This window comes from Campylobacter sp. BCW_6877 (assembly GCF_001762445.1).
Classification (GTDB): Bacteria; Campylobacterota; Campylobacteria; order Campylobacterales; family Campylobacteraceae; genus Campylobacter_D; species Campylobacter_D jejuni.
Genome location: NZ_MJWW01000035.1, coordinates 1 through 57671 on the forward strand (window position 1 = coordinate 1; position 57671 = coordinate 57671).

A 57671-nucleotide genomic window follows, 5' to 3' on the forward strand; every position below is an offset into this window, starting at 1 on the left:
AAGATTGGCTTGTTACTACAGATAAAGATACGGGTAAATTAGACACTATAGTTGTAGGTGGAAGTGGAAATGGAAATGTAAGTGCTGATAAAATTACTATAGATGAGGGCAATCTCGATCTAGGACAACTTGATAATATAAATGATATCATCTCAGGTGTTAATCAAAACAATATTGGCAATATAGGAACCAATGGTAGTGGAGAAATATCTTTAAGCTTTGATCCAATAACAGGAAAGCTTACTACAGATTTTAATCTTAATGCCTCCATATCAGGTGCAACCTTTAGATCTTTAATCTCTACTACTACAAGAAGATCAACCTTTATAGATAATGTTATGGGTAATTCTATGCAAACTTTTGCTTTAGCTTCTTCAAGTAAGTCTCAAAGCATTGCTATGTCTGAAAAGGGTAATTTATATGCAGATGCAAGTGATTATATAAAGAGTGATTTAAATAATGGAAGCTATGGTTCTAATAAAGAACATTCTTTATTCATCCTTCCTTATGCTTCTTCACAGAATGTTGAACTTTCTTTAAATGAAGAAAGTAAAGGACACACTAAAGGAACCATTATAGGTTATTCTACTTTAAAAGACAGTGGAATATATGGTGTGTATGCAGGTTATGAAGATACAAAAATGGGTTCAACTTATTTTGATATTAATAATAGAACCTATTATGCAGGTTTAAAATATTTTAATACCTTATTTACTACAGAAAAAGGTCAAGAAGTTTATATCAAAGCTCAAGGTAAAGCTGCTTTGATTAAAAATGATTTAACTAAAAAAATAGGAAATAATGAAGCTAAAGCTGAACCTAATTCTTATGCTTATGGAGTCAATACAGCCTTAGGTATGAATTTTATTTCTAATAAAGATATATTCTCCCCTGAAATAGGTCTTGCTTATGAAGGAGGTTATACTGAAGCTTTTTCTATGAAAGATACTATAGGACAAGCAACAGTTAAAGGTGGAGAAAGAACCTATGCAAACTATTTAAATCTTTTCTCTACTAAAACAAGCTTTACTTGGTTTAGAGATTGGTTGCCTAATTTAAAAACTTCAGTAGAACTTGGAGCTAAGTTTAATATCAATCCTAAAGTAGAAGCTGAGGCTAGATTTGGAAATATAAAAGTAAGTGATGAGTTTGATTTACCAAGAATACAAAAATTTGTAAGCACTTCTTTTATCGTTCCTGTTAATGAAGCTTTCTATTTTAGTTTAAACTATAATGGAATGTTTGATAAAGATGGCAATACCCATACAGGATTTGCTCAGTTTAATTATCTTTGGTAATCTTATAAAAGATCATACTTAGTTTAATTAGTTTACTCTCCTACTTGTTAAAAATTTCATCCTGATAATTTTAAAATTATTAGGATGGATGTTTTTAAGGTTGTTAAACTCTTTTTAGATTGCAATCATTCTTTTAAAGTATTTTAAAAACTCAGCTAAGATTAACAATAAATCATTTTAAATCATTTTAAGACGATTAAAAAGAAGTGAAGAGGATTGAAGATTAATACATTTGGTTGCGAAGGGGAGATTTGAACTCCCGACCTTCGGGTTATGAGCCCGACGAGCTAACCACTGCTCTACTTCGCGGCATATAAGATATTTGAAATATAAAATAAGAAGTGGATGGGGTAAAGGGATTCGAACCCCTGAATGACAGGACCAAAACCTGTTGCCTTACCGCTTGGCGATACCCCAATAAATATTTTTTAAAAGTGTAATTATAGTGAATTTTAATTTATTTGTCAAGCAATTTAAGTTATAATTTTAAAAATTTTAAGGAAATAAAGATGAAATTTGTTAACGTAGAACAAGCGATTAGGGATTTACAAGCAGGGAAAATGCTTGTAATGGTAGATGCAGAAGATAGAGAAAATGAAGGCGATTTAATCTTTCCTGCGCAATTTAGCACTCAAGAAAAAGTAAATTTCATGATAAAAGAAGCTCGCGGTGTGGTTTGCGTAGCTTTAGATGAAACTTTGGCAAAAAAATTTGAACTTCCTTTAATGGTGCCTAAAAATACTTCAAACCACGAAACCGCTTTTACCATAACCGTAGATGCAAAAGATGCTACAACGGGAGTTAGTGCTTATGAAAGAAATATGACTATACAAATTTTTGCTGATGATAATGCTAAAGCGAGTGATTTTGTAAGACCAGGACATATCAATCCTTTAATCGCAAAAAAAGGCGGAGTTTTAGAACGCACAGGTCATACAGAAGGCACGGTTGATCTTTGTAAATTAGCAGGATTAAAAGGTGCTTGTGTGATTTGTGAAATCGTAAAAGATAATGGAGATATGGCAAGAAGAGAAGATCTAGAATTTTTTTGCCAAAAGCATGATTTAAACATGATAGCCGTAAGTGATCTTATAGAATATCGCCTAAAACATGAAAGCCTTATTAAGCTTGAAGAAAAAAGTCAAAGTGTTTTAGCAGGCTTTAAAGCAGAAAAATTTATCTTTAGCGATCATAATCAAACCCAACATATAGCTTTTTGCTTTAAAGATATAAAAAAATGTGAAAATGTTAAATTTCATATCAGTGGTAGTGATTTTGATCTTTTAACTTCAGATAAATTTTCAAAACTTTTAGAGCAAATCAAATTTCTTAGTGAAAATGGCGGCGTCATAGTTTTCATGCAAGGAGAAAAATCCAGTACTATTCAATACAAAAACTATGGCATAGGAGCACAGATTTTAAGATATTTTGGTATAGAAGAAATTAAACTTTTATCTCAAAGTTGTGATAAAGACTATATAGGCTTAGAAGGTTTTGGTTTAAATCTTAAAGCTTGTAATTTTAACTAAAAAGGAAAAAAATGACTTTAAAAGAACAAATTTTAAACGATATCAAAGAGGCAATGAAACAAAAAGATGATTTTAAAAGAGATAGTTTAAGAACTTTAAATGCAGCTTTTAAGCAAATAGAAGTGGATGAAAGAATAGAATTAGATAATGAAAGAATTTATAAAATTATTGCAAGTGAAATCAAAAAACGTAAAGACGCAATCGAACTTTATCTTAAGGCAAATCGTGAAGATTTAGCACAAAAAGAACAAAATGAAATAAGTATTTTTGAAATTTATCTGCCTAAACAACTAAGTGATGAGGAGTTAACTTTAGCCTTAAAACAACTTATAGAAGAATTGGGCGTAAGTTCACTAAAAGAACAAGGTTTGGTGATGAAAGAAGCTAAAATAAAATTAGGTGCGAGTGTTGATGGTAAAAGACTTAATTTAGCACTTAAAGAGCTTTTACAATAATTTTTTGGAGTGTTATTATGAAAGAGTTAAGCGGTTCAGCAATGATTTGCGAGGCTTTAAAAGAAGAAAATGTTAAAATTGTTTTTGGCTATCCTGGAGGCGCTGCGCTTAATATTTATGATGAAATTTACAATCAAAAGTATTTTAAACATATTTTAGTGCGTCATGAACAAGCGGCTTTGCATGCTGCTGATGCTTACGCAAGAATGAGCGGAGAAGTGGGCGTAGCTATAGTTACAAGCGGACCAGGTTTTACAAATACTATTACAGGCCTAGCTACGGCTTATAGTGATTCTATCCCTTTAATATTGATTTCAGGGCAGGTGGCAAATTCTCTTATTGGTACAGATGCTTTTCAAGAAATTGATGCAGTAGGTATTTCAAGACCTTGTGTAAAGCATAATTATTTAGTTACTTGCATAGAAGAGTTTCCACGCATTTTAAAAGAGGCTTTTTATATAGCAAGAAGTGGTAGACCCGGGCCTGTGCATATAGATGTGCCAAAAGATGTAAGTGCAACTTTGGGACTTTGGGGATATCCTAAAGAAATTTCTATGAAAACTTATAAGCCTGTTTATAAGGGTAACTCAAAGCAAATTAAAAAATTTGCAGAGCTTTTAAAAGAAGCAAAAAGACCTTTATTTTACTTGGGTGGAGGTTGTATCAGTTCTAATGCAAGTGAGCAAATCAGAGAGCTTGTAAAATTTACAAAAATTCCAGCAGTTGAAACCTTGATGGCGCTTGGAACTTTAAGAAGTGATGATGTTTTTAATCTCAAAATGGCAGGCATGCATGGAAGCTATGCTGCTAATATGGCTTTAAGTGAGTGTGATTTGCTTGTGAGTGTAGGAGCGAGATTTGATGATAGGATTACAGGAAAAACAAGTGAATTTGCCAAACATGCGACTATAGTTCATGTTGATATTGATCCTAGTTCTATTTCAAAGATTATCAATGCGCATTATCCTATAGTAGGAGATATTAAAGAAGTTCTTAAAGAGCTTTTAGAAGAGCTTAAAAAGGAAAATTTCAACACAACTTTTAAAGAATGGCACGAAACTTTAAAGCGTTATAATGAACTTTATCCACTTTCTTATGAAGATAGCAATGAAGTTTTAAAACCGCAATGGGTGATTGAAGAATGTGCGAAGATGGCTCCTGATGCAAGGATTATTACCGATGTGGGTCAGCATCAAATGTGGGTAGCACAGTTTTATCCTTTTAATTATCCAAGACAGCTTGCAACAAGTGGAGGGCAAGGAACTATGGGATATTCTTTACCTGCTGCTTTGGGTGCAAAGCTTGCTGTGGATGAAGAAGTGGTGATTAATTTCGTAGGTGATGGATCGGTTTTAATGAATATCCAAGAGCTTATGACTGCTCGTGAGTATGGTATAAAAACTATAAATATTATTTTAAATAATGCCTTTTTAGGTATGGTAAGACAATGGCAAAGTATGTTTTATAAAGAGCATTTTTCACAAACAGATTTAAGCACTCAGCCTGATTTTATCAAAATTGCTCAAGGCTTTGGTTGCGAAGGTTATGAAATTTCAAGCAAAGAAGAATTCATTCAAGCTTTTAACCAAGCTTTAAAAAGTGATAAAACCTCTCTTTTAAATGTAAAAATTGATCGCTTTGAAGATGTTTTACCTATGGTGCCTGCAGGAAGTGCGATTTATAATATGATTTTACCAAAGGCAAAGGATAGACAATGAGAAGGGTTTTATCGGTAATTGTTTTAAATGAGCATGGGGTTTTATCTCGTATAGTAGGACTTTTTTCAGGAAGAGGTTATAATATTGACTCGCTCACAGTAGCACCTTTGGAAAATAAAGAATTTTCGCGTATTAATATAGTCACTTCAGGAAATGAAAGAACTTTTGAGCAGATAGTCAAACAACTTCATAAGCTTATTCCTACTTATAAAGTGATAGAAAGTGAAGAATTTATTGACAAAGAAATGGCTTTGGTGAAAATTCCTTTAAATGAAAATTTAGGTGGACTTGATGCCGTTTTGAAAGCTTATAATGGTACTATTGCAAATAGTAATGAGAATTTTTTGTTTTTAATGGTTGCTGATGATGCAAATCGCATTGATAATTTTTTAAAAACAATTAAAAAATACAATCCTAGTGATATAGTTCGCAGTGGATCTGTTTTGATGGAGATTAAATGAAATTAAGTGAAATAGCAGAATTTTTAAGCTTAGAGTATAAAGGTGAGGATATAGAAATCAGTGCTTTAAATTCTTTATTGAAAGCAAATTTTACAGAGCTTACTTATTGTGATGGTGAGAAAAATACCAAAGATATACCTCACACAGGAGCTGCTGCTATTTTAGTATCTAAAGAATATGAAAATTTAGTACCTAAGGACACTAAAGCTTTGATTACTCAAAATCCACATTTGAATTTTGCTTTTTTAAGCAAGCTTTTTGCTAAGCCTTTGATAAGCACAGCTAAAGAAAAAGTGCAAAATATCGCAAAAAGCGCAAGAATTATGCCTAATGTCTATATAGGTGATAATGTAAATATAGGTGATAATGTAATCATTATGGCAGGAGCTTATATAGGCGATAATGTCAGCATTGGTGATGAGAGTATTATCCATCCTAATGTAGTGATTTATAATGACACTAAAATAGGTAAAAAATGTCATTTGCTTGCCAATTGTGTAATAGGAAGCGATGGTTTTGGTTATGCGCACAATAAAAACGGCGAACATTATAAAATTTATCATAATGGCAATGTGATTTTAGAAGATTTTGTAGAAGTGGGGGCTTGTACAACTATAGATAGAGCAGTTTTTGATAGTACTATTATCAAAGCAGGCACTAAGGTAGACAATCTAGTTCAAATCGGACATAATTGCAATATAGGTCAAAATTGTATCATTGTAGCACAAACTGGAATTTCAGGTTCAAGTGAGTTAGGACGCAATGTTATTATGGGTGGTCAAAGTGCAACGAGTGGACATTTAAAAATAGGCGATTTTAGTACTATAGCTGCAAGAGGCGGTGTGAGTAAAAATTTAGAAGGCGGGCGCGTTTATGGTGGTTTTCCTATCATGCTTCAAAAAGATTGGCTAAAACTTCAAGCTAAAATAGCAATAAATTTTAAAGAAAAATCACAAGATTAGCATCGCATCGCCATAAGAGTAAAAGCGATATTTTTCTTTTATGGCAAGTTCATAAAGTTTTAAACACTGTTCTCTACCGATAAAAGCTGAAACTAGCATGATAAGAGTAGATTTTGGTAAATGAAAATTGGTCAAAAGATGATTTTGTCTTATAGGTGGATTTTGCGGGTGTAAAAAAAGATCACAAGAACCATTTTTTGTTTTAGTTCTTGCGTAATATTCTATAGTTCTTGTTACCGTTGTTCCTACGCCTAAAATAGCTTGTTTTGAATCTATAATTTCACATGCTTGCTGCGGAATATTAAAAAATTCGCTATGCATTTTATGCTCTTGTATATTTTCACATTCTACGCTTTTAAAGGTTCCAGCTCCTACATGTAAGGTTAAATGATAAATTTCGTGTTTTTTTCTTAAATTTTCAAGCATAGTCTCACTAAAATGTAAACTTGCAGTTGGAGCAGCTACCGCGCCTAAATTTTTTGCAAAGATACTTTGATAATCTTTCAAATCACTTTTTTCATCCTCCCTTTTAATATAAGGAGGCAAGGGTATATGTCCTATCTTGTCAAGCAGGTTGTAAAGATTTGAGGTGTCTAAGGTTTTATCATTTTGAAAAAATTGAACTTTTCGAAGACCATCATCTAAAAGTTCTACAACGCGCGCTTTTAAATCCTCTTTAAAATATAAGATTTCATCTTTTTTAACACGCCCTTTAATTTGAGCTAGAAAAAGTGGATTGTGAGAATTTAAAAAAGGTTGATGCAAGAAAAGCTCTATTTTCCCCCCGCTTGCTTTATTGCCATAAATTCTTGCTTTAATAACTTTAGTATCATTGAAAAAAATCGCGCAGTTGGGTAAAAAGTCTTGTAAATTTTTAAAAGTAGTGTGAAAAATTTCTTTGTTTTTGCGATCAAAAACCAAAAGCCTAGCATCTTCTTTCGGATTTGTAGGATAGTTGGCTATGAGTTCGTTAGCTAGAGTGTAATCATAGCTTGAAAGAAGTAAGTCTTTATTCATCGCTTTCTTTATCTTTTGGGGCAGGATTTACCTTTTGAACAATTAAAATAGAAAGTCCATAAAGTCCACAAAGTGGTCCTGCCATTAAAAATTGAGATAAAACATCAGGTGGAGTCATAAAGGCTGAAAAAACAAAAATAACTAAAACAGCTATGCGAAAATGGCGTTTTAAAAAACTATCATCTATAAGCCCGATTTTAGCAAAGAAAAAGGCAATTACAGGCATTTCAAAAGCTAAACCAAAAGCCACAACAACTTTTGTAAAGAAATCTACATAAGTTCCTATGGTAATCACAGGATTAAAATCTTCATTTAAACCAAAATTAATCAAAAATTTAAAAGCCAAAGGCACTACAACAAAATAGCAAAAACAAGCCCCTAAGGCGAACATAATGCTTGCAAAGCTAACAAAAGGCACCACAAGGCGTTTTTCATTATCGTAAAGTCCCGGAGCTACAAATTTCCAAAATTGCCAAAAAATTACAGGTAAAGAAAAGATAAAGGCCGCAAAAAAACTAACTTTCATTGCAGTAAATAAGGCTTCTTGTACTTCAATTACATTCACATGTTTGGCTACTTCGGGCAAAACAGCTATAAGTGGAGCTTTTAGAATATCTAAGATATAGCTTCGTAGAGCAAAACATACAATAAACATAACTACAATGCAAGCAACGCTTATAAAAAGGCGTTTTCTAAGTTCTATTAAATGAGGTCTTAATTCTTCAAACATTTATTTTTCCGTTTTATCTTGTGTTTCTAATTTGCTAAGATTTGGTTTTTCTTCTGTATTTAAATTTTGTCCGCTAAGGTTATTTTTTGTGTTATCATCTCTGCTATCAAAGGTTAAATCCACCTTTGTTTTATCTAAAATATCTCTTTTAAGGTCATCAAATTCTTCAAAACTGAGTTTTTTGCGTATGTTTTCATTAGTGCTTGAAAATTCATCTTTGTATTTCTTAGCTTCTTCTTTTAAGTCATTGATGCGTATTTCTTTTTCTATGCTTGATTTTGCATCATCTATGTTGCGTTTTACAGCTTTTAGAATTTTTGCTATTTGTACTATAGCTTCTGGAAGTTTATCAGGCCCTAAGACTAAAATCGCTACAACTAAAATAACTATAATTTCACCAAAACTCATTAATCGTTACTCTTTGATTTGATATTTTAAATAAATATTTTACTTAAAAAACTTAAATTTAAGATGAGAGATATAAAGCAAGCTCATCGCTAATGAGAAAATTAGGATTAAAATATCTTTTATTTTTGTAAAAAAGTTTTTTTTCTTTTAATAATATATTTATTTTGTCTTTTTGCCATTGATTGAGTTTTGTTTCATCAATCCCTACTATACTTCTAAGTCCTAAAAATAGGTGTTCTAAATTCAAGTCTTTAGAACTTAGCTGCTCTATAGATCTAAAAGTGGGATTTTCTATGTAATTTTTTAAATTTTTTGCTGTATAAAAACGCTTGTTTTCATAAAATCCTACCGCACTTAATCCACAAGCTAGGTAGTTTTTTCCTTGCCAATAAGCAAGATTATGTTTGCAAATTTGGGCTTTGGTTTTTGAAAAATTACTGATTTCATATTGAAAAAAGTCAAGTTCTAGGAGTTGTTTGATGAAAAATTTCATTAAATTAGGAGCATTTTTTTTGAAATGTTCTTTTTTGGCAAAGGCTGTGTTTGATTCTATGGTTAAATTATAAGCACTAAGGTGTGTGATTAAAGCCTTGATTTGTTTTAAGTGTAAGAGTTCAAATTCAAGCATTTTTTTATTGTCTAATTTTGTATCATAAATAAGATCTAAATTGATATTTTTAAAACCTATTTTATTTGCGTTTTCTAATGCTTTGATAATCATTTCTTGATTGTGAATTCTTCCAAGAAAGTGAAGTTTTTTAGGATGAAAACTTTGAGCTCCAAAAGAAATGCGATTAACTCCTATATTTTTCATATTTTTAAGCCAATTTAATGTTGCTGAGTTGGGATTAGCTTCGCATGAAATTTCTACATTTTTATCTAGTAAGGGATATAAAATTTTAAAAATATCTTCATAATTATACGCATTAACACAACTTGGTGTTCCTCCGCCTATGAATAAGGTTTTAATTTGATTTGATTGAATGTTAAATTGTTTTAATTGAAAAATAATATCTTCTTTTAAAGCCTTAAAATAGGCTTTTTCATAATCATTTTTTTTCAAACTTGTAAAAGCACAATAATTACATTTGCTTTCACAAAATGGAATATGGATATAAAAATGCATAAAAACCCTAAAATATTTTATTAAATTTTTTTAATGTATTTTAATAAAAATTTGATTTGATTTAGGTTAAAATTATTTCCTTTAAATTAAGGAAAAATATTGTGGAAAACGAGAAAAATTATAGACCAAATGTTGCAGCTGTTATTTTGTCAAGTTCTTATCCTTTTGAGTGTAAGATTTTTATAGCTAGAAGAAGTGATATGGATAATATTTGGCAATTTCCACAAGGAGGTATTGATAAAGGTGAAAGTGTCAAAAACGCTTTATTTAGAGAACTAAAAGAAGAAATAGGCACCGATGAGGTTGAAATCATTGCTGAGTATCCAGAATGGTTGAGTTATGATTTTCCAAGTAAAATTGTTAAAAAAATGTATCCTTATGATGGACAGATTCAAAAATATTTTTTAGTGCGTTTAAAGCACAGTGCTACAATCAATATCAATACCAAGCATCCTGAATTTGATGATTATCAATTTGTGAGTGTTAAACAAATTTTTGAAATGATTAATCATTTTAAAAAAAATATTTATGTTAAAGTGATCAAATATTTTGAAGAGAAAGGTTATATCTAAAATGCTTATAGTTCAAAAATATGGTGGAACAAGCGTTGGAACACTTGAGCGTATCGAAGCAGTAGCCAATAGGGTTATCCAAAGTGCGCAACAGGGTAATCAACTTGTTGTTGTAGTATCTGCAATGAGTGGGGTGACAAATACTCTTATCGAGCAAGCTGAATATTTTAGTAAAACCCCTAATGGTAAAGATATGGATATGCTTTTAAGCAGTGGAGAGCGTGTAACAAGCGCTTTACTTTCTATTGCTTTAAATGAAAAGGGTTATCCTGCTATATCATTTTCTGGGAGAAAAGCGGGAATTATTACAGATAGTGTTTTTACAAAGGCAAGAATTCATCATATTGATACAAAAGCGATAAAATCAGAACTTCAAAATGGTAAAATAGTCGTTATAGCAGGTTTTCAAGGTGTAGATGATGAAGGTAATGTAACTACTTTAGGGCGTGGTGGAAGCGATTTAAGTGCTGTGGCAGTAGCTGGTGCCTTAAATGCGGATTTGTGTGAAATTTATACCGATGTTGATGGGGTTTATACAACAGATCCAAGAATTGAACCAAAGGCAAAGAAATTGGATAAAATTTCTTATGAAGAAATGCTTGAACTTGCAAGTTTGGGTGCAAAAGTTTTGCAAAATCGCTCTGTAGAGCTTGCAAAAAAATTAAATGTTAACTTAGTAACTAGAAGTAGTTTTAACAATAACGAAGGAACAATGATAACAAAGGAAGATGGAATGGAACAAGCTTTAGTAAGTGGTATTGCTTTGGATAAAAATCAAGCAAGAGTGACTTTAAGAAATGTAGAAGATAAGCCTGGAATCGCAGCTGAAATTTTTTCTGTTTTAGCAAATGAAAATATTAATGTAGATATGATTATACAAAATGTTGGAGTTGATGGCGCTACAAATTTGGGTTTTACGGTTCCTCAAAATGAACTTGAATTAGTCAAAAATGCTATGCAAAAAATTTTAAGCTCAAAAACAACTATAGAAAGTGATAGTGCTGTAGTAAAAGTTTCTATAGTCGGCGTAGGCATGAAATCACATTCAGGAGTGGCAAGTAAAGCTTTTAAAGCTTTAGCTGATGAGGGGATTAATATCGGTATGATTTCTACTAGCGAAATTAAAATTTCGATGATAGTTCATGAAAAATACGGAGAACTTGCAGTTAGAGCACTACATGAGTGCTATGGACTTGATAAATAAATGAGTGATTTTTTAAGTTTTACTCTTGAAAATATCCGCAATGGCGGAGCTTTTATGGCATGGTTGGAGTCGCGTCGTTTAGAATGGGCTCCTTTGATGGCTGCAAGACTTAAATATCTTTTAGAAGGACGCACTTTTGTCTTAATGTGCGATGAGCAAAGATCTTGGTATGAAGAGTATTTTTTAAAAAATATAAATTCAAAAGCCGCTCGTCCTATGCTTCCTTTTGTGTCGTTAAATTCTTTATGCAAGAAGAAAGTACAAAGTTCAGAAGATATAGCTTTACTTAATGACTTGCTTGACATTTCTTTTCCTAATGGTTATGTGTATTTTTATATAGGAAGTGCTTCTGATAATAAATCTTTAATCGCTAAATCAAGAGATGATAGTTTATTGTGGCTTTTTGATGAGCAGTTACAAGATAGTTTTTATTTAAATTCTAAAGATAAAGACTTGGATATCAAGCTTATTAGTTTATATCAACTTTTTGATGTAAGTTTGGATGCAATATTATTTTCCAAGGTGCAATTAGGATAAATATTTTGTTTATTAGTAAGATTATTATCAGTGAAGATTTTTTAGGTATTAAAGAAGAAATGATTAATAATTTTGGTATTAAAAAATTAAGATTTTTTATGCCACAAAATGAATTTTTACTTGATGATGCAAGAGCAGTTGAAAAAGAAAGCTATATTGCAGAAACCGAAGAAAAAATTATTGTTTTAATGGCGGATTCTTATAGGATAGAAGCACAAAATTTTTTACTTAAACTTCTTGAAGAACCTCCAAAAAATATTAAATTTCTTATTGTGGTACCTTCTAAAAATTTACTTTTACCTACTATAAAATCACGTCTTATTTGTGAAAAAAGAAAAGTTGAAAAGGAAGTTAAAAAACTTGATTTAGATCTTAAAAGAATGGATTTAAGAATGCTTTTTGATTTTTTGCAAAAAAATGAAAATTTGGATAAAAATGAACTTATGGATCAAATTGCATTACTTGCTAAAGAATGTGTGAAATATAAAGATTTTAACGCTGAAGAATTAGAGTTTTTTTATGAAAGCTATGAGCTTGCAAGATTAAATTCTAAAAGCGGGGTACTTTTGGCTACTCTTTTATTAAATTACTATACAAAGAAATAAAATGAAATTTTTTAAAATCAATCCAAATACCGATTTTAATTTACTTTGCTCTTTTATAAATCCTCATAAAATGGGACAAAAGATTATGAGTGAAAAAACAAAAATTCATTTTATTTTTATCAAAGATATTTCTACTCCTGCAGCAAATATTTTAAAACAAGATGCCTTAAGAGTAGGAGCTGAGCTCATTACCCATAAAGAAATAATTACCGCAAAAATCACTCATTCAAATGCACTTTTAATGGCAAGTAAAGAACAAATTCAAAAACTTATTGCTAAAGAAAAACTTCAAGATTTTGGACTTAAAAATTTGGCTCTTTTTTTGCAAAAAGATTTTTTAAAAACAAAAAAAGCTGAACTTATGGCAGTGATTAATGTTAATGAAGACAGTTTTAATGCAAAAAGTCGTGTGAGTGAAGAAGACTTTGAAAAAAGGCTTAATGACTTTCTTGCTTTAAGGCCTGAGTATATCGATATAGGTGCGGTTAGTTCAAGACCTGGGAGTGAGTATTGTGGCAAGGAAGAGGAATTTAAAAGACTAAAAAAAGTACTTGACTTAATTTATGAGAAAAATTATCATGAAAAAGCGATTTTTAGTTTAGATAGTTTTGATGAATATTGTCTAGAATATGCTTTAAATAAGGGTTTTAAACTTATAAATGATATTACAAGTTTAAGAAATCTTAATCTGGCTAAACTTGCAAGTAAATATGAGGCAAAATATTGCTTAATGCACATGCAAAACAATCCAAATAACATGCAAGATAATCCTTTTTATGAAGATTTACTCGATGAGATGACTTTGTTTTTTAAAGAAAAACTTGAACTTTTAGAAAGTTTTGGAGTAAAAGAAAGTATTTTAGATGTAGGTATTGGTTTTGGAAAGAGTGCGGAGCATAATATGATTTTAATCAAACACTTAGAACATTTTTTGCAATTTAATAAACCTTTACTTATAGGTGCGAGTCGCAAAAGTGTGATTAATGCGTATTTTCAAAGCGAGATTAAAGATCGTTTAGCAGGAACTTTGTATTTGCATTTAAAGGCTTTTGAAAATGGTGCTAGTATTATAAGAGTGCATGATTTATACGAGCACAAACAACTTTTTGCTTTAGCACAGGCAATGGATAATATAGGAGTTTAGATGAAAAAAGAAGAGTATTTAGAAAAAGTTGCTTTAGCAAATTTGTGGATGAGGGCATATTATGAAAAAGATGAACCCTTGGCTAGCGATGAAGAATACGATGCTTTAATCAGAGAATTAAGAGTTTTTGAAGAACAAAATAAAGATGAAATTTCAAAAGACTCTCCAACGCAAAAAATAGCTCCTACTATACAAAGCGAGTTTAAAAAAATAGCTCATTTAAAGCGTATGTGGTCGATGGAAGATGTTTTTGATGAGAGTGAGCTTAGGGCTTGGGCAAAACGTGCAAAATGTGAAAAAAACTTTTTTATAGAGCCTAAATTTGATGGAGCGAGTTTAAATTTGCTTTATGAAAATGGTAAATTAGTAAGCGGTGCCACTAGAGGTGATGGCGAAGTGGGCGAGGATATAACACTTAATGTTTTTGAGATAGAAAATATACCTAAAAATATAGCCTATAAAGAAAGGATAGAAATTCGTGGAGAAGTGGTGATTTTAAAAGATGATTTTGAGAAAATCAATGAAAAAAGAGCCCTTTTAAATCAAAGTTTATTTGCTAATCCACGCAATGCTGCAAGCGGGAGTTTAAGGCAGCTTGATACAAGCATCACTAAAGAAAGAAATTTGAAATTTTATCCTTGGGGAGTAGGGGAAAATACCTTAAATTTTACTAAACACAGCGAGGTGATGCAATTTATCAGAGAGCTTGGTTTTTTAAAGGATGATTTTGTAAGACTTTGCGCTAATTTAGATGAGGTTTTAAAAGCTTATGATGAGCTTTTAGCTTTAAGAGAAAAAAAGTCTATGATGATGGATGGAATGGTGGTAAGAGTTGATGATCTTGCGCTTTGTGAAGAATTAGGCTATACGGTAAAATTTCCAAAATTTATGGCAGCTTTTAAATTTCCTGCACTTGAAAAAACCACGCGTTTAATAGGGGTAAATTTACAAGTAGGAAGAAGTGGGGTGATCACTCCTGTGGCGGTTTTAGAGCCTGTAAATTTAGATGGGGTTGTAGTAAAATCAGCCACACTCCATAATTTTGATGAGATTGCAAGACTTGATGTTAAAATCAATGATTTTGTAAGCGTGATAAGAAGTGGCGATGTTATCCCTAAAATTACTAAGGTTTTTAAAGAGCGTAGAGAAGGTTTAGAGATGGAAATTTTACGCCCTAAACTTTGTCCTACTTGCCAAAGTGAGCTTTTAGATGAAGGAACTTTAATAAAATGTCAAAATATAGACTGTGAGGATAGACTTGTAAATTCTATCATTCATTTTGTTTCTAAAAAATGTCTTAATATCGACGGACTTGGAGAAAATATAGTAGAGCTTTTATACAAACACAAAAAAATCACTACACTTGAGAGTATTTTTCATTTAAAATTTAGTGATTTTGAAGGTTTGGAAGGCTTTAAAGAAAAGAAAATCAACAATCTTTTAAATGCTATAGAACAAGCAAGAGAATGTGAGCTTTTTCGTTTTATCACAGCTTTAGGGATAGATCATATTGGCGAGGTTGCGGCTAAAAAATTAAGCTTAAGTTTTGGTAAAGAGTGGCACAAGCAAAGCTTTGAAGCTTATGCCAATTTAGAAGGTTTTGGGGAGCAAATGGCTTTAAGTCTTTGCGAATTTACGCGTGTTAATCATACAAGAATTGATGAGTTTTACAGGCTTTTAAATTTGAAAATAGAAAAACTTGAAATTAAAAGCGATAGTGTGATTTTTGGTAAAACTTTTGTGATTACAGGAACTCTTTCACGACCAAGAGATGAGTTTAAGGCTTTAATAGAAAAGCTTGGAGGTAAGGTAAGTGGTTCGGTTTCTAAAAAGACTGACTATGTGCTTTTTGGAGAAGAGGCAGGTTCTAAGCTGAGTAAGGCTAAAGAGCTTGAAGTAAAATGTATAGATGAAAGTGCTTTTAATGAACTTGTTAAAGAATAGTTCTTATATTTTAACACTTTTAAGCCTTTTTGGATTTTTGCTAACTTGGCAAAGGAGTGCTTTTTCTCTGTTTTTTTTAATTCCTATTTTCTTAACACTTTTTTGGGAATTCTTTTTATTTTTAAAGCTTAGAAAAAATATTATAAAAGAAGCTACTTTGATTAAGGGAAGTTTGTTTTATCGTATTAGTATGGGGGATTTTTATCTTTATATTTTTAGTTTTTTCTTGGCGATTTTTGGACTTGTTTCTTTATTTTTAAATTTTTTAAATCTTGAAAAAATTGATTTAGTTTTTATATTTATAATTTTGCCTTTATTGATGATATTTTTAAAAAAAGAATTGCATTTGCAATTTGTAAATAATGCTTATAATGATTTTAGAATAGTTGTTATCGCTAGTTTTTTTACCGCTTTATTTTATGCATTTTATGGGCTTTTTTTTACTTACAATGAAATTTTAAATTTAGAACTTTTTTCTAGGAAAATCATTGCTTATAAGAGTGCTTCTTTTGTTTATTTTGATTTTTTATCTGAATTATTGTATTTTGTTTCAAATTTAAAATTTTTTATTTTTTCTTATTTTGGATATTTGGGATTTAGGGTTTTAAATTTTATTTTTGATTTTTTTAATTTTTTTATGTTTTGTTCTCTTTTGGCTTTTGTTTTTAATTTTGTTTTGAAAATAAAGATAAAAATAATTGTTTTATTTTTGTGTTTTATCATGGTTTTAGCAAGTTATTTTTTAAAAGAGCAAAGAAATAATGCCTTAAAATCTGAACAAGAACAAATACTTTTATGGATGAATAATTTTGATTTTTTAAAAGATCATAATTTAAGTTTAATTCAAAAAGAAAAAGATCTTTTTGAAAAAGATCTTAAAGATCTTAGAGAAATTTTTAAAAAAAATGCTTTTGAAATAGGCATTTGGTGGTTTTCTAAAGAAAAAGAAGACTTGGAAAAAAGAATAAATGAGAGTTTAAAATGAGATTTGATTTTTTTGTTTCAAAGCGTTTAAATATCAGTAGAAATAAAGCTTTAGAGCTTATAGAAAATGAAGAGGTTTTGCTTAATGGTAAAAGTTTTAAAGCTTCTTTTGATGTGAAAAATTTTTTAGAAAATTTAAAAAAAACGCAAGATTTAAATCCTGAAGATATACTTTTAGCCAATGAGTTAAAATTGGAACTTTTACGTGAAATTTATGTTTCAAGAGCAGCTTTGAAATTAAAAAATTTTTTAGAAGAAAATGATATTGAAATAAAACATAAAAATTGTCTTGATATAGGATCTAGTACGGGTGGTTTTGTACAAATTTTACTTGAAAATCAGGCTTTAAAAATCACTGCTCTTGATGTGGGTAGTAATCAACTCCATCCAAGTTTAAGAGCAAATGAAAAAATTATCTTGCATGAAAATACAGATCTTAGAGCCTTTAAAAGTGAAGAAAAATTTGAACTTGTTACTTGTGATGTGAGTTTTATTTCTCTTATTAATTTACTTTATTATATTGATAATTTAGCTTTAAAGGAAATTATTTTACTTTTTAAACCTCAGTTTGAAGTGGGAAAAAATATCAAAAGAGATAAAAAAGGTGTTTTAAAAGATAATAAGGCAATCTTAAAGGCAAGAATGGATTTTGAAAAAGTATGTGCTAAATTGGGTTGGCTTTTAAAAAATACGCAAAAATCAAGCATTAAAGGAAAGGAAGGTAATGTTGAATATTTTTACTACTATATCAAAAATTAATATTACTTCTTTAGCCATAGGTTGTTTTGATGGTATGCATTTAGGACATCTAAAACTTGTAAAATGTTTAGATGAGAATGGGGCTTTATTAGTTATTAATAAATTTAAGGGTCAATTTCTTTGTTCAAATCGTCAAAAAGAAGAAATTTCAGGAAAAAAAGTTATAGAAGTGGATTTTGAAAGTATAAAATCTTTAGATGGTAAAGATTTTTTAAGCTTTTTGAAAAAAGAATTTGTCAATTTGAAATTTATAGTGGTGGGATATGATTTTTCTTTTGGGAAAAATAGGGCTTATAATGCTAAAGATATTGAGTCTTTAAGTGGGATAAAAACTATAATAGTTGATGAATTTAGCATAGGCGGAGTAGGTGTTCATGCAAGTTTAATTAAGGATTTTTTATCAAAAGCAAATTTGCAAAAAGCAAAAGAATTTTTAGGAAGAGATTATAGTATCAAAGGGAAGATGATTAAAGGACAAGGTTTGGGCTCTAAAGAACTTTTTGCGACTATAAATTTAGATTGTGAAGGTTATTTTTTGCCTCAAAATGGTGTTTATGCTACTTTGTTAAAAAGTCAAAGAAAAATTTATAAAAGTGTGAGTTTTTTAGGTATAAGGTCAAGCGATGAAAATTTTGCCATAGAAAGTCATATTTTAGAAGAATTGGGTGAAAATTTCACACAAGGGGAGTTTTTCGAACTCGAGTTTATATCTTTTCTAAGAGAGAATCAAAAATTTCAAGATCTAAAAAAGCTTAAAAATCAAATTGCTAAAGACATAGAGCAAGCTAGAGAATTATTAAGGAAAAATGATGAAAGATGAACTTTTTAAACAAAGCCCTAAAAAACAATTTGAATTTGATAAAAGCGTGGCTAGTGTTTTTGATGATATGATCAATCGTTCTGTGCCATTTTATAGAGAAAATTTAGAACTTTGTGCTAATTTATTGGCTAAAATTTTATCTACAAACGCAAATATTTGTGATTTAGGCTGCTCAAGTGCTAATTTTTTGATTTTTTTGGCAAACTTAAGAAAGGATTTTAAACTTTTTGGTGTGGATAATTCTGCTTCTATGCTTGAAGTTGCAAAGTCAAAAACTAAAGCTTATGGACTTGATATAAGTTTTTTTGAAGCTAATTTATGCGAATTTGATTTTTTTACTTGCGATGTTTTTGTGGCAAATTATACCATGCAGTTTATTCGTCCTCCTAAAAGACAGGAATTGCTTGATAAAATTTATAAAAATTTAAATCCTAAAGGCATTTTGATTATGAGTGAAAAAATCCTTTATGAAGATGCTTTTTTGTCTAAAAATATCATAGAACTTTATGCAGACTACAAAGAAAAACAAGGCTATTCTAAATTTGAAATTGCAGCTAAAAGAGAAGCCTTAGAAAATGTTTTAATTCCTTATAGTCAAAAAGAAAATTTAAACATGCTAGAAAAGGCAGGTTTTAAGAAAATAGAAAGTATTTTTAAATGGGCAAATTTTGAAACTTTTATAGCTTTTAAGGATTAGAGATATTTTCATTTTCCCATTCATCTTTTGGAAAACCTACCTTATACGCATTAACACAATCTTGACTGATGATAGCTTTGTGCCTGCATTCTAAACTTCTTTTTTTTGCTTCTTCAGGGTGATTTTGATAATATTCTACACTTTTGGTTTGTTCGCATGCTGCAAAAAATATACCAATAAGGCTTAAAAAAAGAGTTATTTTCATGGTAATTTTTCCTGTGTTATATTAATATCATCACTAAAGATAGAACTTTGATGGTTTTCTGTTGTTTTGGAAGGATAAATTTCAGAAGGTGTTTCTGCTATGGGCGGCATTATAATACTTTCATTATTTTCTGAACTTTGGTTAATATCTTTTGTGATTTTTTCTTTTTTTAAATCATTTTGTTTTAAAGCTTCTAATATCTGATTATCAGATTTTTTTGGTGTGTTTGGACTGTATTTACTCTCTTCATTTGTTGGCTTAATACCAATTTCTAATGCATTAATACAATCTTCGCTAAGAGTTCCGCTTTCTTTGCATTCTTTTGCTTTTTCTTTTGCTTCGCTAGGATGATTTTTGTAGTAATTTTCTGTTTTGCTATCGCAAGCTGTTATATTAATAATTATTAAAATTGTAAGTAAAATACTTAGTCTTTGCATTTATCAATCTCCTAAAAATTTTTAGCATCTTAGCAAACTTGTATAAAGCAACGATAAATTATTTTTCTTCATTATAAGAAAAAATAGGTAAAGACCATTGATATTTGATAGCTAAAAGCCTTGCAATAACTCCTATAAAAAGAGTTAAAAGTGTGCAAACTAGAGCATTAAGCTCAAGCCACATTATTAGAGAATAATAGATTGCTCCTGCAATTATGGCAATTCCTGCATAAATTTCTTTTTGAAATACCAAAGGGATTCTCATACATAAAATATCTCTTAAAATTCCACCAAAAACACCCGTAATTACAGCAGCAGCAACGGCTATGATAAACCCATGATTTTGATCTATGGCTATTTGAGCTCCAAGTATGCTAAAAACAACAAGTCCTATAGCATCAAGAGTTAGAAATAAAGTTTCAAGTTTGGTTACTACACGTGGAATTTTTGTGGCTATAAGGGCGCAAAAACAGATTAAAATAATATATTCAGGATGTTTAACCCAAGTTAAAGGATAATGTCCTAAAAGCACATCTCGTATGCTTCCACCTCCAATTGCTGTTACGAGAGCAATAAAAATAACTCCAAAAAGGTCCATTTTATGGCGTCCTGCAGCTAAAGCCCCTGTCATTCCTTCTGCGGAAATACCTATGATATAAAGAGTGGTTATTGTAAGAGCATTTATCTCCATAATTTATACCTTAAAATTTATCACAATTTATTTGATACTGTTTAATATTTTCATCATTTACTTCGTGGTTTGGTACTTGATAGCATTCTTTAAATTTCGGAGTTTTAATAATTTTTACATAAAAACTTGGTATAGCAATACGGTTTTTAATGTATTGTGGTTCTTTATCGTAAAGTACTAAATTTAAAACTTCAATACTTTGAAATTTTAAAGCCAAATTTCTTTCTCTTTGTTCGATTTCATTCCAAATTATATTATTTATTTGCGCATTTTGTGGGGTAATATTACTCATTAAAAATACTGAATTTTGGGCAGCTTTACTAAAGCTAAAAGAAGCATTGGGTGCAGTGTGTCCTCGCGTGTAGCCGCTGTTTTTATAATCACTCCAAGTAGTGCGGTATTTTTTAGGAATATTTGTATCATCTTCAAAGCGAGGGCGTTTTTTAATTTGTTTATTTTTTAAATTTGAAGCTTCTACTTTATAAGCAACGGCTTTTGTACCTTTGAGTTTATAATCATAGCAATTTAGATAAAAAAACTTATCTAAGATTTGCGAGCAATTTATGTTGTTAAAATAAGAAGAAAAAACAGCACTAGGCTCGTAAGATTCTAAGGCGAAAATATTAAGAAATATAACGAGTAAAAAGATGAAAATTTTCATTTAAGTTCCTTATCTTTACTTTTGCAAAGATGATTTAAAAAACATTCTTTACATAAAGGTTTTTTAGCTTTACAGGTGTAGCGTCCAAAAAGAACCATGGCTTGATGAAGATAGTTAAGATTGTCTTTAAATATGCGTGTTAAATCTTCTTCTGTAGCTTCTGGAGTTTTTGCTTTGCTAAGTCCTAAGCGGTGAGAAACTCTAAAAACATGAGTATCTACAGCCATGAAATTTGCTCCGCACCATTCTATTAAAACTACATGAGCGGTTTTTTGTCCCACACCTGCTAAGGATTTTAATTTCTCTTCTTCAAGGGGAATTTCTCCGTCAAAATTTTCACAAACTGATTTTGCCATTTTTATAAGATTTTGTGCTTTATTATTAAAAAATGAACAAGTTTGTATGTAGGTTTTAAGGCTTGATAAATTTGCATTTGCAAGGGATTTGATATCAGGATAAGCTTTAAAAAGATCAGGAGTGATGATATTAACTCTTTTATCAGTGCATTGGGCTGAAAGCATCACGCAGACTAATAGTTCGTATAAATTTGAAAATTTAAGTTCTGTTACAGGTTTTTCAAAATGTTTTAAAAAAAGCTCTTTGATTTCTAAATTTCTTTTCATTTTTTAATTTTAGTTAATTAGCTTTAAACCAAGTTTAGATATAATCGATTTTATATACATTTTATTAAAAAGGAAACCCAATGAAAAAAATTTCTTTAGTTGCAGCAGCTTTGATTGCAGGTGTAGCTTTAAATGTAAATGCAGCTACAGTAGCCACTGTTAATGGCAAGAGCATTAGTGATACAGAAGTAAGTGAATTTTTTGCCCCTATGCTTAGAGGACAGGATTTTAAAACTTTGCCAGATAATCAAAAAAAAGCTCTTATTCAGCAGTATATTATGCAAGACTTAATTTTGCAAGATGCTAAAAAACAAAATTTAGAAAAAGATCCTTTATACACAAAAGAACTTGATCGTGCAAAAGATGCAATACTTGTTAATGTTTATCAAGAGAAAATTTTAAATACAATTAAAATTGATGCGGCTAAAGTTAAAGCTTTTTATGATCAAAATAAAGACAAATACGTAAAACCTGCGAGAGTGCAAGCAAAACATATCTTAGTAGCGACAGAAAAAGAAGCTAAGGATATTATTAACGAACTTAAAGGTTTAAAAGGTAAAGAACTAGATGCTAAATTTAGTGAGCTTGCTAAAGAGAAATCAATTGATCCAGGTTCAAAAAACCAAGGTGGTGAGCTTGGTTGGTTTGATCAATCAACTATGGTAAAGCCTTTTACAGATGCTGCTTTTGCACTTAAAAATGGTACTATTACTACAACTCCAATAAAAACGAATTTTGGCTATCATGTAATCTTAAAAGAAAATTCGCAGGCTAAAGGTCAAATCAAATTTGATGAAGTAAAACAAGGTATTGAAAACGGACTTAAATTTGAAGAATTTAAAAAAGTTATCAATCAAAAAGGCCAAGATCTTTTAAATAGTGCTAAAGTGGAATATAAATAATGGGTGTTTTAGACATTGTAAAAGCAGGGGTGATTAGCGGAGATGAGCTTAATAAAGTTTATGACTATGCTAAAGCAGAGGGTTTTGCTATCCCTGCTGTTAATGTTGTAGGAACTGATTCTATTAATGCAGTTTTAGAATCTGCAAAAAAAGTTAACTCTCCAGTTATTATCCAGTTTTCAAATGGTGGGGCAAAATTTTATGCAGGGAAAAATTGTCCTAATGGAGAAGTTTTAGGTGCAATTAGTGGGGCTAAACATGTACATTTACTTGCTAAAGCTTATGGTGTACCTGTGATTTTACACACTGATCATGCCGCAAGAAAACTTTTACCTTGGATTGATGGGCTTATTGAGGCAAATGCACAATATAAAAAAACCCATGGACAAGCTTTATTTAGTTCCCATATGCTTGATCTTAGCGAAGAAAGTTTAGAAGAAAATCTTAACACTTGTGAAGTCTATCTTCAAAAACTTGATGCTTTAGGTGTCGCACTTGAAATAGAACTAGGTTGTACAGGTGGCGAAGAAGATGGAGTGGATAATACAGGTATTGATAATTCTAAGCTTTATACCCAACCAGAAGATGTAGCACTTGCATATGAAAGACTTGGAAAAATTAGTGATAAATTTTCAATTGCGGCAAGCTTTGGAAATGTACATGGAGTTTACAAACCAGGAAATGTTAGCTTACAACCTGAAATTTTAAAAAATTCGCAAAAATTTGTCAAAGATAAATTTGCTTTAAAAAATGATAAGCCTATAAATTTTGTATTTCATGGTGGTAGCGGTAGCGAGCTAAAAGATATTAAAAATGCAGTAAGTTATGGCGTAATTAAGATGAATATTGACACAGATACCCAGTGGGCTTTTTGGGATGGGGTACGTGAATATGAACTTAAAAATAGGGCTTATTTGCAAGGACAAATTGGAAATCCAGAAGGTGATGACAAGCCAAATAAAAAATACTATGATCCGCGTGTTTGGTTAAGGAGTGGTGAAGAAAGCATGATAAAGCGTCTTGAAGTCGCTTTTGAAGATTTAAACTGTATAAACAAAAACTAAGCATTTTAAAGGCTTAGTTTTATTTTGTTTTAAAAATTTTTATCAAATTAAGTAGCAATCTTTAAAATAAAATTTTTATTGAGGTATTGGTTTCATGGAGATTAAATCAGATGAAATTTCAGAACTTGTTTTGCCTGAAGGCAAAGATGCAAGAGGTTCTTTGGTTTATTTTAAAATTATTTTTATTCCAGCTTTTCTTTATATTTTGATTTTATTAGGTTATTTTAATGTAATTGACTTTAAGGTTGAATTACATACGGTTATTATGACAGGTGTGATTTTTTTTACAGCATTGATTTTTGCTAGACATAGTGCTGAGTATGCGTATAGTATTTTTGAGCAACAAAAAGATGAATTTAAACAGGCTTTAAAAAGACATATTATGAGGCATTTTCTTGCCATAGGGAAAGACACGAAATCAAATGCCAATTTTGATGACTTTGCTTATACATATATTAAAGGTGCAAGAAATGAGAATTTTGCTAGTATAGGTTCGGCAATTTTTCCAATGATGGGAATTTTAGGAACTTTTATCAGCATAGCTTTTTCAATGCCAAATTTTAGTTCTAGTGATACAGCCGCTTTAGAACAAGAAATTGCAGATTTGTTAAGTGGAGTAGGAACTGCTTTTTATGTTTCAATTTATGGAATTTTTCTTGCATTATGGTGGATGTTTTTTGAAAAATATGGTAAAAGTAAAATAGATCGTTTACTAAATCGTCAAAAAAACGCTACAAGTGGATTTTTTTGGACAAAAGAAGAGCTTGATCAAAGATATTTAACTGAGAGTTTGCAACATTTTGAAAAAATTGGAGCAATTTTTAAACAAGTTAGCAATGATGATTTTTTTGCAGAGCTTGATCATGCTATTGATAGAAAATTTGGCATTTTTCAAGATATGCTAAATGTAGAAGAAAAAGCTATTAGATTAAGTAGTGAACACATCAAACAAACCATGGGTGAGCTTAGTAAAGCACAAAGAGATCAACGCGATCTTGGAAAGCTTTATAGTGAAATGTTAAATGGCATAGGTTTGCTCAATCAAAATTTGAAAGAAATCAATACAAGAATGTCAGAACAATATAATCGCTTGCTCGATATCAGTAGTGATAAAATTCATCATCTTGATAAGACGCTAAGTGCATTCGATGAAAAAGTAGAGCGTTTTGGCAAAAATTTTGAACTTTATGAAAAAGCAATGTTGGAAAGTCAAGAAAAGGTTTTTGAGGGATTTAAAGCAAGCTTGTTTGAAGGTATGCATAAATTTAAGGAAGTATATGAAGAAGAAAAAAGTATCGATGCTAAAATCAAAATGATGGATGAGCTTAAAAAAGAAATGAAAGCACTTGATGAAGAAACAAGTCAAATGATGAGTAAGCTTTCTGGGGATGGAAATCAAAATAAAGAAAATGAAACCAAACAAATAGAAGATTTTTCAGAGTCTAAGACTGAAGAAAATCAAGATGAAATTCAAGCAGAAATATCTAAGCAAGAAAGCAATGATGAGTTAAAAAATGAAGATAAAGAAAATAAATGAAAAATGAGTCAAAAGAAGATAGCAATTTTTGGATAGCTTATGCTGATTTAATGGCAGGATTGCTGTTTGTTTTTATTTTGCTAATAGGTGCTATTGTTGTAAAATATGTTTTAACTCAAAGTGATTTAAAAGAAATTAAAGACAATCTCAATAAACAAGAGGCACGCTTAGAGGAGAGCAAAGAAGAGCTTAGAAATAAAGAAGCTATAGTGTTTAAACTAAGTTCTGATTTAAACAATGCTTCTAGTGCTTTAAATCTTGCTAATTCTCAAAAAGCAGAATTAGAGGCTAATATTACAAATTACAAGCAGTTAAGTAAAGATTTGAACTCAACTTTAGATAATAAAGATAAGCAAATTTTGATTTTACTAGGTCAATTAGAGAAAAAAGATGAAGAGCTTAAAAATTTACAAGAAGATTTTCAAAAAGCTAAAGAAAAGGTGCAAAATCTTAGTTTGATTCGTGAAAATTTAAGCAAGGAATTACAAAGCAAACTTGATAATAATATCACTATAGATGAAAAGACAGGATCTATTGCTTTGCCTGCTGAAGTACTTTTTGATAAAGATTCTTATGTGTTAAAAAATGAGGCAAAGGCAAGTTTGAGAAAAATCTTAAGCGAATATTTTGATGCTATTCTTGAAGATCCAAAAATTTCTTCTAACATTGAAAATATCATTATTGAAGGACATACTGATAGTGATGGGTCTTATATTTATAATTTAGATTTGTCGCAAAAAAGAGCTTATGAGGTGATGAATTTTATCTATACTTTTTATAAGAGTGATAAGCTTCAAAAGCTTTTAATGGCAAGTGGACGTTCTTTTTCAGATCCTGTGTTTATTAACGGAGTTGAAGATAAGGATAAGAGTCGTCGCATAGAAATAAAATTTAGCATTAAAAATGATAATGCTTTAAAAGATGTAGAAAAATTCTTTGAATTTCATTAAAACAATTAGTCCTATACAAAAAATCAATTTTAACGGATTTGAATTTTATATTAAAAGAGATGATTTATTAGGGGAAATTAATGGAAATAAAGCTAGGAAACTTGCTTTTTATATCCATCAAAGATATCCTAAAAATCAATCTTTTGTAAGTTATGGAGGAAGCCAAAGTAATGCTTTGGCGGCATTAAGTATTTTTGCTAAACAAAGATCATGTAAGCTTGTTTTTGCTTGTGAAAAAATTTCTACTTTTCTCAAGAGTAATCCTTGTGGAAACTATGCCTTAGCTTTAGAAAATGGTGTTGATTTTGTAGAAAATATCCATTCTTTATCCTTAAAGCAATTTGCTTTGTCTTTGTGTAAAAAAGATGATATTTTTATAGAACAAGGTATAGCTAATTTAGAAGCTCAATATGGCTATATGGAACTTGCTCAGGAAATTCAAATGCAAAGTCAAAGTTTAAAGCTTGATTTTGATATTTTTTTACCTTCGGGTACAGGCACTTCGGCAGCTTTTTTGGCAAAGTATTCTAAATTTAAAGTATTTACTTGCGCTTGTGTAGGTGATATTAAATATCTTAAAAAACAAATTTTAACATTAGATCCAAGCTATGATTTTTCAAATTTAGAATTTTTAACAAGTGATAAAAAATATCACTTTGCTAAGCCGTATAAAGAATTTTATGAGCTTTATATGGATTTAAAGTTAAAGTGCAATATAGAATTTGACTTGTTGTATGATATTTTAGGATTAAGTATAGCATTAAAACAAGAGTGGAAAAAACCATTGCTTTATATACATCAAGGTGGAATTTTAGGAAATTCCACTATGTTAGAGAGATATAAATTTAAAAAATTAGTTTAAAATTCCATAGATAAAAATGATTAAAATAATCAAAGGTACTATATATTTTACATAATAAAACCAAATTCCAAACCATGGACTTTTAAGTGTATCGTTATTGCTAAGTTCTTTTAAACTTTCTTGTTTGCCTAAAATCCAACCTACATAAATGCAGCAAAAAAATGCAGTTAAAACAAACAAAATATTTCCACTAATGAAATCAAAACTATCAAAAATGTTTTTTCCTTTGATGATAACAATGTCACGCCAAGGCCCATAAGTTAAAATGCAAGGAAGATTGCCAAGTATGAAGATAAACCCTAGAGTTAGGTTAATAGAAAGATTTTTAGAATATTTAAATTTTTCTTCTAATACGCTAATAATAACTTGATAAATTGGCAAGCTTGTGGTTAAAGCTGCAATCAAGAGTAAGACAAAAAATAAAATGCACACAATGGTACCAAAATGGATATGAGAAAATGCTATAGGTAAAGTTTCAAAAACCAAAGAAGGCCCGCTATCTGGAGCAAGTCCCGCTGAGAAAAGTGCTGGAAAAATCATAAAACCAGCCAAAACAGCTATGATAGTATTTAAAACCCCTGTATAAATAGCGGTTTTTGCCATATTTTCATTTTTATTAAGATGAGATGAAAGTGTTATCATCACCCCAAAACCTAGGGATAAAGCAAAAAAAACTTGCCCTAAAACATCGATTAAAAGTTTTGGTGATAAAATTTTACTAAAATCAGGTTCAAGATAAAATTTAACTCCAGCTATAGCTCCATCAAGGGTTAAATTGCGTCCTACAACAATAATAAGACAGATAAATAATAAGGGCATTAAAAATTTTACAGATTTTTCTATACCATCTATAATGCCTCTTTTTAAAATAATGTAATTAATAATTACAAAAACAGTGGTAAAAATACCGACCCCCAAAGGATTGAAGGCTATCTTGTCGTTAAAAAACTGATGAGTAAATTCTTTGCTTACTACATTGGCAAGGCTAAAATTCCCTAGGGTTAATTCCCAAATATAAACTAAAACCCATCCTCCAAGTACCATGTAGTAAGCCATTATGCCAAAGCTTCCTAAAAGTCCCATGTATCCAATACTTTGCCATTTTTGTTTAAAAGCATCTACGCTATTTGTCATCGCTTTTCTGCCTATGACATTTTCAACTAAAATAACAGGAATGCCTATGATAATCATGGCTATACAAAAAACTAATACATAAGCGCCGCCACCATTTTCTCCTACAAGATAGGGAAAACGCCAAGTTGCTCCAAATCCTATGGTTGCTCCAGCAACTGTTAGAATATAAGTTAGTGTGCTACTCCATGTTTGTCTTTGCATGATTATCCTTTCAAAAAAGGATTATTTTATCTAAAAATAACTTTAAAAACTTATAAGCTATCCATATAGCTTGTATCGTAAGTATTTTTTAAGCGTTTGTGTATCGTTTCGTGCCAATTTTGAGATATGAGAGAGTTTAATTTTTCTAATTTATCTAATTAAATTTGGATTTTTCTTAAGAATTTGATGTGGGGAGTAAAAAAGTTGATTGAGTTTAAATATACTAAGTGAAGTAGATTTTTTTTCTAAAATTTTAATGTTTTCATACTTTCGTATTTGTTCAACTTGTAAAACTTTATAATACCATCCACTCAAGCCCATTTTAAAAATTTCATGTGTAAAATTTGAATTATTGTGAATTCTAGAAATTTTTACACAAGGTTTTCTAGGTTCGCTTACTTGCAGTTTTGCATTTGAAATTTGATGTATATCATCTATGCAAACATTTTGTTCATAAAGCCCATCGATGCTCAAATTTTCACTCATTGAGCCAAAATTTAGCTTTTTATTAAGAAATCTTTCTCATATAGGATAGTTTTGACAAGAGTTGGCAAAAATACCTTATGGTAGCCTCCGTGATGAATTTTATTAGCTATTTGATCATCTAAAATACCCAGAAAATCAATCTATGTTTTTTCTAGGTAAATATCTTTAATAAATGCGTTTTGGAAATTTTTATGGTTTTTTTAATTTTCCCTATTTGCAAACTTTGAATTTTCATGGTTCTAGTTTTTTTAATAAATCATCAGCACTGATAAAACCCGTGATTTTTAATTTTTCTTTTCCATTTTCAAAGAAAATTAAAACAGGTGGGCCAAAAACATTAAATTCTTTCATGGTTTTAATTTGTTCATTATTATTTTCGCTTACATCAACTTTGATAAGTTTGTAATTTTGCATTTTTTGTATGATTCTTTCATCGCTAAAGGTTAATTCATCTAAAAGTTTGCAATTTTCACACCAAGATGCAGTAAAATCAAGCATTATGGGCTTTGTATTTGTTTGTATTTCTTGCTTTAATTGTTCAAAATTACTGATATAATCATAGCTTAGAGCAGGTTTTGAGGTAGATGTAGTATTGAAATTTAAAGGATTTAAGAAATTTTTAACCCCAAAAATTCCCCCTAGGAAAATGCTTAGAGAATAAGCTAAAATAAGAATTAAAATACTTTTTTTAATTTTAGAAATTATCGTAAAACTTTTTTCAAAAATTCCCATAAAAACACTAAAAAATACACCTAAAATTCCATAGGCAATTAAAATGTAATTTTCTTCAATAATTCTAGAAAGTATCCAAATAGCCATAGCCAACATAACAAAAGCAAAGAAAATTTTTACTTTTTCCATCCAAAAACCAGGTTTAATAAAACCTAATCCTAAGCCTATGAAAAGCAAAGGTATACCCATGCCAAAACTCATGATAAAAAGCGCACTACCACCTAATAAAGCATTGCCTGTATTGGCTATATAAATTAAAGCACCTGCTAAAGGAGCTGCTACGCAAGGACCTACTATTAAAGCAGATAAAAATCCCATGATGGCTATACCTACAACTCCCTTCCCTTTTTCGCTTTTTTTATGTATAAAGGTTTGAAATCTTAATGGTAATTCGAAACGAAAAGCTCCAAACATAGCAAAAGCAAAAGCTATGAAAATTAGAGCAAAAAGAATTAAAATAATAGGTTTTTGTAAAATTCCTTGAATACTTGCTCCTAGAAAACTTGCTATAACTCCAGCAATAGCATAGGCTAAAGACGTGAAAAAAACATAGATAAAAGAGAGAAAAAAACTATGTTTTTTTGAAAATTTAGCATTACTTTTTGCTATGATAAGAGAAGATAAAATCGGAATCATAGGTAAAATACAAGGTGTTAAGGAGAGTAAAAGTCCATAGCCAAAAAAACTTAGCAAAATCCAAAAAAAGTTATCTGTTGCTAAAAAATTTGCTATAGAGCTTTCTTCAGATTCAATTTTAGTTTTTTTATCTGTTTTTTGAGCTTTGTAAGGTTTTGAAATTTCAAAAGTATCTTTTTTAGAAATGAGATCAAAGTACCAAGTTTGAGGGTTATAACACAAGCCTTGTTCAGAACAACCTTGAAATTCGAGTTTGATTAAATTTGTAGTATTTTTCGCAAAGCGTTCTAGTAGTAAATTTGGCAAAGCTAAATTTAATTTTTGATAATAAACATTTTCATTGCCTCTTGTAGAGCTTTGAGGTAGATTAATCAAAGAACTTATATCTTTTTCATTTATATATAATTTAAGTTTATTAGAATAAAGATAAATATCTTTTCCAAGTTCAATATCAATTGAGATAGAATTATTATAAGAGTTTGATTTTACATTAAAAGCTTCATTTAAAGACAATATAGAAGCAAAACATAAGCAAAAACTTAATAAAATAATACCAAAAATACGCATAAATTTCCTAAAAACTTATTTTTCCTTTATCTTTAGCTTCAATTATAATTTATTATGATAAATTTACTTTAAATACTTTATAAAGGTTTGAAAATGCAAGAAAATAATTCTTCAAAAACACAAGGGGCTGTTAAAAAGAATGAAGTTTATATTTCTGTTAAAAGAAAGAAAAGTACAATAGAATATGAAAAAGATTTAAAGAATTTGCAAATTGAGCTTTTGAAATTTCAAAATCATGTTAAAGCCAAGGGTTTAAAGGTTCTTATACTTATAGAAGGACGCGATGCAGCTGGAAAAGGTGGGGCGATTAAACGTTTGATTGAGCATTTAAACCCGCGTGGTTGCCGCGTTGTGGCTCTTGAAAAACCTAGTGATGTGGAAAAAACACAGTGGTATTTTCAGCGTTATATAGCACATTTGCCCTCGGCCGGTGAGATTGTGATTTTTGACAGATCTTGGTATAATCGTGCAGGAGTAGAACCGGTTATGGGTTTTTGTACACCGCAACAACATAAAGATTTTTTAAGAGAAGTGCCTTTGTTTGAAAATATGATTTCAAATAGTGATATTATTTTTTTTAAATTTTATTTTTCAGTATCAAAAGACGAGCAAAAAAAACGTTTTGAAAAACGCCGAAGTGATCCACTTAAACAATATAAATTATCTCCTGTAGATCAAAAATCACAAGAATTATGGGATAAATATACTTTAGCTAAATACTCTATGCTTTTAGCATCTAATACTCCAACTTGTCCTTGGACTATTATTTCTTCTGATGATAAGAAAAAAGCAAGATTAAATTTATTGCGTTTTATACTTTCTAAGGTAGAATATCCAAATAAAAAAACTGGAGATTTTTCCAAAATTGATGCAAAACTAGTGCGTAGTGGAGAAGAAGAAATACGAAAAATGGAGGCGAATTTGGAAAAACTTGACAGTAAAAAAGCAGATGAGAAAATAAAAGATTTAGATTAAGGAAAAGAATGCAAAAGCTGGTTGAAAATTTAGCACTAAAGTACTATGATAAAGTAGTTGATTTAAGACATCAAATTCATATGCATCCTGAGCTTGAATTTGAAGAAGAAAATACAGCTCATTTAGTGTGTAAAATTTTAGATGAGTTTGGCATTAAATTTCAAAAAAATATTGCAAAAACAGGAATTTTAGCTATTATAGAAGGAAAAAAGAAGAGTCAGAAAAAACCAAAATGTGTTCTTTTAAGAGCGGATATGGATGCTTTGCCTGTGCAAGAAAAAACTAATCTAAGCTATGCTTCAAAAATTGATGGTAAGATGCACGCATGTGGACATGATGGACATACAGCAGGGCTTTTGGGAGCTGCTTTGATATTAAATGAACTTAAAGATGAATTTTGTGGCACGATTAAGTTTATGTTTCAGCCCGCAGAAGAGGGAAGCGGTGGAGCTAAACCTATGATAGAATCAGGTGTATTGGAAAATCCTTATGTTGATGCAGTTTTTGGTTGTCATTTATGGGGGCCTTTGCTTGAAAATACTGCTCAAATTGTAAGTGGTGAAATGATGGCTGGAACGGATATTTTTGATTTGGAATTTATTGGCAGAGGAGGACATGGAGCTCATCCGCACACTTGTATAGATCCTATAATTATGGCAACGCAATTTGTAAATAATATACAAAGTGTTGTTTCTAGGCGTTTAGCCCCTTATGAAGCAGGGGTGATTACCGTAGGTCAAATTTGTGCAGGAACTACTTATAATGTTATTCCTACAAATGCTTATTTAAAAGGAACCGTGCGTTTTTTAAATGATAAAACACAAGATATTTTAAAAAGTTCTCTAGAAGAAGTGGCTGCTGCTACAGCAAAATCTAACGGTGGAGATTATAAGCTTAAATATACTAAAGAATTTCCTCCATTGATTAATGATGAAAAAGCTGCTTTAATAGCAAGAAAAGCTTTTGCAAAGGTCTTAGGAGAAGAAAATATCATTGTTTCTTCTAAACCTGACATGGGGGCTGAAGATTTTGCTTTTTTAACACGAGAAAGAATGGGAGCTTATGTATTTATTGGAATTTCAAAGGATTTAAATCATCCAGCTTTGCACCATAGTTCTACTTTTTGTTGGGATGATGAAAATTTAAAAGTTTTAATGCAGGGTGATGTGATGATGGCTTTAGAATTTTTAAATTTATAAAGTAGAATTAAAAATTCACAAAAAATTCACAAAAAATGAGTAAAATTTAATCTTGATTTTTCTTTAGGATTTGTTATTATGAAAAAGAAGATTGTTTTAATCATTTTAATTGCAATACTTGGAAGTGTTGGGGCTTATTTTATTTTTTTTAATAATGATGAAAAAATCAGCTATTTAACTCAAAAAATACAAAAAAAAGATATATCTCAAACCATAGAGGCAGTAGGAAAGGTATATGCCAAAGATCAAGTCGATGTGGGTGCTCAAGTTAGCGGACAAATTATAAAACTTTATGTCGATGTGGGAACTCATGTAAAGCAAGGTGATTTGATCGCTCAAATTGACAAAGATAAACAACAAAACGATTTAGATATTACAAAAGCTCAGCTTGAAAGCGCTAAGGCTAATTTAGAGAGTAAAAAAGTTGCTCTTGAGATTGCGAGTAAGCAATATCAAAGAGAGCAAAAACTTTATGCAGCTAAAGCAAGTTCTCTTGAAAATTTAGAAACTCAAAAAAATAATTATTATACTTTAAAAGCTAATGTTGCAGAGCTTAATGCTCAAGTAGTTCAGCTTGAAATCACTCTTAAAAATGCACAAAAAGATTTAGGTTATACAACCATTACTGCTCCTATGGATGGTGTTGTGATTAATGTAGCTGTAGATGAAGGACAAACAGTTAATGCTAATCAAAACACTCCTACTATAGTCCGTATAGCTAATTTAGACGAAATGGAAGTAAGAATGGAAATAGCAGAGGCTGATGTGAGTAAGATAAAAGTAGGAACAGAGCTTGATTTTTCTTTGCTTAATGATCCTCAAAAAACTTATCATGCTAAGATTGCAAGTATAGATCCAGCTGATACTGAAGTGAGTGATTCTAGTACAAGCTCAAGCTCATCAAGTTCGAGTTCTTCAAGCTCAAGCTCATCAAATGCTATTTATTATTACGCAAAATTTTATGTAGCCAATAAAGATGATTTTTTGCGTATTGGTATGAGTATACAAAATGAAATTGTTGTAGCAAGTGCAAAAGCTGTTTTAGCAGTGCCAACTTATGCAATTAAAAGCGATCCAAAAGGCTATTATGTTGAAATTTTAGAAAATCAAAAAGCTGTTAAAAAATATGTCAAACTTGGCATTAAAGATTCTATCAACACTCAAATTTTAGAAGGTGTAAATGAAAATGAAGAATTGATAGTAAGCTCAAGTGCTGATAGCTTAGCTCCTAAAATAAAGTTGAGATTTTAATGATTTTTCTTAAAAATATTTGCAAGAATATAGGCGAAAATGCCATTTTAAAAAATGTAAGTTTAAGTATAGAAAAAGGTGAATTTGTTGCCATTATAGGACAAAGTGGAAGTGGTAAAACTTCACTTTTGAATATCATAGGAACATTAGATACACCAAGTAGTGGAACTTATGTTTTTGATGAGTATGAAGTCACTAAACTTAATAATGATGAAAAAGCAAGATTAAGGCGTGAAAAAATAGGCTTTATATTTCAAAGATACAATCTTTTAAGCTTGCTTAGTGCTAAAGAAAATGTTTCTTTGCCTGCAGTTTATGCGGGAAAAAATTTACAAGAAAGAAGTCAAAATGCTAAAAAACTTTTAAATGATTTAGAACTAGCTCATAAGTTAGATTCTAAACCGAATGAATTAAGCGGAGGGCAGCAACAACGCGTTTCTATAGCAAGATCTTTAATCAATGGTGGAGAGCTTATTTTGGCTGATGAGCCAACGGGAGCTTTGGATAGTAAAAGCGGTATTATGGTGCTTGAAATTTTACAAAAACTTAACGCGCAAGGTCATACTATAGTCTTAGTAACTCACGATCCAAAAATTGCAGCACAAGCTAAAAGGGTTATAGAGATTAAAGATGGAGAAATTTTAAGCGATACTAAAAAGGAAAAAGCTCAAGAAAAACTTATTTTAAAAACAATGCCCAAAGAGAAAAAAACACTTACTTTGCTTAAAAATCAAGCCTTTGAATGTTTTAAGATAGCTTATTCTTCCATACTTGCACACAAACTTCGTTCTATTTTAACTATGCTTGGAATCATCATAGGCATTGCTTCTGTAGTTTGTGTTGTGGCTTTGGGGTTGGGCTCTCAAGCTAAGGTGCTTGAATCCATTGCAAGACTTGGAACAAATACTATTGAAATTCGTCCTGGAAGGGGTTTTGGAGATTTGCGTTCGGGTAAAACAAGGCTTAATTTTAGCGATTTAGAAACGCTAAGATCCCTAGAATACTTAGAAGCAGTTGATGCTCATTCAAATACTTCAGGAGTGGCAACTTATACCAATATTTCTTTAAGCGCAAGAGCTGAAGGAGTGGGGGTAAATAATTTTGCTATAGAAGGTTTAAGGATAGATGTGGGAAGAATTTTAAATAATGATGATGTAAAAAATAGCACCAATGTTGCTGTATTGGATTTTAATGCTAAAAAAAATCTTTTTCCTAATGAAAAAAGTGAAAATATTTTAGGTCGTGTGGTGCTTTTTAATTCTCAACCTTTTAAGATCATAGGAGTTTTACAAAAAGATACAGACAAACCTATAGAAGATAATGTAGTGCGTCTTTATATACCCTATACAACACTGATGAATAAGCTTACAGGAGATAGAAATTTGCGTGAAATCATAGTTAAGGTTAAAGATGATGTGAGTTCAACTTTGGCTGAAAATGCTATCATAAGAATTTTAGAAATTAAACGCGGACAAAAGGATTTTTTTACTTTTAATTCTGATACCTTTAAGCAAGCTATTACAGCAAATAAACGCACTACAACCATACTTACTGCTTGTGTGGCTGTGATTGCTTTGATTGTTGGGGGTATAGGAGTGATGAATATCATGCTTGTTTCTGTAAGTGAAAGAACGAGAGAAATTGGCATACGAATGGCTATTGGGGCTAGAAGAGAAGATATTATGATGCAGTTTTTAATCGAAGCGGTTATGATTTGTACCATAGGGGCGATTTTAGGTGTGATTTTATCGATTTTTGTTATTTTTGCTTTTAATACTTTAAGTACGGATTTTCCTATGATTTTAAATGCCTATTCTGTGCTTTTAGGACTTTTAAGTTCTATGTTTATCGGTGTGATTTTTGGTTTTTTCCCTGCAAGAAATGCAGCAAATTTAAATCCTATTAGTGCATTATCAAAGGAATAAAGTGAAAATAATACTTAGCATTTTTTTAGCATTTTTCTTGAGCGCTTGTGGTGCAAAACTTAGCTTGCCTAAAGAAGTTGATTTAACTCAAGAACAAATGAAAGATTTAAATCTCACTTATGATTGGTATAGATCTTATGATAATGCAAAATTAAATGAATTTCTAAATTTTGTTTTATTGAATAATAGTGATATTAATATTGCTAGAAAAACTTTGCTTTCAGCTTTGGCTAGAGCCGATTTGATTGATTATGATTTATATCCGACTTTAAGTGGAAATTTGGGTTTTGGTGCGGATAAAGATTTAAATTCAGGCAAACAAAGTAAAAATTTTAATAATTCTTTAAATTTAAGCTATGAGCTTGATATTTATGGCAAATTAAGAGATAGCGCAAGTGCGAGTGAATTTAGTGCGAAAGCAAGTGCTTATGATCTTGAAAATTTAAAAATAAGCATGATCAATACAGCTTTAAATAATGTGTTTGAGCTGGCTTATTTTAACGATGTAGATAAATTGCTTCGAGTCTATCTTTCAAATTTAGAACAAATGAAAGAGCTTTATAGCTATAAATACAAGCTTGGAAAAATAGAAGAATTGGATCTTTTAAACATAGAACAAAGCTTATTAAGAGCTAAACAAAATTTATTAAGCAATGATAAAAATCGTAATTTACTCATAAAAAATTTACAAGATTTATTGGCAAAGCAAGAAGGTTTTGCCTATATAGAGTATTTTAAAACTTTATCTTTAAATGATTTTAAAACCTTAAGTCCTGATTTTAACATACCTTTAAAAGCCTTAGCATACCGTGCAGATGTGAGGTCTAAACTCAATAGCTTAAAATCAGCTTTTAAGGATTATTCTTCCATGCAAAAATCTATTTTGCCTAGCATTTCTTTAGGTGGAGCATTAAGCGGAAGGGATAAAAAAATCGATGATAGTTTTAAATTTGAAATTTTAAGTGGCAATGTTAAGATTTCTTTACCTTTCTTAGATTATGGTAGAGTAAAGCAAAATATCAAAATTTCACAATTTACTTATGAGCAACTTTTAATTTCTTATGAACAGGCTTTGCAAAGTGCGATGAATGAATTTGCATTGAATTATAAAGATTATCAAAGCGACACCTTGCTTTTGCAAAATTTGCAAAATATTAACATTAAACAAGAGCTTATCACTAAGGCGTATTATGAAAAATATATTTTAGGAAAAAGCGAATTAAAAGATTATTTGGATGCAAATAATACTTTAAATTCTACCCAGCAAGAATTTTTAAGAGCTAGATTTAATCTTTTAAAAACCATTAATTCTTACTATCAAATCACAGCTTTAAGTTTTAATGATGAAAACTTAGAATTTCCTAAGTATTAAATTTAATAATCAATGATATTTTTTAAGTCCTCGAGCAACTTTTTAGCCATCAGCTCATAGCCTTTTATAGTAAGATGTACATCATTGAGCGAAAGCTTTTGTTCTATCCATTTGTTTTTTCCCCCACTATCTTGCATAAACTGATGCATATCAAAAATAAGAGTTTTTTCTTCTTTAGCAACTTCATATAATGCTTTGCGTATGGTAAAAAAAACAGGAGCAAGCTTATAGTTTTTACCCTGTTTTTGAACTACGGTTGGTGGAGAGATTAGCATGATAACAGCGTTTTTATTGTAAGTTTTTAAAATGCTAATCCATTTTTTTAAATTATTTTTGAATTTTTGTTTTTCAAACCCTTTAAAGAGTGCATCATTAGAACCATAAGCAAGAATAATCAAATCATTGTGTAAAAGTTCTAGTTCTTTTTTTACAACTGCTTGATTCCAAGAGAGCCATAAATCACTTTTGGCACCATTGATTGCAATGGTATCTAAGAAAACATTATTATCTTTATTTGTGATGAAATATCCTCCTAGCTCAGCATCCTTTTGTAAGGCTGAAATTTGCAAAGGAAGATCAAGTTCTAGTTCTTTATAAGACCATTTGTTAATTTGTGTGGTTCTTAACTCATAGCTTCGGTTTTTTGCATCTTTGATGCTAAAAGCATTGGTATTTTGTTTGGCTTTAAATAAAAATCCTATCTTGAATTTTTTTTTATCTAAGGTTGTATCAAGGTTGATTTTTGCACCTTTGATTTTTGCTTTGGCTATTATCCCACCTAGTGGAAAATTATGTCCAGCATTAGCAGGATTTCTTGAGTTTAAAATTTCAAAGTTTTTATAAGAATAAACAAGATTAAGATTTTGTTGATATTTGGGCTGTAGAGGATAGGCAAAACCTATAGAGTTAGAGCGGATTAAATATCCTCTTATGACACGCGGAAAGAAATCAGCCGCCATATGAGAATCTCCATAAATTCTAATTCCTATGTTTTGATTTTTTTCTAATTTTTTTTCTAGATTTTTAAGATCTTTTTTTGATACATAACTTGTTAAAGCAGAGTGATTTTTGTTTTGATTGAGTATGGAATCTATTGTGTCATTTGTATTTAAATTTTGTGCATAAGAGCTAGTAAAAATAATAAAAAACAATAAGATAATTTTAAATTTATTTACTAGCATTTTCTTCCTTAAGTTTTATGTGTTCTAATAAAAGTTTAGACATTTCTCTTGCACCACTTGGGGTAAAGTGAATCCCATCATCTGTTCTTACTTTTATACTTCTATTGTTTTCATCTTTTATATAAGCTGAGTATTCATCATTGACACTAAAAAATAGTTTAGTGTTGATAAAAATTTCTTTATTTTTAAGAATTTCATTGCTGTAAATTTTATTGAGCACTTGTATTTTTTTGTTCAAATCTTCTTTTTTTACAGGAGGGATTTCAAACCAAAAAACTTTGGCTTTATGTTTTTTAGCGATTTTAATGATTTCATCTACACGATTTGTATAAATATCTATCCAAGAAGGGGAGCCAAAACGATGGTAATTTCCTCCTTTTTTAATATCCCAAGGATCATTAGCACCAAGAAGAACAACAAGATATTTAATATTTGAGTTTTTAACAAAAGCTTCATTGGTTGCTTTTGACCAGTTAAAATAGGATTTATAAGAAAGGCCTGTATTTTGTTTACTAAGATCGGTTACCTTAAGATTTAAATTTCTTAAATCTCTATTTAAGGCTATTGCAACACCTTGCATTAAAGAATCTCCGATAAATAAAAACTCATCTCCATTTTGTAGCTCTAATTTGGTATTGTCGATAAAACTAATATTTGCATCTTGGATTAAGGTTAGATTTGTTTCTTTATGAGAAGTGTTTTCATCATTTTCTAAAGTGTTTAAAACTTTATCTATTTTACTTAAGTTTTCATCTGTTGATTTACTTTCTTGATTTGTATCTTCTTCATTGGTTTGAGGCAAGGGTTCGTTGCTTAAAATTGCACGAATTTGTTCTAATTTAATTTTGAAGCCATTGGCTTCTTTTAAAAGATCATTATGAGGATAGAATGCAAAATGATATTTTTGTTCTATATAAGAGCTAATGCTCTGATTCATAACTACAACAACCAAGCCAAGTACTATAATCAAAATGAAGAAAAATCTAACTGCACTCATCTAAAAACTCGAATAAATAAAATCAGGAATTCCATCTGGCATAAAAGCAAAAACCAAAAGTAAAATAAAAGCTATGATAAAAGGTTTTAGTAAAAATGGAGTAAGGTTTAAAATCTTAATGCAATATTCTTTAAAATTAATAAATAAAGGATAGATCATAAAAAGAACCCCAAAAGCAACCAACATGTAAATATCATTATAGGATGGAATTTGGAAGAAATTATAATAACAAGCTTTAAAATATTCTATTGCATCTTCTAGATTTTTGCTATAATAAAAGAAAATCCAAGTAAAACATACAAATTGAAAGGTTAAAAATCTTCCTAAAGCTGGAATTTTTTGTAAACTAAATTTGCTTAAAGCTAGCAAATGTATAAAAACTATGCCAATGCCATGCAATAAACCCCAAACAATAAAAGCAAGTGTATTGCCATGCCATATACCTGAAAGTATAAAAGCGATGAGTATATTAACTATAGTGCGTGGCATTCCTTTTCTATTGCCCCCTAAAGGTATATAGATATAATCTCTTATAAAGGTTGAAAGACTGATATGCCATCTAGCCCAAAAATCTTTTAGATTTTTTGCAAGATAAGGCATGTTAAAGTTAGGTGGAAGGGTAAAACCTAACATTAAAGCAAAAGCACAAACTAAATCAACATATCCGCTAAAATCGCAGTATATTTGAATCGCATAGGCGTAAATTGCGCTTAAAAGTTGTATGAAATTATAAGATTGTGGAAAGTCTAAAATACTTTTAGCATAAATTCCAAGGTAATTGGCTATTAAAACTTTTTTAACTATACCAAAAACAAGCAAGATGATGATTAAATTTGCATGTTTAAATTCGCGTTTTTGATAGGCTTGTTCAAAGAAAAAAGAACTTCGCATAATAGGCCCTGAAAGTAGTGTTGGAAAAAATGATAAGAAGGTTGCTAAATTTAAAAAGCTTTCTAAACGGCGTTTTTGGTAAACTTCTGCAAGATAAGTGATAGAAGTAAAGGTATAAAAACTAATTCCTATTGGAAATACTAAATCAATATTTAAAAATTCTAAACCGAAAAAATCTAATATCTCATCAATACTTCCTTTGATGCTAGGAAAGTATTTAAAAAAACATAAATTTAAAACAATAAAAGCCATACAAGTAGCGAAAATATAACGCTTGCGACGCACAAAAATAAGCAAGGCAAAATAGTGTATAAAAAAGGTGTATATAAATAAAACCAAGGCGAAATAAGGATTGATTAAAATATAAATAATATAAGAGAAAATTAAAATTAAAATATTTTGTATTTTGTAATCATTTTTAAAAGTCCAATAAATAGCAAAAAAAGCTATCATTAAGATACTAAATTCTAAAGAAAAATAAGTCATACCTTCAATCCAAAGCGAGATTTGCCCATAGTAGGGCAAAGATTATTTTTTTCTGCTTAATGCAATATTTTTGATGTATTGATCAGCTAAATAAAGTCCATTTCCGTGTTCTCCGATTAATTTAATCTTGTCAACTATACCACGGAAAAGTGCTTCTTCTTCGTGTTGTTCGCTTACATACCATTGTAAGAAATTAAAAGTAGAATAGTCTTTATGTGTTAGCATGTGTTCAACTAAAGTATTGATTGATTTTGTGATAAATTGCTCATGTTCATAGGTTTTTTCAAAAACATCAAGCAAGGATTTGAAATTTTGTTCAGGCTGTTTTACTTCTTGAAGCTCTACATGAGAATCTGTTTCATTAAGATAAGTGATAAGCTTTTTGGCATGATCGCTTTCTTCGCTTGCATGTGCAAACAAGAAGGCTCCAGCTCCATCAAGACTGTTTTCATAGCACCAAGAGCTCATACTAAGATATAAGTTCGCTGCATACATTTCTTTGTTTATTTGTTCATTGAGTAATTTTACAACTTCTTTAGAAAGCATTCTTATCTCCTTATTAAAATTTAAAATGTTTTATAATGATATATTATTTTTTTAAAAACAAGCTAAATTTTTTGATAGTTAAAAATTATATTTAAGAAAAATGCAAAATAAAAAATGTTTCCAAAATGTTTCCAAGTTTTTTTAAACTTCCATTACTTTTTTTAAAGTTAAGGAGAAAAAATGAAAAAAATTCTATCTTTAAGTGTGGCAAGTTTTGCGCTTTGTGGTGCTTTAAATGCAGCAGATTTAAAAATCGCAGGTTCATCGACTGTGTATCCTTTTACTTCTTTTGTAGCTGAAGAATACGCTTCGATTAAAAATACAAAAACTCCTATAGTAGAGAGCTTGGGAACAGGGGGTGGATTTAAGGTATTTTGCGAAGGAACTACTGATATTTCTAATGCTTCAAGACCTATGAAATTAAGTGAATTTGAAACTTGCAAAAAAGCAGGAGTAACTGATATAGTAGGGATTATGATAGGTTATGATGGTATAGTTTTAGCTCAAAATAAAACCAATGCTCCATTAAATATCACAAAAAAAGAACTTTTCTTAGCATTGGCAAAAGAAATTCCACAAAATGGAAAACTTATACCAAATCCTTATACAAACTGGAATCAAATCAATAAAAATTTACCAAATCGTAAAATTAGTGTTTATGGTCCACCATCAAGTTCAGGAACAAGAGATACTATAGAAGAGCTTGTTATGAGTGATGTGTCTAAAAAAATTCCTGAGTATAAAGGCGAGTATAAAACTTTGCGTCAAGATGGTGCTTATATCCCAAGCGGTGAAAATGATAATCTAATCGTTTCAAAACTTACTATTGATAAAGATGCTTTTGGAATTTTTGGTTATAGCTTTTTAGTGAGCAACTCAGATAAAATCAATGTCGCTACTATCGATGGTGTTACACCAAGTGAAGAAAATATTGCAGATGAAAAATACGAACTTGCAAGAAGCTTGTTTATTTATATCAATGCTAAGAAAAATCCAAAAGAAGCCTTTGATTTTGCAAAAATTTACATGAGTGATGATTTGGCAAAAAGTGGCGGAGAACTTGAAAAAATAGGACTTGTTCCTTTAAGCGATGATAAATTAAAAGCTTCTCAAAAACATATAGAAGATAGAAAAATTTTAAATGATGAGCTTGTAAAAGCTGGAAAAGTTTTTTAAGGAAAAACTTTGCTAAAAGAAAAAATAATCAAATTTGCACTTTTTTTATGTGCTTTTGTAAGCGTGATAGTAAGCTTTGCTATCATGCTTACAATTTTAATTGAAGCTTTAAAATTCTTTCAAAAAGAAAGTGTTGCTACCTTTTTATTCTCAAGTCAGTGGGCAGCTGATGCAGCTTTTATGAATGCAGATGGCACGAGCAAACAAGGTGTTTTTGGAGCGCTATCGCTTTTTTGGGGAACTTTTTATATTTCATTGATTGCTATGCTAACGGCTTTACCTTTAGGGGTTATGTGTGCTATATATTTAGGTGTTTTTGCTGGCAAAAAATCTAAAAATTACTTAAAACCTATTTTAGAAATCATTGCAGGGATTCCTACTGTTGTTTTTGGATTTTTTGCAGCTATAGTCGTAGCGCCTTTTATAGTGTGGTTTTTTTCTTTATTTGGCATACAAGCAAGTTTTCAAAGTGCTTTAGGCGCAGGTTTTATCATGGGGATCATGATAGTGCCTATAGTGGCTTCGTTATCTCAAGATTGCATTGAAGCAGTAAGCGAGAAAAGGATTAATGGCGCTTATGCTTTAGGTATGACAAAAAAAGAAGTGGTTTTTGCTGTGATTTTACCTGAGGCTATTCCTGGTATAGTTGCAGCTTGTCTTTTAGGACTTTCAAGAGCCTTAGGCGAAACTATGATAGTGGTAATGGCAGCTTCTTTGCGTCCAAATTTAACGATGAATTTTTTAGAAGATATGACAACAGTAACGGTAAAAATCGTAGAAGCTTTAAGCGGAGATCAAGCTTTTGATAGTTCTTTAGCTTTGAGTGCTTTTTCTTTAGGTTTGGTGCTTTTTATCATCACTTTAATCATCAATATGTTTAGCGTTTATCTCATCAATCGCTTTCACAAAAGGAAAAATTTATGAAAAAACTTTTTAAAAAAAGACAAAAAGCTTCAAAGTCTTTTAAAAGACTTTGTAAAATGGGGCTTTATATTAATTTAATTTTTCTTTGTATCTTTTTAGGAAGTGTGGGTTATCTTGGAATTGGAGCTTTTAAGCAAACTTATATTTTTGTAGAGGCTAATAGAAATTCTCCTGTTTATGATCTTTTATCTCGTGCTGAGCAAAGAAAAATAAGAACAGGGCAAATCACTGAAAAAACTTGGCTTTTGGCAAATTCAGAAGTGGATCAATATATGAAGCAAAAATATAATCGCCTTAGTGAAAAACAAAGAACTTTAGTCGATGATCTTGTGCAAAAAGGCGATATAGAGCTTAAATTTAATAGCAATTTCTTTTTAAATGGGGACTCAAAATCTCCTGAAAATTCAGGAATTTTATCTTCAGTTGTAGGGACTTTGCTTGTTATGCTTGTTTGTATGGTTGTGAGTGTTCCTATAGGCGTTGCAGCAGCAATTTATTTAGAAGAATTTGCACCGCAAAATTTATTTACACATTTTATAGAAGTGTGTATTAACAACCTTGCAAGTATTCCAAGTATCTTGTTTGGACTTTTAGGACTTGGAGTGTTTATCAATCTTTTTGGAATGCCTCGATCAAGTGCTTTAGTGGGTGGGCTTACTTTGGCGATCATGAGTTTACCTATTATCATTGTTTCAACCAAAGCGGCTTTAAAAAGTGTGGACATTAACATGAAAAATGCTGCTTATGCCTTAGGTATGACAAAGGTTCAAATGGTAAAAGGTATTATGTTGCCTTTGGCTATGCCTATGATTTTAACAGGTTCTATTTTGACTTTAGCTGGGGCTATAGGCGAGACTGCACCTTTGATGATTATCGGTATGATAGCATTTATCCCTGATGTAGCTAGTTCTATTTTTGATCCAACTAGCGTTTTGCCTGCTCAAATTTACTCATGGTCAGCTATGCCAGAGCGTGCATTTTTAGAAAGAACAGCAGCGGGTATTATTGTGCTTTTAGGACTTTTAGTCGTGTTAAATCTTAGTGCGATATTATTAAGAAAATATTTTCAAGGAAAATTAAAGTGATAGCAAAAACAACAAATTTAAATTTATTTTATGGAAAAAAACAAGCTTTATTTGATATCAATATGCAAATAGAACAAAACAAAATTACCGCACTCATCGGTGCTTCAGGATGCGGTAAATCCACTTTTTTGCGTTGTTTTAACAGAATGAATGATAAAATCGCAAAAATCGATGGTTTGGTAGAAATTGAAGGAAAAGATGTTAAAAATCAAGATGTAGTAGCTTTGCGTAAAAATGTAGGCATGGTTTTTCAACAACCTAATGTTTTTGTAAAAAGCATTTATGAAAATATCTCTTATGCACCAAAACTTCATGGTATGATTAAAAATAAAGATGAAGAAGAAGCTTTGGTGGTGGATTGTTTGCAAAAAGTAGGACTTTTTGAAGAGGTTAAAGATAAATTAAAGCAAAATGCTCTAGCTCTTTCAGGCGGACAACAACAACGCCTTTGTATCGCAAGAGCTTTAGCAATAAAACCTAAGCTCTTGCTTTTAGATGAGCCAACTTCCGCACTTGATCCTATTAGCTCAGGTGTTATAGAAGAGCTTTTAAAAGAATTAAGTCATAATCTTTCTATGATTATGGTAACGCATAACATGCAACAAGGCAAACGCGTGGCTGATTATACTGCATTTTTTCACCTTGGAGAGCTTATAGAATTTGGTGAAAGTAAAGAATTTTTTGAAAATCCAAAACAAGAAAAAACCAAGGCTTATCTAAGCGGTGCTTTTGGATAATAAAGCCGCTTTTTAGCGGTTTTTTATTTTAAGAAAAATTTGTTAAAATTTGCCTTTTATCTTTGTAAGGCATTAATTATGGCAAAAAAACAACTCTCTTTAACAAGGCTTAGTTTTCCTATATTTTGGGACTTGCTTTCTAAGTATTTAACCGTGATTATCAATACCGCTATGGTGTCGCATTATTCTAATTTTCTTGTCGGTGCTATGGGGGCTGGAAATCAAATTTTAGATCTTTTTATCACTATTTTTTCATTTTTAAGTGTGGGTTGTAGTGTGGTGATAGCTCAGGCTATTGGTGCAAAAGATCATGTTTTAGCAAGAAAAGTGATTCATCAAAGTTTGTTTTTAAATGCACTTTTAGGCTTTGTGTGTGGCGCGCTTATTTTATGGCATGGGAAGTATTTGCTTTATCTTTTAAAAATCCCACAAGAATTGCTCAAAGATAGTGAAATTTACTTGCATATGCTTGCAATTTGTTTGTTTTTTGATGCCATAGGAATTGTTTTAGCTGCTATTGTAAGGGTTTATAATATGGCTTATTGGGTCATGCTTATAGGCTTTTTGATGGATATAGTGGTGATTTGTGGAAATTATTATGTTTTGCATCATACAAAATCAGAACTTTTTGGAGTGGGGCTTAGTAATATTTTTGCTCGTATTGTTGCTATAGTGGCTTTACTTGTGATACTTTTTTATAAACTTAAAATTCATCTTAAAATCAAAGAAATGATAAAACTTGAAAAAGAGGTATTAAAAAAGGTTTTAAATATAGGTGGATTTTCAGCAGGGGAAAATCTTTTGTGGATAGTCCAATACACTATAGCTTTTGCTTTTGTAGCAAGCTTAGGCGAAGCAAGTTTGAGTGTGCAAACGATTTATTTTCAAATTTCAATGCTTATCATGCTTATAGGACAAGCTACAAGCATAGCTAATGAAATCATAGTAGGTAAATTAGTCGGTGCTAGATATGAAAATATCGCTTATAAACATGCTTGGCGTGCTTTGTATTTTAGTGTGGTGGCAAGTGCTTTAGTGGCACTTTTGAATTATCTTTGCCAAGATTTTACTATGCAAATTTTAGGACTTAAAGAAGAGTTAAAAAATTTAATGATACCTTTATTTGCCCTTTCAATCTTTCTTGAAATTTCACGAACTTTCAATATAGTCATGGTTAATTCCTTACGTGCAAGTGGCGATGCTAAGTTTCCATTTTTTAGCGGACTTGTTTTTATGATGGGAGTATCTTTGCCTGTGGGTTATGTGCTTTGTTTTCATTTTAATCTTGGAATTTTAGGGGTTTGGATAGGATTTTGTGCGGATGAGTTTTTGCGTGGAATGGTAAATTCATACAGATGGAAAAGCAAAAAATGGCAAGGCAAAGCTCTAGTTTAAAATCATTTACTTATAAAGATGAGTGTTATTTTTATTCTAAAAAACGCATAAAAACTTTAAGATTAAGGCTAAATGAAAGGGGTGAATTTGTTCTTAGCATTCCTTATTTTTGCACTTTTAAAAGTGTTTATGAGTTTTTAGATAAATCAAGTTCTTGGATAAATGAGGCAAAAAAAAGATTTGAAAAAAAAGTTTTAAAAGATGATGAATTAATCTTTTTAGCTAAAAAATATAAAATTATATTTGATGAAAATGCTAAAAAAACTTATTTTGATAAAGATAAAATTCTTTGTCAAAATAAAGCAAAATTAGATTTATTTTTAAGACAAAATGCCAAAAAGATTTTTACTTTTTATCTTAAAAAATGGAGCCAAAAAACAGGTTTATTTTACACGCATTTAAGCATTAAAAATATGAAAACGCGTTGGGGTTCATGTAATCACAATAAAGCTTATATTAACTTAAATTTAAAACTCATTCAAAAGAGTTTAAGGGCTATTGAATATGTGATTTTGCATGAAATAAGCCACTTAAAATTCCCCAATCACAGCAAAGAATTTTACGCTTTTATGGAGCATTTTATGAGCGATTTTAGACAAAGAGAGAAAGAATTTTTAAGTTAAAAATGTTATATTTATAGTTTATTTTTCAAAAAAGGCATAATATGACTTTGAATTTTGATTTTATTTATAATGCAGATAATAATATTTTTGAATATTTATTGCGTTTTTATGCGAAAAATTATAACTACACCCTTAGCAAAGAAGAAAATATTTATCATTTTTCTATTGATGCAGATGAAGAAAATTTAAAGACTTTTTGTGATTCTTTAAATTTCATGAGTCATAGTGTTTTTTTGAAAAAATTTGATGTAAAAGCGGGGCAGGATTTTAACCCTTGTATGCCAGAGGATAAAGAATTTTCAAGATTTTCTTATATTACTCATTTAAATTCTAATGCCTATCAAGAAAAAAAACTTTTAAACAAAAACGAGTGGGGCGTGTTTTGTGAGTGTGAATTTTCAAGCAATTTATCAGAATTTGAAAAAATCAATGAAGAAAATTTCAATACTTTTTTAAATCTTGCCTTTGATTTGTTAAGTCAAGAAAAAAAGATTTATTTAAAAGATAAAAATGGCATTTATGAATTTTCTTTGTTTAAGAACGAATTTATAGGAGATTTTTTACTTCCTTGTGATATTAAGGCTATAAATTCAGTTTTTGTTTGTTCAAATGAAAATTTAAAACTTCTTGCAAGTTTAGAAAAACCTTTGATGAAGCTAAGACTTAATGCCATGTTTAGAAAAAATCACAATCTTGATTTTAATGATTTTAAAATCAGACTTGCTAGAGATTTGTTTTGCTTTGCTTTAGGTTTAAAACTTTTTGAAAATGAATATAAATTTTTAAGCGTAAAAAAAATAGAAGAATATCAAAAAGATTTTTATATCAGTGTTTTAGATGAGCAAGTGGTGGTTTTGGAAGGCTTTGAATTTATCAATGCTAAGGCAAGAGAGCTTATTTTTTCTAAAGAAGATAAAAATATGGCAAGAATTTCTTATCTTGTAAGCCGTTATAAAGAAAAAGCTTTTATTTTAGAGCTTAGCAAAGATGATGAAGATATTTTGCTTATTAACAAAGAGCTTAATTTGCTTAAACTTTCTTTACCAAAACACAGCAAAGAACTTTATGAAGAGATTAAAAAAGATGAAATTGGTGCAAGACTTTTAGAAAATTTTAGCAAGGAATTTCCTCTTTTAGATGAAAATTTTGAGCTTCAAAACAATTTTTATTCCTTGCTTGGCTTGGTAGGCAGAGTGCTAAATTTGGGTAAAAATTTACAAGAGAGTGCTAGTGAGCTTTTAAAAATTACTGATGAGTCAAAAATGCCTCGTGGAGTAAAGATTGATTATCGATTGAAAGAAGATAAAAGTTTTGATTATACAAGAACTTTAAGATCTACTATGAGTTTTATGTTAGCAGGTGTAGATAATACTAATATCGCTTATGGAGCAGTTGAGAGTTTGGCTTATTTCTTGCGTGATACTTATGATGAATTAAGAGAGAAAAAGCAAAGTGATTTAGCGCTTATAAGTGGATCTTTGTTTGAACATAAATCTTTACTTAAAAATACCTTAAAACATCTTAAAAATTGTCAGTTAAGCGATGTGCCACTTAGGATATAAGATCAAAATTTCAGGTCTAGTTCAAGGGGTGGGTTTTCGCCCTTTAGTTTATGAACTAGCTTTGAAATCAAAGCTTTTTGGAGAGGTAAGAAATGATGGTTTTGGGGTAGAAATCATCCTTGCTTGTACTCAAAAAAAATGTGAAAATTTCATAGAAAATTTAAAAAATCATCTCCCACCTTTAGCAAGAATAGACAAGCTTATAATCACGCAAATTTCTATTTCAAACTATGAAAATTTTAACATCACTCCTTCTTTAAAGAACACAAAAAGCACACCTATGTTAAGTGATTTTGCGCTTTGTAAGGAATGTAAAAAAGAATTTTTTGATGAAAAAAATCCACGCTTTTTATATCCTTTTATCACTTGCACACATTGTGGGCCACGCTTTAGTATTATAAAAAGTCTTCCTTATGATAGAGCCCATACTTCCATGCAAGAATTATTGATGTGTGAGTTTTGCAAAAGCGAATACGAAGATCCTAAAAATAGGCGTTTTCATGCCCAGCCTATTAGTTGTCCTAAGTGTAAAATCAATGTTTTTCTTAAAAATTCAAAGGGTGAAATTTTAGCCAAAGATCAAGAAGCTTTTATACAAAGTTCGAAGTTTTTAAAGGAAGGTAAAATTTTAGCCATTAAAGGCATGGGCGGTTTTCATCTCATGTGTGATGCTTTTAATGAAGAAGCTTTAAAAACTCTAAGACTTAGAAAAAATCGCCCCAAAAAACCCTTTGCTTTGATGTGTAAAGATTTACAAAGTGCTAAAGAACTTGCCTTTATAGATGAAAAAGAAGAATCTTTGCTTGGTGGGGTTTTAGCTCCTATTGTGATTTTAAAGGCAAAAAAAGCCTTTTCTTTAATCGCACCTGATGTTGATAAAATCGGTATTATGCTAGCTTATACGCCTTTACATCTTTTGCTTTTTGAGTATTTTAAAGGAAGTCTTGTGGCAACGAGTGCGAATTTAAGCGGAGAAAGTATCATTAAAGATGAGTTTAATTTGTGTCAAAAACTTGATAAAGTTTTTGATTTTTATTTGGATTATGATAGAGAAATTATCAACGCAAGTGATGATAGCATAGCTCAAGTGGTAAATGGTAAAACTATGTTTTTGCGTACTTCAAGGGGTTTAAATCCTTTTTATTTGGAAAGAAATTTTAATAAAAAAGGCACTTTTTTAGCTTTGGGCGCGGAGCTTAAAAATGAATTTGTGATTTTTTATGAAAATAAACTTTTAATTTCTCCTTATATAGGGGATTTGAAAAGTCTTGATGTGCATGAGAGATTTTTTAAACTTTTAGAATTTTTTAAACAAAATTATGATTTGAAATTTGATGCGATTTTGTGCGATAAACACCCGCATTTTAGCTATGCAAAAGAATTTGAAGAAAGGATTAAAATTTCTCATCATTATGCGCATTTTTGTGCGGCTTATTTTGAATACGAAGAAAATTTTGTAAAAGATGAAAAGGCTTTAGCTTTTATTTGTGATGGAACAGGTTATGGCGAAGATGGCAAAATTTGGGGTGGAGAAGTTTTTGTAGGAAATTTAAAAGAATATGAAAGAATTGCACATTTTGAAAATTTCACTCTTATAAATAGTGATATTAAAAATATACAAAATTTAGCTCTAAGTCTTATTTTTCATTATGATTTAGAAGATAAGGCTAAGGAGTTTTTAGCAAAAATTCCAAAAATTAAACTTGAAAATCTTAAAAAAATTTATTCACATTCTAACTTACAAACAAGTTCCTTAGGACGCATTATCGATGCTTTTGGAAGTATTGTTTTTAACTTAGAAAAAAGCTCTTATGAGGCTCAAGTTGGCTTGATGTGTGAAGCTTTTTATGATAAAAATCTTGATTTTTCTTATAAGCTTTTTGTAGAAAAAGGGCAGGTTAATTTTAAAAATTTAATTTTAGGGGCTTTGCAAGATGAAAAAACTAAAGCAATTACAGGTATGTTTAATGCCTTGGCAAATTTTATCATAGATTTTAGCAAAGATTATGATTTAAAAGTGCTTTTAAGTGGAGGAGTTTTTCAAAACAAAACCTTGCTTGAAATTTTAAAAGCTAAAAATTTTGATTTTTTTGTACCTTTAAAATACCCTTGCAATGATAGCTCCATAGCTTTAGGGCAAATGGTACATTTTTTAAATTTAGAAAAATAAAGCAAATATTCTAAAAACTCATAATTTTTTAATGCTTTTAAGGTTAAAATGAAACAAAAAATATAAAAGGAAAGAAAATGTGTAAAGATTGCGGCTGTTCTATAAATTCAAGCCATACGCACGATCATCATCACGATCACCACCATGAAAATCCAAGCTTAAAAGAGAGTAAAACCATAGAAGTGATTTCTAAAATTTTAAGCAAAAACGACGAAGAAGCTAAGCACAATAGAGCGCATTTTAATGAAGCTAACACGCTTTGTATTAATTTAATGAGTTCTCCAGGTAGTGGAAAAACCACGCTTTTAGAAAGTACGATCAAGGCTTTGAAAAATGAGCTTAAAATCGCTGTGATTGAAGGGGATTTAGAAACCAATAATGACGCTCTAAGAGTAAAAAATGCCGGAGCTTTGGCATATCAAATCACTACAGGGCAAAGCTGCCATTTGGATGCTTTTATGGTGCATGAGGCTTTGCATCATTTGGCAATTGATGATGTGGATTTGCTTTTTATAGAAAATGTTGGAAATTTAGTTTGTCCTGCAAGCTATGATTTAGGAGAGCATTTAAATGTAGTTTTGCTTTCGGTAACCGAAGGAAGTGATAAACCGCAAAAATATCCTGTGATATTCAAAAAGGCTGATATAGTTTTAATCACAAAGGCAGATTTGGCTCATCATTTTGATTTTGATGTTAAAGAGGCGACTAGGTTGATTAAAGAATTAAATCCTAGAGCAGATATTATCACTCTTGATGCAAAAAATGGCACCAATATGGAGCTTTGGTATAAGGTGCTTAAACTTAAAAAGGAGCTTTTTTAATGTGTTTATCCATACCTTCTGAAATTTTAGAAATCGATGAGTTAAACAATGCTTTAGTGCAAACTTTAGGTGTGAAAAGAAAAGTTAATTTGGATTTGATTGATGAGCCTTTAAAACAAGGCGATTATGTCTTAATCCATGTAGGAGTTGCTATGGAAAAAATCGACAAAGAAGCTGCACTAGAAAGCATTAAAACCTATCAAGAAATAGTAGAAAAAATGAATAGCGGAGAGATAAAAAGCGATGAGGGAGATTTGGGTTTAAATGAATTTCATCGATGAATTTAGAGATAAAGAAAGTATTTTAGCTTTAAAAAAACTCATAGAACAAGAACTTAAAAATCCTATTAATATCATGGAAATTTGCGGTGGGCATACACATAGTATTATGAAATATGCCCTGCCTTCTATTTTGCCAAAGGAGATTAACTTTATCCATGGACCAGGATGTCCTGTTTGTGTTATGCCAAGAGTTCGCATTGATATAGCCATTAAACTAGCCTCTATGAAAGATACGATTTTTTGTACTTTAGGAGATCTTTTAAGGGTGCCTGGAAGTGAAATTTCTCTGCTTGATTTAAGAGCTAAAGGGGCTGATGTTAGAGCACTTTATTCTCCGCTTGAGGTTTTAGAAATCGCTAAGCAAAATTTAAATAAAAATATCATCTTTTTTGCTATAGGCTTTGAAACCACTACGCCTATGAGTGCTTTACTTCTTCAAAAGGTTATAGAAGAGAAAATAAATAATGTCTTTTTTCATATCAATCATATCACAGTTCCAGCACCTATAGAAGCGATTATGAATGATGAAAATGTAAAAATCAATGCTTTTTTAGGCCCTTCTCATGTGAGTGTGATTACAGGTTATGGTATTTATGAGCCTTTAGCAGCAAAGTTTAAAACCCCTATAGCAGTGAGTGGTTTTGAGCCAGTTGATATTTTAGAGAGTGTGTTAAATATTATAAAACAAAGCAATGAAGGCACTTTTAAAGTGTACAATCAATACAAAAGAGCCGTAAGCAAAGAAGGCAATATTAAAGCGCAAAATTTGGTAAAAAAATACTTTAGAGTGTGTGATTTTGAATTTCGTGGCTTAGGACTTATTAAAGATGGAGGTTTGGAGCTAAAAGAAGAATTTAGCGCCTATGATGCAAGTAAAAAATTTGATTGTGCGGTGCAAAGTAAAAATGAAAGCAAAGCCTGTATTTGCGGACAAATTTTAAGAGGTTTGGCCAAGCCTTATGATTGTAAAGTTTTTGGTAAGGCTTGCACGCCAAGAAGTCCTATAGGAAGTTGCATGGTTTCTGGTGAGGGTGCTTGTGCGGCGTATTATAAATACTCAAAGGTGAATGTATGAAAAATATTTCCTTAGCTCACGGAGGTGGTGGAGAAGAGATGAATGAGCTTTTAACTAAGCTTTTTAAGATCTTTGATAATGAAATTTTAAACGCAAATAATGATGCGGCGATTTTAGGAAATTTGGCTTTAAGCACGGATTCTTTTGTTTTAAGTCCGATTTTTTTAGATGAAGAGGTTAATATAGGCAAACTTTGTGTTTGTGGTTCTATTAACGATGTTTTGATGGTAGGTGCTAAGCCAAAATATCTAAGCTTAGGACTTATCTTAGAAGAAGGTTTTGAGCTAGAAAAACTAGAACGCATTTTAAAAAGCATTAAAGAAGAATGTGAAAAATGTGGAGTCATGTTAGTTTGTGGCGATACTAAAGTCGTTCCTAAGGGTAAAGCAGATGAAATTTATATCAACACTACGGCCCTAGGTGAAATTATTTCTAAAAAAGAAAGTAAAAATATCAAAGCAGGGCTTAGCATACTTCTTTCAGGTGATATAGGAAGGCATGGAGCTAGTGTTTTAATCAAAAGAAATGAGCTAGAAGCCGATATTAAAAGCGATTGCAAGGCTTTAGATAAAGAGGTTTTAGAGCTTTTAGAAAATGATATAAAGGTTATAGCTATGAGAGATGCTACTCGCGGGGGGCTTAGTGCGGTTTTAAATGAGTGGGCAAAACAAAGCGGAAATGATCTTTTAATCTTTGAAGAAAAAATCATCGTTCAAGATGAGGTTTTAGGACTTTGCGAGCTTTTTGGTTATGAAGCTTATGAACTTGCAAATGAAGGCACTTTTATACTTTGTGTGGAAAAAGAAGATGAGTTAAAAGCCTTGGAAATTCTAAAAAAATACAATGTAAATGCGAGTATTATAGGAGAAGTTTTAGAAGAGAAAAAAGCACGCGTGATCTTACAAAACGCTTATGGGGCAAAACGCTTTTTAGAAAGCCCTAAAGGCGAACTTTTACCAAGAATTTGCTAATGCACGAATTAAGTATAGTAGAATCTTTAATCGAACTTTGTGAAGAAAATGTCCTAAACAATAAGGCTTGCAATGTGCAAGAAATTTATGTAAAAATCGGGCGTTTAAGCGGTATAGAAGTTGATCTTTTTAAGCGTTGTTTTGAAACTTTTAAAGAAAACTCAAATATTTGTAAAAATGCTAAACTTTTTATAGAACTTGCCCCACTTGAAATTTTATGCTTAAAATGTGATCAAACAAGCATTTTAGAAGAAAATGTTTTTAAGTGTCCTAAATGTGAAAGTATAGAATATAAAATCACACAAGGTGAGGACTTACACCTTATGCGACTTGTGATGGAGTGAGATGATAAATTTAGAAACATTGTTTTTTGTTTGATTTTATATAATTTTTAGTATTATAATAAAATAAAATTTTTAATTTTACAAGGATTAAAATATGTTAAAAGATAAATTATTGCAAGATTTAGAAGAACATTTTGAAACTTTAGGACAAGTTAGAAATTTAGCACAAAATTATGATGAAAGATTGTTTAATTATCTTTTAGAAGAAAGTAAATATAAAGAAGAATTTAAAAATAGATTTTTTATTTTTAATAAAAAAGTTTTGATTTTTAAAATAAATGAATTTTTAACATTTTTAGATCTTAAAAATTTAAGTGGTAGCTTTACAAGCTATGCTAACAAAATAGGACTTGCAAATAAAACAAAATCTCTTTTAAAAATAAATAACGAAGTAGTATTAAATTTTGCTTTTAAAGATGGTGTTATAAAAGGCGGACAAAGTAAAGATGAGCAAAAAACACAAGAGATATTTTTCAATGAAATACTAGCTCATGATGAAATAGATGTGTTATTTGATAAAAAAGCTTTGCAGAATTTTGAACTAATAGGTGAAATAAAAAATTTACAAGAATATTTAAAAAATAATCCAAATTTGCTCATAAGAGGCAATAATTTACTAGTGCTACATTCTTTAAAAAAGCTTTATGCAAATAAAATAAAATTAATCTACATTGATCCACCTTATAATACAGGTAATGATAGTTTTGGTTATAATGACAAATTTAAACACTCTACTTGGCTTACTTTTATGAAAAATCGCCTTGAAATTGCTAGGGAATTTTTAAGAGATGATGGTGTGATTTTTGTGCAATGTGATGATAATGAACAAGCATATTTAAAAGTACTTATGGATGAGATTTTTGGAAGAGATAATTTTGTAAATAGTATAGCTGTTAAATTAAAAAATATTGCAGGAGCAAGTGGAGGAGGAGAAGATAAAAGATTTAAGAAAAATATAGAGTATATTTTAATTTATGGTAAAAGTTATGAAAAATTAGAACAATTTAAATCTGTATATGATTCTAGAGAATTGTATTCTCATATAAGTTTTTGTAAAGAAAATAATATTAGTTGGAAATATACTTCGGCTCTACTCAATGGCGGTGAAAAAAAGTTAATAGCTACAACACTTGATGGTGATGGCAATGAAATTAAAATTTTTGAAAGAATTAATTATGATATAAAATCCATAGGACAAATGATAAAAGATTTTAAAATGAATGAGAAAGAAATTTTTTATCATTATGTAAATAAAATTTTTAGAACCACGATGCCACAAAGTTCAATTAGAGTGAGAGTTCTTGAAAAATTAAAAGAATTAAATTTAAGTCCTTATCTTATATCTATAGAATATACCCCAAAAAGTGGAAGAAATAAAGGTGTTGTATATGAGCAATTTTATAATGGAGAAAAATTAAATTTATTCGCATGGCTAAAAGATGTTGTAGAAATTAAAGATAAGCAAATTTTTAAAAAAGAATTAGCTGGAACTTTATGGGATTTTGCTTTCGCAATGACAAATTTAACAAAAGAAGGGGATACTCAATTTAGCAATGCAAAAAAACCCGAAGCTTTACTTCAAAGAATTATAGAAATTTCTACAAATGAAAACGACATAGTAATGGATTTTTTTGCGGGAAGTGGCACTACTCTAGCCGTTGCTCATAAAATGAAACGCAAATGGATAGGCATAGAACAAATGGATTATATAGAAACTATCACAAAAGAAAGACTCAAAAAAGTCATAGAAGGTGAGCAAGGTGGTATCAGCAAAGCAATAAATTGGCAAGGTGGTGGAAATTTTGTTTATGCTGAGCTTATGCCACTTAATGCAATTTATAAAGAAAAAATACAAAATTTAAATGATGAAAAAGAACTAGATAATATTTATCAAGAGTTAAAAACTAAAGCTTTTTTAGATTATAGAGTAGATATAAATGAAATTTTAAAAGATAAAGAATTTGAAAATTTAGACTTAGAAAGCAAAAAAGAAATTTTAAAACTTGTTTTAGATTCTAATATGGATTATGTTTTATATGGTGATATAAAAGATGAAGATTATGCCTTGTCTAAAGAAATAATAAAGCTTAATAAAATATTTTATGGTGATGAAAATGTTTAATAAAAAACTACACGAGCTTTTACAAGAAGAATTTGGAAAAAGAGGTATAGAGCAAATAGAAATTCCTTTTTACGTAAAAGAGAATTTATCAAAAGAATTAAGAATTTATCAAGAAAAAGCTCTAAAGTATTATTATGCAAATTCTGATAGCATAAAACAAAGACATTTAATGTTTAATATGGCAACAGGAAGTGGAAAAACACTTATAATGGCGGCTTTAATACTAGATTGTTATAACAAAGGATATAGAAATTTTATATTTTTTGTAAATTCTACTTCTATTTTAGAAAAAACTAAAGCAAATTTTGCAAATAAATATTCTAGCAAATATCTTTTTAAAGAAAATATAAATATAGACTCTAAAAATATAGAAATTAATATTATAAATAATTTTTTTGAAAGCAAAAATGAATGCATTAATATATATTTTACAACTATACAAGCTTTATTTTCTCTTTTTAAAAATGAAAGGGAAAATTCTTTAAGCTTTGAAGATTTAAAAGATAAAAAGCTTGTATTTTTAGCTGATGAAGCTCATCATTTAAATAGTGATACTAAAAGCAAAAACGAAAATGAGCTTAAAGAAGGTTGGGAAGCTATTATAAAAAGAGCTTATGAAAGCAATAATGAAAATTTATTGTTTGAATTCAGTGCTACTATTCCGCAAGAATTTAATGTTTTGGAGAAATATCAAGATAAAATTATTTACGAATACACCTTAAGGGAATTTTGCAAAGAGGGATATTCTAAGCGTATATTTTTAGTTAAGTATGATAATGATAGTTTAGAACATAGATTTTTAGGAGCAGTACTTTGTAGTCTTTATAGAGAGTTGTTGGCTCAAAAATATAATATCGTATTAAAGCCTGTTGTTTTATTTAAGAGTGAATCTATAAAAGAATCT

General features: G+C 30.2%; 55 protein-coding genes, 2 tRNA genes and 2 pseudogenes (1 of these 59 running past the window's edge). 41 read left to right on the plus strand and 18 right to left on the minus strand.

Going from position 1 to position 57671, the window contains the following annotated elements; all coding sequences use genetic code 11:
* Positions 1 to 1298 (plus strand): autotransporter outer membrane beta-barrel domain-containing protein (locus tag AJ936_RS03730; RefSeq protein ID WP_141080063.1); only part of this gene is annotated, 1298 nt, incomplete at its 5' end.
* A 233-nt stretch (positions 1299 to 1531) separates the two neighbouring features.
* On the opposite strand, the gene AJ936_RS03735 is transcribed toward AJ936_RS03730, so the two are convergent.
* Together AJ936_RS03735 and AJ936_RS03740 are read right to left on the minus strand one after the other, a co-directional pair.
* Positions 1532 to 1607 (minus strand) — tRNA-Met (locus tag AJ936_RS03735).
* Positions 1608 to 1640: 33 nt separating this feature from the next.
* Positions 1641 to 1715, minus strand: a tRNA-Gln gene (locus AJ936_RS03740).
* A 92-nt stretch (positions 1716 to 1807) separates the two neighbouring features.
* Between AJ936_RS03740 and AJ936_RS03745 the strand changes: the two genes are divergently transcribed.
* From AJ936_RS03745 to lpxD, 5 genes are read left to right on the plus strand one after another with little or no spacing between them, the layout of a single operon-like run.
* Entirely contained in the window at positions 1808 to 2827 is a 1020-nt protein-coding gene (locus AJ936_RS03745; protein WP_070274075.1) for a bifunctional 3,4-dihydroxy-2-butanone 4-phosphate synthase/GTP cyclohydrolase II, read from the plus strand.
* Between the two features lie 11 nt (positions 2828 to 2838).
* Entirely contained in the window at positions 2839 to 3282 is a 444-nt protein-coding gene (locus AJ936_RS03750; protein ID WP_070274076.1) for a GatB/YqeY domain-containing protein, read from the plus strand.
* Positions 3283 to 3299: 17 nt separating this feature from the next.
* Positions 3300 to 5000: an acetolactate synthase large subunit gene (locus AJ936_RS03755; RefSeq protein ID WP_070274077.1), complete on the plus strand. Its 1701-nt coding sequence runs from the start codon at positions 3300 to 3302 to the stop codon at positions 4998 to 5000.
* Positions 4997 to 5461, plus strand: coding sequence for an acetolactate synthase small subunit (gene ilvN / locus AJ936_RS03760; protein WP_002852211.1), 465 nt, complete (start codon positions 4997 to 4999; stop codon positions 5459 to 5461). Before AJ936_RS03755 ends, ilvN begins: the two co-directional genes overlap by 4 nt.
* Positions 5458 to 6423 carry a UDP-3-O-(3-hydroxymyristoyl)glucosamine N-acyltransferase gene (lpxD, locus tag AJ936_RS03765; RefSeq protein WP_002861284.1) on the plus strand — a complete coding sequence of 322 codons (966 nt, stop codon included), beginning with the start codon at positions 5458 to 5460 and terminating at the stop codon, positions 6421 to 6423. Before ilvN ends, lpxD begins: the two co-directional genes overlap by 4 nt.
* Here lpxD and queA read toward each other — a convergent pair.
* The 4 genes and pseudogenes from queA to hemW form a co-directional block, all read right to left on the minus strand.
* The gene (gene queA, locus AJ936_RS03770; protein ID WP_052949589.1) at positions 6412 to 7440 is read right to left on the minus strand and encodes a tRNA preQ1(34) S-adenosylmethionine ribosyltransferase-isomerase QueA; all 1029 of its coding nucleotides are present in this window, start codon (positions 7438 to 7440) and stop codon (positions 6412 to 6414) included. The two genes, lpxD and queA, sit on opposite strands and share 12 nt — an antisense overlap.
* Complete coding sequence (gene tatC / locus AJ936_RS03775) at positions 7433 to 8170, minus strand: twin-arginine translocase subunit TatC (protein ID WP_002856930.1); 738 nt, start codon at positions 8168 to 8170, stop codon at positions 7433 to 7435. Before tatC ends, queA begins: the two co-directional genes overlap by 8 nt.
* Positions 8163 to 8578 (minus strand): annotated as a pseudogene (tatB, locus tag AJ936_RS03780) (Sec-independent protein translocase protein TatB). The gene tatC and the pseudogene tatB overlap by 8 nt, the downstream one beginning before the upstream one ends.
* A 58-nt stretch (positions 8579 to 8636) precedes the next feature.
* Entirely contained in the window at positions 8637 to 9704 is a 1068-nt protein-coding gene (gene hemW, locus AJ936_RS03785) for a radical SAM family heme chaperone HemW (RefSeq protein ID WP_070274078.1), read from the minus strand.
* Positions 9705 to 9805: 101 nt separating this feature from the next.
* Between hemW and AJ936_RS03790 the strand changes: the two genes are divergently transcribed.
* From AJ936_RS03790 to cmoA, 10 genes are read left to right on the plus strand one after another with little or no spacing between them, the layout of a single operon-like run.
* Entirely contained in the window at positions 9806 to 10276 is a 471-nt protein-coding gene (locus AJ936_RS03790; RefSeq protein WP_044794063.1) for an RNA pyrophosphohydrolase, read from the plus strand.
* Between the two features lies 1 nt (position 10277).
* The gene (locus tag AJ936_RS03795) at positions 10278 to 11480 is read left to right on the plus strand and encodes an aspartate kinase (protein ID WP_070274079.1); all 1203 of its coding nucleotides are present in this window, start codon (positions 10278 to 10280) and stop codon (positions 11478 to 11480) included.
* The gene (locus AJ936_RS03800; RefSeq protein WP_002861289.1) at positions 11481 to 12017 is read left to right on the plus strand and encodes a HobA family DNA replication regulator; all 537 of its coding nucleotides are present in this window, start codon (positions 11481 to 11483) and stop codon (positions 12015 to 12017) included.
* A gap of 5 nt (positions 12018 to 12022) precedes the next feature.
* Positions 12023 to 12622 carry a DNA polymerase III subunit delta' gene (locus tag AJ936_RS03805; RefSeq protein ID WP_070252506.1) on the plus strand — a complete coding sequence of 200 codons (600 nt, stop codon included), beginning with the start codon at positions 12023 to 12025 and terminating at the stop codon, positions 12620 to 12622.
* A gap of 1 nt (position 12623) precedes the next feature.
* Complete coding sequence (gene folP, locus AJ936_RS03810; RefSeq protein WP_070274080.1) at positions 12624 to 13766, plus strand: dihydropteroate synthase; 1143 nt, start codon at positions 12624 to 12626, stop codon at positions 13764 to 13766.
* Positions 13767 to 15710 (plus strand): NAD-dependent DNA ligase LigA, encoded by a 1944-nt coding sequence (ligA, locus tag AJ936_RS03815; protein ID WP_070274081.1) that lies wholly within the window; start codon positions 13767 to 13769, stop codon positions 15708 to 15710. It abuts the gene before it with no gap.
* Positions 15691 to 16695, plus strand: a complete 1005-nt coding sequence (locus tag AJ936_RS03820) for a hypothetical protein (protein ID WP_079860912.1) — start codon at positions 15691 to 15693, stop codon at positions 16693 to 16695. Before ligA ends, AJ936_RS03820 begins: the two co-directional genes overlap by 20 nt.
* Complete coding sequence (locus AJ936_RS03825; protein WP_070274083.1) at positions 16692 to 17453, plus strand: TlyA family RNA methyltransferase; 762 nt, start codon at positions 16692 to 16694, stop codon at positions 17451 to 17453. Before AJ936_RS03820 ends, AJ936_RS03825 begins: the two co-directional genes overlap by 4 nt.
* Positions 17419 to 18273, plus strand: coding sequence for a bifunctional riboflavin kinase/FAD synthetase (locus AJ936_RS03830; protein WP_070274084.1), 855 nt, complete (start codon positions 17419 to 17421; stop codon positions 18271 to 18273). The genes AJ936_RS03825 and AJ936_RS03830 overlap by 35 nt, the downstream gene beginning before the upstream one ends.
* The gene (gene cmoA / locus AJ936_RS03835) at positions 18260 to 18970 is read left to right on the plus strand and encodes a carboxy-S-adenosyl-L-methionine synthase CmoA (protein ID WP_079860910.1); all 711 of its coding nucleotides are present in this window, start codon (positions 18260 to 18262) and stop codon (positions 18968 to 18970) included. The genes AJ936_RS03830 and cmoA overlap by 14 nt, the downstream gene beginning before the upstream one ends.
* Here the strand turns inward: cmoA and AJ936_RS03840 are convergent.
* The 5 genes from AJ936_RS03840 to nth are packed head-to-tail and all read right to left on the minus strand — an operon-like array spanning position 18960 to position 21587.
* A complete protein-coding gene (locus tag AJ936_RS03840; protein WP_072225837.1) occupies positions 18960 to 19181 on the minus strand; it encodes an EexN family lipoprotein in 222 nt (73 codons plus the stop codon). The genes cmoA and AJ936_RS03840 overlap by 11 nt on opposite strands.
* Positions 19172 to 19612 (minus strand): EexN family lipoprotein, encoded by a 441-nt coding sequence (locus AJ936_RS03845; RefSeq protein WP_070248223.1) that lies wholly within the window; start codon positions 19610 to 19612, stop codon positions 19172 to 19174. The genes AJ936_RS03840 and AJ936_RS03845 overlap by 10 nt, the downstream gene beginning before the upstream one ends.
* 58 nt (positions 19613 to 19670) lie before the next feature.
* Positions 19671 to 20303, minus strand: a complete 633-nt coding sequence (locus tag AJ936_RS03850) for a trimeric intracellular cation channel family protein (protein WP_002861298.1) — start codon at positions 20301 to 20303, stop codon at positions 19671 to 19673.
* 10 nt (positions 20304 to 20313) lie between these two features.
* Positions 20314 to 20964 (minus strand): DNA/RNA non-specific endonuclease, encoded by a 651-nt coding sequence (locus tag AJ936_RS03855; RefSeq protein ID WP_070274086.1) that lies wholly within the window; start codon positions 20962 to 20964, stop codon positions 20314 to 20316.
* Positions 20961 to 21587 carry an endonuclease III gene (nth, locus tag AJ936_RS03860; protein ID WP_052949600.1) on the minus strand — a complete coding sequence of 209 codons (627 nt, stop codon included), beginning with the start codon at positions 21585 to 21587 and terminating at the stop codon, positions 20961 to 20963. The genes AJ936_RS03855 and nth overlap by 4 nt, the downstream gene beginning before the upstream one ends.
* Positions 21588 to 21667: 80 nt before the next feature.
* On the opposite strand from nth, the gene peb4 reads away from it, so the two are divergent.
* The 5 genes from peb4 (at position 21668) to AJ936_RS03885 (ending at position 26902) form a co-directional block, all read left to right on the plus strand.
* Positions 21668 to 22489 (plus strand): peptidylprolyl isomerase PEB4, encoded by an 822-nt coding sequence (gene peb4 / locus AJ936_RS03865; protein ID WP_002931939.1) that lies wholly within the window; start codon positions 21668 to 21670, stop codon positions 22487 to 22489.
* Positions 22489 to 23553, plus strand: a complete 1065-nt coding sequence (fbaA, locus tag AJ936_RS03870; RefSeq protein ID WP_002931943.1) for a class II fructose-bisphosphate aldolase — start codon at positions 22489 to 22491, stop codon at positions 23551 to 23553. The genes peb4 and fbaA overlap by 1 nt, the downstream gene beginning before the upstream one ends.
* Positions 23554 to 23647: 94 nt before the next feature.
* Positions 23648 to 25090, plus strand: a complete 1443-nt coding sequence (locus AJ936_RS03875) for a MotA/TolQ/ExbB proton channel family protein (protein WP_070209851.1) — start codon at positions 23648 to 23650, stop codon at positions 25088 to 25090.
* Complete coding sequence (locus tag AJ936_RS03880) at positions 25087 to 26040, plus strand: OmpA family protein (RefSeq protein WP_070274087.1); 954 nt, start codon at positions 25087 to 25089, stop codon at positions 26038 to 26040. The genes AJ936_RS03875 and AJ936_RS03880 overlap by 4 nt, the downstream gene beginning before the upstream one ends.
* The gene (locus AJ936_RS03885) at positions 26027 to 26902 is read left to right on the plus strand and encodes a 1-aminocyclopropane-1-carboxylate deaminase/D-cysteine desulfhydrase (protein WP_002861304.1); all 876 of its coding nucleotides are present in this window, start codon (positions 26027 to 26029) and stop codon (positions 26900 to 26902) included. The genes AJ936_RS03880 and AJ936_RS03885 overlap by 14 nt, the downstream gene beginning before the upstream one ends.
* Here AJ936_RS03885 and AJ936_RS03890 read toward each other — a convergent pair.
* The 3 genes and pseudogenes from AJ936_RS03890 to dsbD all read right to left on the minus strand — a co-directional run bounded on the left by AJ936_RS03890 (position 26894) and on the right by dsbD (position 30658).
* Positions 26894 to 28237 carry a sodium-dependent transporter gene (locus tag AJ936_RS03890; RefSeq protein WP_070274088.1) on the minus strand — a complete coding sequence of 448 codons (1344 nt, stop codon included), beginning with the start codon at positions 28235 to 28237 and terminating at the stop codon, positions 26894 to 26896. The genes AJ936_RS03885 and AJ936_RS03890 overlap by 9 nt on opposite strands.
* A gap of 50 nt (positions 28238 to 28287) precedes the next feature.
* Positions 28288 to 28958: pseudogene (locus tag AJ936_RS03895) on the minus strand (MOSC domain-containing protein).
* Complete coding sequence (gene dsbD / locus AJ936_RS03900; protein ID WP_070274089.1) at positions 28955 to 30658, minus strand: protein-disulfide reductase DsbD; 1704 nt, start codon at positions 30656 to 30658, stop codon at positions 28955 to 28957. The pseudogene AJ936_RS03895 and the gene dsbD overlap by 4 nt, the downstream one beginning before the upstream one ends.
* Positions 30659 to 30751: 93 nt before the next feature.
* On the opposite strand from dsbD, the gene ppk2 reads away from it, so the two are divergent.
* The 5 genes from ppk2 to AJ936_RS03925 all read left to right on the plus strand — a co-directional run bounded on the left by ppk2 (position 30752) and on the right by AJ936_RS03925 (position 37380).
* Positions 30752 to 31633 (plus strand): polyphosphate kinase 2, encoded by an 882-nt coding sequence (gene ppk2 / locus AJ936_RS03905; protein ID WP_070274090.1) that lies wholly within the window; start codon positions 30752 to 30754, stop codon positions 31631 to 31633.
* A gap of 8 nt (positions 31634 to 31641) precedes the next feature.
* Positions 31642 to 32832, plus strand: a complete 1191-nt coding sequence (locus AJ936_RS03910; protein WP_070274091.1) for a M20 family metallopeptidase — start codon at positions 31642 to 31644, stop codon at positions 32830 to 32832.
* Positions 32833 to 32910: 78 nt separating this feature from the next.
* Positions 32911 to 34083, plus strand: a complete 1173-nt coding sequence (locus AJ936_RS03915) for an efflux RND transporter periplasmic adaptor subunit (protein ID WP_070274092.1) — start codon at positions 32911 to 32913, stop codon at positions 34081 to 34083.
* Positions 34083 to 36008: an ABC transporter permease gene (locus tag AJ936_RS03920; RefSeq protein WP_070274093.1), complete on the plus strand. Its 1926-nt coding sequence runs from the start codon at positions 34083 to 34085 to the stop codon at positions 36006 to 36008. Before AJ936_RS03915 ends, AJ936_RS03920 begins: the two co-directional genes overlap by 1 nt.
* 1 nt (position 36009) lies before the next feature.
* Entirely contained in the window at positions 36010 to 37380 is a 1371-nt protein-coding gene (locus tag AJ936_RS03925) for a TolC family protein (RefSeq protein WP_044794049.1), read from the plus strand.
* Positions 37381 to 37382: 2 nt separating this feature from the next.
* Here the strand turns inward: AJ936_RS03925 and AJ936_RS03930 are convergent, their stop codons facing one another.
* Genes AJ936_RS03930 through ctf form a run of 4 tightly spaced genes read right to left on the minus strand, consistent with a single transcriptional unit; the run spans position 37383 to position 41481 of the window.
* The gene (locus tag AJ936_RS03930; protein ID WP_044794047.1) at positions 37383 to 38561 is read right to left on the minus strand and encodes an SGNH/GDSL hydrolase family protein; all 1179 of its coding nucleotides are present in this window, start codon (positions 38559 to 38561) and stop codon (positions 37383 to 37385) included.
* Positions 38548 to 39558: a DUF459 domain-containing protein gene (locus AJ936_RS03935; RefSeq protein ID WP_044780017.1), complete on the minus strand. Its 1011-nt coding sequence runs from the start codon at positions 39556 to 39558 to the stop codon at positions 38548 to 38550. Before AJ936_RS03935 ends, AJ936_RS03930 begins: the two co-directional genes overlap by 14 nt.
* On the minus strand, positions 39559 to 40935 hold the full coding sequence (locus tag AJ936_RS03940; protein WP_070274094.1) for an MBOAT family protein: 1377 nt from the start codon (positions 40933 to 40935) through the stop codon (positions 39559 to 39561).
* A 42-nt stretch (positions 40936 to 40977) separates the two neighbouring features.
* Complete coding sequence (gene ctf / locus AJ936_RS03945) at positions 40978 to 41481, minus strand: non-heme ferritin (RefSeq protein ID WP_002852256.1); 504 nt, start codon at positions 41479 to 41481, stop codon at positions 40978 to 40980.
* A 180-nt stretch (positions 41482 to 41661) separates the two neighbouring features.
* Between ctf and AJ936_RS03950 the strand changes: the two genes are divergently transcribed.
* From AJ936_RS03950 to AJ936_RS04020, 15 genes are all read left to right on the plus strand, one after another.
* A complete protein-coding gene (locus AJ936_RS03950; RefSeq protein WP_070274095.1) occupies positions 41662 to 42657 on the plus strand; it encodes a substrate-binding domain-containing protein in 996 nt (331 codons plus the stop codon).
* 9 nt (positions 42658 to 42666) lie between these two features.
* Entirely contained in the window at positions 42667 to 43581 is a 915-nt protein-coding gene (gene pstC, locus AJ936_RS03955) for a phosphate ABC transporter permease subunit PstC (RefSeq protein WP_053872560.1), read from the plus strand.
* Entirely contained in the window at positions 43578 to 44666 is a 1089-nt protein-coding gene (gene pstA / locus AJ936_RS03960) for a phosphate ABC transporter permease PstA (protein WP_070209861.1), read from the plus strand. Before pstC ends, pstA begins: the two co-directional genes overlap by 4 nt.
* Positions 44663 to 45403: a phosphate ABC transporter ATP-binding protein PstB gene (gene pstB, locus AJ936_RS03965; RefSeq protein WP_002776307.1), complete on the plus strand. Its 741-nt coding sequence runs from the start codon at positions 44663 to 44665 to the stop codon at positions 45401 to 45403. The genes pstA and pstB overlap by 4 nt, the downstream gene beginning before the upstream one ends.
* Positions 45404 to 45481: 78 nt before the next feature.
* Positions 45482 to 46798 (plus strand): MATE family efflux transporter, encoded by a 1317-nt coding sequence (locus AJ936_RS03970; protein WP_032603301.1) that lies wholly within the window; start codon positions 45482 to 45484, stop codon positions 46796 to 46798.
* Entirely contained in the window at positions 46774 to 47421 is a 648-nt protein-coding gene (locus tag AJ936_RS03975) for a M48 family metallopeptidase (RefSeq protein WP_070274121.1), read from the plus strand. Before AJ936_RS03970 ends, AJ936_RS03975 begins: the two co-directional genes overlap by 25 nt.
* Before the next feature lie 41 nt (positions 47422 to 47462).
* A complete protein-coding gene (locus AJ936_RS03980; RefSeq protein ID WP_070274096.1) occupies positions 47463 to 48983 on the plus strand; it encodes a hypothetical protein in 1521 nt (506 codons plus the stop codon).
* Entirely contained in the window at positions 48964 to 51153 is a 2190-nt protein-coding gene (gene hypF, locus AJ936_RS03985; protein WP_070274097.1) for a carbamoyltransferase HypF, read from the plus strand. Before AJ936_RS03980 ends, hypF begins: the two co-directional genes overlap by 20 nt.
* Before the next feature lie 77 nt (positions 51154 to 51230).
* A complete protein-coding gene (gene hypB / locus AJ936_RS03990; RefSeq protein WP_070274098.1) occupies positions 51231 to 51974 on the plus strand; it encodes a hydrogenase nickel incorporation protein HypB in 744 nt (247 codons plus the stop codon).
* The gene (locus tag AJ936_RS03995; RefSeq protein WP_002776342.1) at positions 51974 to 52255 is read left to right on the plus strand and encodes a HypC/HybG/HupF family hydrogenase formation chaperone; all 282 of its coding nucleotides are present in this window, start codon (positions 51974 to 51976) and stop codon (positions 52253 to 52255) included. The genes hypB and AJ936_RS03995 overlap by 1 nt, the downstream gene beginning before the upstream one ends.
* Positions 52239 to 53330: a hydrogenase formation protein HypD gene (gene hypD, locus AJ936_RS04000; RefSeq protein ID WP_070274099.1), complete on the plus strand. Its 1092-nt coding sequence runs from the start codon at positions 52239 to 52241 to the stop codon at positions 53328 to 53330. Before AJ936_RS03995 ends, hypD begins: the two co-directional genes overlap by 17 nt.
* Positions 53327 to 54301, plus strand: coding sequence for a hydrogenase expression/formation protein HypE (gene hypE / locus AJ936_RS04005; RefSeq protein ID WP_070274100.1), 975 nt, complete (start codon positions 53327 to 53329; stop codon positions 54299 to 54301). The genes hypD and hypE overlap by 4 nt, the downstream gene beginning before the upstream one ends.
* A complete protein-coding gene (gene hypA / locus AJ936_RS04010) occupies positions 54301 to 54645 on the plus strand; it encodes a hydrogenase maturation nickel metallochaperone HypA (protein ID WP_070274101.1) in 345 nt (114 codons plus the stop codon). Before hypE ends, hypA begins: the two co-directional genes overlap by 1 nt.
* A 94-nt stretch (positions 54646 to 54739) precedes the next feature.
* The gene (locus tag AJ936_RS04015; protein ID WP_070274102.1) at positions 54740 to 56767 is read left to right on the plus strand and encodes a site-specific DNA-methyltransferase; all 2028 of its coding nucleotides are present in this window, start codon (positions 54740 to 54742) and stop codon (positions 56765 to 56767) included.
* Positions 56760 to 57671 carry the beginning of a DEAD/DEAH box helicase family protein gene (locus AJ936_RS04020; RefSeq protein WP_070274103.1) on the plus strand. Its footprint extends 1638 nt past the window's final position, so the window shows 912 of its 2550 coding nt (coding positions 1-912); the start codon lies at positions 56760 to 56762; its stop codon lies off the right edge, out of view. The genes AJ936_RS04015 and AJ936_RS04020 overlap by 8 nt, the downstream gene beginning before the upstream one ends.

What these genes read in the sequence shown, in the direction of transcription:
- AJ936_RS03745 (WP_070274075.1), top strand. Translation starts at nt 1,808, where the DNA reads ATGAAATTTGTTAACGTAGAACAAGCGATTAGGGATTTACAAGCAGGG.
- AJ936_RS03750 (WP_070274076.1), top strand. Translation starts at nt 2,839, where the DNA reads ATGACTTTAAAAGAACAAATTTTAAACGATATCAAAGAGGCAATGAAA.
- AJ936_RS03755 (WP_070274077.1), top strand. Translation starts at nt 3,300, where the DNA reads ATGAAAGAGTTAAGCGGTTCAGCAATGATTTGCGAGGCTTTAAAAGAA.
- ilvN (WP_002852211.1), top strand. Translation starts at nt 4,997, where the DNA reads ATGAGAAGGGTTTTATCGGTAATTGTTTTAAATGAGCATGGGGTTTTA.
- lpxD (WP_002861284.1), top strand. Translation starts at nt 5,458, where the DNA reads ATGAAATTAAGTGAAATAGCAGAATTTTTAAGCTTAGAGTATAAAGGT.
- queA (WP_052949589.1), bottom strand. Translation starts at nt 7,440, where the DNA reads ATGAATAAAGACTTACTTCTTTCAAGCTATGATTACACTCTAGCTAAC.
- tatC (WP_002856930.1), bottom strand. Translation starts at nt 8,170, where the DNA reads ATGTTTGAAGAATTAAGACCTCATTTAATAGAACTTAGAAAACGCCTT.
- hemW (WP_070274078.1), bottom strand. Translation starts at nt 9,704, where the DNA reads ATGCATTTTTATATCCATATTCCATTTTGTGAAAGCAAATGTAATTAT.
- AJ936_RS03795 (WP_070274079.1), top strand. Translation starts at nt 10,278, where the DNA reads ATGCTTATAGTTCAAAAATATGGTGGAACAAGCGTTGGAACACTTGAG.
- AJ936_RS03800 (WP_002861289.1), top strand. Translation starts at nt 11,481, where the DNA reads ATGAGTGATTTTTTAAGTTTTACTCTTGAAAATATCCGCAATGGCGGA.
- folP (WP_070274080.1), top strand. Translation starts at nt 12,624, where the DNA reads ATGAAATTTTTTAAAATCAATCCAAATACCGATTTTAATTTACTTTGC.
- ligA (WP_070274081.1), top strand. Translation starts at nt 13,767, where the DNA reads ATGAAAAAAGAAGAGTATTTAGAAAAAGTTGCTTTAGCAAATTTGTGG.
- AJ936_RS03820 (WP_079860912.1), top strand. Translation starts at nt 15,691, where the DNA reads ATGAACTTGTTAAAGAATAGTTCTTATATTTTAACACTTTTAAGCCTT.
- AJ936_RS03825 (WP_070274083.1), top strand. Translation starts at nt 16,692, where the DNA reads ATGAGATTTGATTTTTTTGTTTCAAAGCGTTTAAATATCAGTAGAAAT.
- AJ936_RS03830 (WP_070274084.1), top strand. Translation starts at nt 17,419, where the DNA reads ATGTTGAATATTTTTACTACTATATCAAAAATTAATATTACTTCTTTA.
- cmoA (WP_079860910.1), top strand. Translation starts at nt 18,260, where the DNA reads ATGATGAAAGATGAACTTTTTAAACAAAGCCCTAAAAAACAATTTGAA.
- AJ936_RS03845 (WP_070248223.1), bottom strand. Translation starts at nt 19,612, where the DNA reads ATGCAAAGACTAAGTATTTTACTTACAATTTTAATAATTATTAATATA.
- AJ936_RS03850 (WP_002861298.1), bottom strand. Translation starts at nt 20,303, where the DNA reads ATGGAGATAAATGCTCTTACAATAACCACTCTTTATATCATAGGTATT.
- AJ936_RS03855 (WP_070274086.1), bottom strand. Translation starts at nt 20,964, where the DNA reads ATGAAAATTTTCATCTTTTTACTCGTTATATTTCTTAATATTTTCGCC.
- nth (WP_052949600.1), bottom strand. Translation starts at nt 21,587, where the DNA reads ATGAAAAGAAATTTAGAAATCAAAGAGCTTTTTTTAAAACATTTTGAA.
- peb4 (WP_002931939.1), top strand. Translation starts at nt 21,668, where the DNA reads ATGAAAAAAATTTCTTTAGTTGCAGCAGCTTTGATTGCAGGTGTAGCT.
- fbaA (WP_002931943.1), top strand. Translation starts at nt 22,489, where the DNA reads ATGGGTGTTTTAGACATTGTAAAAGCAGGGGTGATTAGCGGAGATGAG.
- AJ936_RS03875 (WP_070209851.1), top strand. Translation starts at nt 23,648, where the DNA reads ATGGAGATTAAATCAGATGAAATTTCAGAACTTGTTTTGCCTGAAGGC.
- AJ936_RS03880 (WP_070274087.1), top strand. Translation starts at nt 25,087, where the DNA reads ATGAAAAATGAGTCAAAAGAAGATAGCAATTTTTGGATAGCTTATGCT.
- AJ936_RS03890 (WP_070274088.1), bottom strand. Translation starts at nt 28,237, where the DNA reads ATGCAAAGACAAACATGGAGTAGCACACTAACTTATATTCTAACAGTT.
- dsbD (WP_070274089.1), bottom strand. Translation starts at nt 30,658, where the DNA reads ATGCGTATTTTTGGTATTATTTTATTAAGTTTTTGCTTATGTTTTGCT.
- ppk2 (WP_070274090.1), top strand. Translation starts at nt 30,752, where the DNA reads ATGCAAGAAAATAATTCTTCAAAAACACAAGGGGCTGTTAAAAAGAAT.
- AJ936_RS03910 (WP_070274091.1), top strand. Translation starts at nt 31,642, where the DNA reads ATGCAAAAGCTGGTTGAAAATTTAGCACTAAAGTACTATGATAAAGTA.
- AJ936_RS03915 (WP_070274092.1), top strand. Translation starts at nt 32,911, where the DNA reads ATGAAAAAGAAGATTGTTTTAATCATTTTAATTGCAATACTTGGAAGT.
- AJ936_RS03920 (WP_070274093.1), top strand. Translation starts at nt 34,083, where the DNA reads ATGATTTTTCTTAAAAATATTTGCAAGAATATAGGCGAAAATGCCATT.
- AJ936_RS03930 (WP_044794047.1), bottom strand. Translation starts at nt 38,561, where the DNA reads ATGCTAGTAAATAAATTTAAAATTATCTTATTGTTTTTTATTATTTTT.
- AJ936_RS03935 (WP_044780017.1), bottom strand. Translation starts at nt 39,558, where the DNA reads ATGAGTGCAGTTAGATTTTTCTTCATTTTGATTATAGTACTTGGCTTG.
- AJ936_RS03940 (WP_070274094.1), bottom strand. Translation starts at nt 40,935, where the DNA reads ATGACTTATTTTTCTTTAGAATTTAGTATCTTAATGATAGCTTTTTTT.
- ctf (WP_002852256.1), bottom strand. Translation starts at nt 41,481, where the DNA reads ATGCTTTCTAAAGAAGTTGTAAAATTACTCAATGAACAAATAAACAAA.
- AJ936_RS03950 (WP_070274095.1), top strand. Translation starts at nt 41,662, where the DNA reads ATGAAAAAAATTCTATCTTTAAGTGTGGCAAGTTTTGCGCTTTGTGGT.
- pstA (WP_070209861.1), top strand. Translation starts at nt 43,578, where the DNA reads ATGAAAAAACTTTTTAAAAAAAGACAAAAAGCTTCAAAGTCTTTTAAA.
- AJ936_RS03970 (WP_032603301.1), top strand. Translation starts at nt 45,482, where the DNA reads ATGGCAAAAAAACAACTCTCTTTAACAAGGCTTAGTTTTCCTATATTT.
- AJ936_RS03975 (WP_070274121.1), top strand. Translation starts at nt 46,774, where the DNA reads ATGGCAAGGCAAAGCTCTAGTTTAAAATCATTTACTTATAAAGATGAG.
- AJ936_RS03980 (WP_070274096.1), top strand. Translation starts at nt 47,463, where the DNA reads ATGACTTTGAATTTTGATTTTATTTATAATGCAGATAATAATATTTTT.
- hypF (WP_070274097.1), top strand. Translation starts at nt 48,964, where the DNA reads ATGTGCCACTTAGGATATAAGATCAAAATTTCAGGTCTAGTTCAAGGG.
- hypB (WP_070274098.1), top strand. Translation starts at nt 51,231, where the DNA reads ATGTGTAAAGATTGCGGCTGTTCTATAAATTCAAGCCATACGCACGAT.
- AJ936_RS03995 (WP_002776342.1), top strand. Translation starts at nt 51,974, where the DNA reads ATGTGTTTATCCATACCTTCTGAAATTTTAGAAATCGATGAGTTAAAC.
- hypD (WP_070274099.1), top strand. Translation starts at nt 52,239, where the DNA reads ATGAATTTCATCGATGAATTTAGAGATAAAGAAAGTATTTTAGCTTTA.
- hypE (WP_070274100.1), top strand. Translation starts at nt 53,327, where the DNA reads ATGAAAAATATTTCCTTAGCTCACGGAGGTGGTGGAGAAGAGATGAAT.
- hypA (WP_070274101.1), top strand. Translation starts at nt 54,301, where the DNA reads ATGCACGAATTAAGTATAGTAGAATCTTTAATCGAACTTTGTGAAGAA.
- AJ936_RS04015 (WP_070274102.1), top strand. Translation starts at nt 54,740, where the DNA reads ATGTTAAAAGATAAATTATTGCAAGATTTAGAAGAACATTTTGAAACT.